Below are 57,671 nucleotides of genomic sequence, written 5' to 3' on the forward strand. Positions count from 1 at the left end.
AGTACCACCAGGTCGGGATGCTCGCGGGCATGAAGTTCTATGCCTGCGATGCCATCGCTGGCAGCCAGGACTGTGTAGCCGGCCTGTTCCAGGTAGAGCCGGATAACCTGTGTGATGTTGGCTTCATCCTCTATGACCAGAATTTTCATAGCCTTATTCTACCTATCACTGATCAAAAAAATACCAGGAATTTGTAAGATTTTTGTATAGATATCCGGTGCGTGCTCGCACGCACCGGATATCTATACAAAAATCTTACTTCAGGCTTGATTGGTGTTTTTGAAACGTAGCTGGAAGAGGAATTCGCGATTGCCGTCTCGGCCAAGGATGGGTGAATCGATTTCGCCGGTGACTTGCAAGGGCGTGTGCTCAGAGATCCAACTACGTAGCTCCTGTAGGACGCGTTGATGCACTTCGGGATCTTTGATGACGCCACCTCCACGGTCGACTTCGGCCTTGCCCGCTTCGAACTGGGGTTTGACCAGCGCGACGATCCAGGTGTCGGTATTGTGGGCTAGCAACGGTACCAGCGCTGGCAGCACCAGGCGCAGCGAGATGAAAGAGACATCGATGACCGCGCATTGCATTGGTTCTGGCAAACTGGTGAGGTGGCGAATGTTGGTGCGCTCCATGACCACCACACGGGGATCGTTGCGTAGCTTCCAGGCCAGCTGCCCATGGCCAACGTCGATGGCGTAGACGCGGGTGGCTCCTCGCTCTAGCAGGCACTCGGTGAAACCGCCGGTCGAGGAGCCGACATCGATGGCGATCCGATCTGTTGGCTGCAACTGGAAGGTATCCAGCGCCTTTTCCAGCTTGAGGCCCCCACGACTGACAAATTTTAACTCTGGAGAAGCTTCCGCTACACGGCACGCTACGTCCGGCGGCACCAGGGTGCCGGGCTTATCTACCATCCGATCCCCCACATAGACCTGCCCGGTCATAATAATGGCACGGGCTCTCTCCCGGCTTGGAGCTAATCCCAACCGTACCAGTGCCACATCCAGACGTTCTTTCTTGACTGCCATGTTTGTCCTTGTTGCTCCTCTATATGTATCTATCTTAATGATTATAATATGACAATGCGCCGGCGCCTACCAGCCCGACGTCCGAGCCCAGCTCGGCCATCACAATTTCAACCGACCGTGCCGGTACCTTCATAGCTCGCTCCTGCAGAATGCGCCTTGCGGGTGCCAGTAGCATATCACCCATCTGCACGACCCCCCCACCCAGTACAATACGTTCGGGATTAAAGATATGTACCACATTGACGAGTCCGACCCCAATGCCCTCGGCCGCGCCCGCGATGATGTCACGCGCCTCGGGGATACCTGCCTGCGCGGCCTGTGAAACCATGCGCGCGTTGATATGCACCGCGTTCTTCTCGGACCGCTTCACATCCGCCGGCGTATCGGCGTCGGCCACAGGCTCCTGGTGAGCCAGCACGAAATTGAACAGTTTCTCGCCACGGCCAAGGGCGATCAGCTCATGGGCACGGCGAGCGATAGCGGTACCAGAAGAGATGCTCTCCCAGCAGCCAATATTGCCACAATTGCAGCGCGGACCACGCCAATCGATGGTCATGTGACCCAGTTCGGCCGCCGTACCGGAGATCCCCTCGATAATATGTCCATCGGCGATCACACCGCCGCCGATACCGGTACTGATCGTAATGTAGACCACCTCATGGCTGCCACGACCGGCTCCAAACATATACTCGCCGAGCGCCGCCGCGTTCGCATCGTTCTCGACATGAATGGGAATATTAAACTTTTCAAAGAAAATGGACCGTAAAGGGACATCAATCCAACCGGGGAGATTGGGTGGAGAGAAGACAACACCAGTACGACTGTTCAAGGGGCCTGGGGCTCCGATGCCGATACCAGCAATCTCATCTAACGTCACGTTGGCCTCACGTAACGCCTGCTGAATTGAATCAAACATGCGTGGAATCACTCGATCGGGAGATGGAGCATCGCCAGTCAATAATCCCACACGCGACAATAACTTTTCCCCTCGCAGGACTGCGGTACGAATCTGTGTACCACCGAGATCCACTCCAATCACCAGTGGGCGATCTTCGGTACTGGTACCGCGTCTGGATGATTGGATCAACTCTGTCTGTTGGTCATTCATGGCTAGTAAGCTCCGGTCGAAATTTCTTATCCTAGATGATACTGCATTTCACCCAACTGAACAAGGGAGGGACTGATAGAAGGCTGGCTCAAATTTTTTAATAGTACAAATGCCATGATATTGCATGTGACTTTGCACGTTAATACATATATAGAGCAACTACCAGGATATAATTTTATCCGGTGAAGCAGAATTTCTGCCCCAATAAACGGAGCCGACAACGTTTAATATGTAAGTTTGAAGCAATCTATCGGTTCATTGTGGTCTTTTAGTTGCATCTATCAATGCCTGTTTTGGTTCGGGCAGGCATGTGAAATGTTATTGTCGCCAATAAAAGGAGCAGACCATGCCATCAAGTGAAAGCTCACAGATATCTACCGGGTTGACCGCCTATTTCGCCATTGTTGGAATTATCGGGCTTATTTCTATTATCTTTGCCATCATTATCTGGTGGAAAATATTTTCCAAGGCGGGCTATAGCGGCGCTATGAGCCTTTTGATGTTTATTCCGATCGCCAATCTGGTTGTTCTATGTATCCTGGCCTTTGGAGAATGGCCTGTTCTGCAGGAGTTGAATATGTTGCGCCAGCAGGTGCGTTCGATGCCGCAGCAATATAGTTCTAATCCACAGGGGCCGCAGTTCGCGCCCGGACAGAACTTCCAGTCGGGTCCGCAATATCCACGCTATTAACGTCGTATCTACTACATAAAACAAAAAAAAGAAGAGGAAGCTTCCGAGGCTTCCTTTTTTGTGCCATCAATACTGGTACTGATTGACCCGCTAGAGATCGCTACTATGGCTGCGTAGGATGAAGATAAGGCTGCTGACGCCGAGCAGAAAAAGGATTAACGCGGTCCAGCCCGAGATCTGGGCGGTCGTTAGTTCGTTGCCGATCACGCTGCCGGTAAAAACCTTTGAGAGTTGGTAGATGCTCAACGCCAGAAAGAAAACGGTAATGATGGCACCTGGGATGAGCAGGCGTACTTTTTTACCCATTTTGAGCCCCTCGGGGGTAACTGCTGGTGAGGCCATATATCTACCTTCGGAATGCGCTTCTTATGTGCTACAGGGATAGTGGTTTTGATATATATGAAATAGTGCACGGTTTCTTGTAGATATATTACGTTTAATCAACAGAGAATGGATACGAATCTCTTTTTTTGAGCTTGTGTGCAGGGAATTTTCAGCTCTTAATGTTAAGACGTGTACAGTTTCTCTTTATAAAAAATAGGATGTGGATTACGCAATAATAGATATACGGAGCCACACAAAGTCTCCATTGCCACTTTGATCCGGCGTAACGCTCTTTTTTTAACGAGATAGGTGATCGCTGTCCATGATGATGGTGACGGGTCCGCTATTGATGAGGGAGACGTCCATATCGGCGCCGAAGACGCCGCCCTGCACACGCAGGCCGTGTGAGGTGAGCGCTGTCTTGAAGCGTTCGACCAGGGGTTCGGCCAGCGCGGGGGGCGCGGCCGCTGTAAAGCTGGGACGGCGACCTTTGCGAATATCAGCGTAGAGGGTAAACTGAGAGACGACCAGAATTGAGCCCTGGACATCTAGCAGCGAGCGATTCATCTTGCCTTCGGCATCTTCAAAGACGCGCAGATGCACCAGCTTCTCCGTCATCTGGGCGACCTGGACCTCTCCATCCTCATGGCCGATGCCAAGCAGGACCAGAAATCCCTGCTCGATGGCGCCGACGATCTGGCTCTCAACACTGACGCTGGCCTGCTTCACTCGCTGTACGACTGCTCTCACTCGTCCTGTTTTCCTGTTTCTAACTCTATGGATGGATCGGATTCAGCCGGGGTATCGGTCGTAACGCGGGTAGCTTGAATAGCCACGGCGATAGCGATCGAGAACTGGGCCAGATCGGCCATACTGACATCAAAGGCATTCAGACCCAGATATTCAGCGCGCTGCCTGGCTTTGCCGTGCAGACGCACCGAAGGGCGTCCACTGCGAAGATGGACAACCTCCATCTCGCGCCAGCCCACACCACGGATCCCTGTACCTAGCGCCTTACTGATCGCCTCTTTAACCGCGAAGCGACCCGCCAGCCGCGACATTTTGCCACGGCTCTGAGCCACCTCTAAATCGGTAAAGACGCGCTTCAAAAAGCGCTCCCCATGTCGTTCAAAGACCTTGCGAATGCGATCCACCTCGATGATATCCACACCGACCGCTACATTGACACCCTGGGTTGGATGCAATGAAGAGGGCAGGCCAGCCATACCGCCTGTGCCGAACAACCATTCCGGCACAGGTGCATCTGCCTGGCGTACCAGTGGGGTGAACAATAATGGCTGACCTTCTTCATTCATCGTGAATTGAAGCTCCTCTAAGGGTAATTTAGCTCTCGCTGGCGATCAAAGTCTCCTGAGCCACTTCTCCGGGTACATCGCTGGTTGTATCTCCGGCGGGCAGGACGGATGGAGCGGGGCTGGTAGCGCGGCCCATACCGCGATAGGTGAAGCCATAGCGCGACATCTCAGCAGGCTCGTAGATGTTGCGGCCATCGATCAGGATCGGTTGACGCATCGCGCCACGAACCTTCTGCATGTTCAAGGATTTGAACTCGTTCCATTCGGTCACCACGACCAGGGCGTCGGCCTGGTCGGCGACCTCGTAGGACGTTTTACAGAAGGTGACATCCTCCAGATTGACATTCTCGCGCACCAGTGCCTCACGGCCGGTCTCGGAGGCCACTGGATCATAGACGCGCACCTTCGCGCCCTGGCTGGTGACCCAGTGGATGATATCGACGGCTGGCGCCTCGCGCATATCATCGGTATTAGGTTTGAAAGCCAGACCCAGAATACCGATGGTGGTGCCGCGTAATGAGCCGAGCAGATTATTCAGCTTGGTAACCACGAGGCGGCGCTGATCATGGTTGATATCTATTACCGCACGCAACATCTGGGGATGCAGACCGGCCTCATCGGCCATATGCGCCAGGGCACGCACGTCTTTGGGGAAGCAGCTGCCGCCATAGCCCAGGCCCGCGTCCAGGAAGGAATGGCCGATACGCTTATCATAGCCCATACCAACCGCGACCTGTTTGACATCGGCCCCCAGGCGCTCACAAATCTGAGCAATCTCATTGATAAACGAAATCTTGGTGGCCAGGAAAGCATTGGAGGCGTACTTAATCATCTCCGCGGTATAGAGATCCGTGATCACGAATGGGGCGCGCAACTGCAGGTACAGGCGAGCCACCTTGTGGGCCGCCTCTGGCTCAGAAGAGCCGAGCACGATGCGGTCGGGATTTTGAAAGTCCAGCAGGGCCGCGCCCTCACGCAAGAACTCGGGATTAGAAACGACCGAGAAGCTCGCGTCAGGTGACTTCAAATTATTGCTGATCACGCGCGAAACGACATCGCCGCTCCCAACCGGAACGGTACTCTTATTAATAACGATCGCGTAGTGATCGAGATTTTCAGCGATACTGCGGGCAGCACTTTCCACGTAGCGCATATCGGCCCCACCCTGATTATTGCCGGTGGGAGTATTGACAGCAATAAAGATAAATTCGCTATTCTCAAGGCCTTCAGGATAGCTTGTCGTAAAACGCAGGCGACCAGCCTGTACATTGCGCTCTACCATCTCTTCCAGACCGGGTTCATAGATTGGGAGGATGCCCTTGTTTAAGCGATCAATTTTTTCCTGAACGATATCAATGCAGGTGACCGTATTACCTAGATCGGCCAGGCACGTGCCTGTTACCAGGCCCACATAACCTGTCCCAATTACACAGATAACTGACACAATATTACTCCTCTGCGGTTACGAATGGATTTTCATACTTCTCTTCTATAATAGTTGTCGGCTGCCCGTGACCGGGAAAGACGACCAGCTCATCTTCAAGGGTATATAATTTATTTCGGATCGATTGCTCAATCTGTTCATAGCTCCCTCCTGGAAAATCGGTGCGCCCAATACTCCGATAGAAGAGGGTATCGCCACTGAAGACACAATATGGTTGACTGATCAAGCAGATGCCACCTGGAGTATGTCCAGGGGTATGTATCACCTCGAGCGTAATCGTACCAAACGAAATAGTATCGCCCTCTTTAAGTAAAATATCTGGTTTGCGCCTGACCAACGGGGGCGTTACTCCATATTCCCGTGCTGTTCGCTCATCTGTATAAAGAGGAACATCCGCGGGATGAATAGCAAGCGGCACTGGATAGACTGCGCTAACAGCATCGATAGCGCAAATATGATCTATGTGCCCATGTGTGTTGATGATATACCTGGGAACAAGTTTTAGCTCTTTAATAGCCTCAAGGATCTTCTCGGGTTCGTCACCTGGATCTATGATGGCGGCTTCACGTGTTTCTGGACAGGCATATAGGTAGCAGTTTTCTTCGAACATGCCAACTGTCACACACTTCACAATGGGCGTTTGTTCTGTGCTGCTGATATTTGCAGGCATGCTGTATTGTTCCTCCTGGTCCTCAGGTATACAACGTTGAGAGACATTATAGCATAGCTTCTCATCAATCAGGCGCGTGCGAAACGCTACCCGGTATTTTGTTCGATCGCGCGGATCGCGTTACCATAGCAGCGCGATACCTTATAGTCCTCGAACAATCAGAGAAGCTGTTCGGGGGTATTTTTGTTCTGGTGACAGGACTTATGTACCCTTTCTGTTTGTTTCGGACGAACGAGATAGATAGAAAGTTTCACCAGGTACTGATGGTTTACCTTCTATTTTTTATGTCCGGTAGATGCAAATCCTGTTTTTATTTGCTCCTGCGATATATAACGAGGGGTCTTCTCAAATTGCCACTCAGATAGCAGTTAATTACTAACAAGGTTGTCAGGATGAGATTGTGTAGTAGGTGGTGCAAGGCCGCCCGCGGCCTTGCACCACCTACTACACAACGATTGAGCGCCGTGGGCGCGGAGTGTTCGTGGCCGCAGGCATCTCAGGGGGAGAAAGTGGACGAAACGGAATATGTAGGGTAAAATGTGTGCTATAAGGAACTTGCTTCATTATCCTGTGTCTTGGTGCCGCATGAGTGCCCAAATGGCAACTGTCAACTCAGGAGGAGTAGAGGAGCGTATGTCGAAGGATCACCTGGAACGTCGAATGTATCGTAAGAGTCCTGGACGCCAGTATGGCTATGATTATGACCCGTTGCGTAGCCGAAATGGCTCGAAATCGCCCAAGGGTGAGAGCGCGAGCAGATCTGGGATGCTGCTCGCCCAGCGCCCGGATCCCCGACGAACTCGGCAGCTCATGCGTCAAAGTATCATTGCCAGTAAGCGTCCCGTTGAAGATGAAACTGAGCAATTAGAATTTAATGATCATCTCTATGATAGCAATGATGATCTGTATGAGGCTCGCCCCAGCCGACGACCAATTGAGCGTCGCGAGGAGCCTGAGGGGTATCTGCCGCCTATCCATAGGCGTTATCGTGGTATCCAGCCTGAAGAGCGGCCGTCGCAGAGAGATCTGCCGCCAACCAGCGCGCTTTACCTGCCAGAAGATGACGAATATGAGAATGACTGGCGGGACCTGGTGGACGTCGATCCCGATCTGGGTATCGATGAAGCAATAGATGCACATGCGCGTTATGATAGTGATGACGATGGTTATGAGGTTGATGAGGAGTCGATGCAAGCCATAGCGTTGCGTCAGCCTAAATTGACGCGGCGCCTGGAACCCGAATATGTCGAGCACGTCTATCCCGAAGAAGATGATAATTACGATTATGAATATGAGTTCTCGGGAGATCAGCCCGCCGTTCGCCCGGTTAAAGGTAAAGCAAAAAAGAAGAAGTTATCCCGCCGTGGTCTGTTGATGGGGGCCGGCGCAGCCGTAGTGGCTGGCGCGGGTATCGCGGCCTATGAATACGTTCCTAAAATACCCCAGTCGGTGGGAGATGTGAGCACCAATGTCGAGCACCAGGTGCAGGATGCCTTTAACAAGGGGGTTGCGCAAGGAATGGACCAGGCGCGCAAAGAGTTTGTGACCTCACTGGAAAACCTCGAAGGCGTGACCCTGGAGGGGGCTATTACCGCGGCCCGACTGACCCGCGTCGCATACGATGTGTTTGTCTCGCCCATCGTCAAATTCGGAGCCACCATCTCGGGCGATATCCTGAAGGGGATGTTGAGTGCCTTCAAAACCGCCCGTGGTCTGCTGGCGGGCATCTATCAGGATAACTCCACGCTGATCGCGATCCAGAAGGTATTGGAATCATGGGTTGCCCAGTCCAATACCTTGCCCAAGCAACTGGATGCTATCACGCAAGCCGATCTCAGTGGGGCCCAGGCCTATCTGCGCGCCCTGCAGCGCAAGATTGATGATGAGAAGGCGAAGATGAATCAGCCGGCGGCTACACCAACTCCTAAACCGCCAGCTAAATAATTACCATAGGTTTCGTGCGTCTGCGGCGCGAAATTCTTTTAGTCAGGAACAGGTGCCATATCACGGATGGGGTGCATTCGCACCCATCCATGATATGGCACCTGTTCCTGACTAATGGGATGGACGCTCGAACGAGCGTTTGCCCTTTTGTTATATCAGGGGGCGAGGATCGGGAAGCGTTCGCCGGTCAGGGCCGCGCCCGGTGTGAGTTGGAGATCATCGGTGACGATGTGCGGTTTGCCACTGAAATGAACCTCGTCGGGCATATAGATCGTAATGATGGCGCGGCGCGGCCTGTCGCTTTGATTGGGGCCGGCGTAGTGAAACGTGCGTCCATCGTGAAAGGTACAGCTGCCGGCGGGCATCGGCTGGAAGCGTGGCGTGAAGTCCAGGTTTAACTCTCGCGCCTGTTCGTCCGGTACCAGCTTAAAAAGATCCTGAGGGGCCTTCAAGTTAATCGGCTCCAGCCGTCCCAATCTATGGGATCCTGGTATGAAGGCCATACAGCCATTCTCCACGTACACATCGTCTAACGCCATCCAACAAGAGAGCGAGCCATCCTCCTGCATGGGCCAGTAGGGAATATCCTGGTGCCAGCTGGAGGCTTTGGAATCGCCGGGCATTTTGATCAAGGCGTGATCATGCCAGAGGCGTATGGTCTGGGCCCGCGCCAGCCGGCGCGCGATCTCGGCTAGCCTGGCATTGAAAACGTAGCGGCGCACGCCTCCATGAACCTGCCAGAGGTTTACCTTCTGCACAAAGATTTTACGGTACTCGGCATCCGCGCTGCGATCATGGCTCTCATCTAACTGTTGCTCCATCACCTCATCCAGAGCCTGGCGCGCCTGCGCCAGCTCATCGGCCGTCAGCACATTGAGCAACTGGATGTAGCCATTCTCTTGATAAAATTGGACCTGCTCTTCACTGATGGGATACGTCGTCGTTGTCATCAAGCCCTCCTTTTATTTTATTGATCATTAGTTGCCGCTGTTATCAAAGTGGGGGCGTAGGGCGGACGGATCGATAGCGTCTTTATCCAACTGGTAGCGATTATCCGTCGAGATGCGCAGCTGATCGGGTGTCAGATTGGGGAGCGCCTTGTGGATGGTGTAGGAGCGGAAGAAGAGCGCGTCACCAATCTCAAAGTTATCGCTATGCCAGGTCGCCTGTGACTCATCGACCGGTACACCTTTGCCACCCACGGCGCCAGGATGGGTCGCCGTGTGCTCGATAAAGCCCTGGTGATGCGAACCGGGCCACACGGCCAGTCCCCCCAATGTCATTGGACAGGCGCCCAGCGGGGTCCAGCACGAATACGTCTCAACCGAACCACGGATATAGAAAAAATCCTGGTGGGCCGGCGTCGTATATTTTATTGAGCCGGGAAAGGTAATGCGCCCAATGCGGCGTGGATGAACCAGCACCTCGCCATCCAGCAGCTTCACCGCGATGGCCATCAACGACTCGTGGCAGGGAAAATTATGGAAGTCCGGCAGGCGTAAAACCTGGCGATAGACATCCAGATATTCCCGTTGTCCCTCGGTTTTGGGCTCGATGCCCGCTCGGGCGATACCCTCCATCAGATCGCGATCAGGGTCCAGCCAGCCGGCCTCCTGGATGATCGTCAGCACCGAGCGCCGCACCCCCAGCACCGTCTCCGCGGGCACCAGGTGGCGGAAAAACAGATATCCATACTCATCCATGCGCGCACGCAGCGTCGCGGCATCGCTGTTCGCATCCGACTGCACAAACGGAATATAGTTAGTGGTGGTTGCTTCTGCCTGGCTCATATTTTTCTTCTCTCTCCTTCGCCGGGATAGGGTATACTACGTTCATAGTGATAATAGTAAGGAAAATGAGCTCGACTTGCTTGTCAATTTGGAGAGAGATTTTGGCATTTTCACCGGATAGGAGCAAGAGCGATGGCGGTGTACGAACAATTACATTATCGGTATGAATATAGGTCTTTCTCTACGGCCCGGCAGGCGTTACAGCGCTGCTTCTTTACCGGTATCGTAACGCATCCACGCCTGCCACTTGGCATCCGACGAGAGTCTTACGAGCAGGGCAACGACACCGGCCTGCATAAGCATGAAGATTTCTATGCCCTGTACGTTGTACGTTCCGGTAGCGGCGTGCACCTGATCAACGATCATCCTTACGCCATTACGCGTGGCAACGTCTATGTCCTTTCCCCCGGAACCATCCATGCCTATCGCCACTACTGCCAGCTGGTCATCGACGCCTTTTATTTTCAGCCCGAGCTCTTCCAGCCCGATGAATTGCTGGCGTTGCGCTCGCTATCGGGTTTCTGGCGACTCTTTATCGCGTCCGAAAATCTCCAGCATCCAGTGGGACATGAAGAGGTGATCGACCATCACCTGCATTTATCGCCGGAGAAGCAGACTGAGATTGAGCGGGAGATCGCGGAGATCCATGGCGAATATACGGCGGCGTCCGTAGCGGATGCCGTGGTGCTCGTGCGCGGCCAGTTTTTCCGCATGTTGATCCACCTGGCGCGCTGGCAGAATGAGCAGGGCGAAGGCGCTAGAGTCCAGGCCAGCCTGCAGTCCGATGCACAGCAAAAGATGGGCCTGGCCAGTATTCTCCATTTCTGCGAAGAGAACTACCACGAGCCACTCAGTGTGCCGCAGTTGGCGGCCAGGATGTTTCTATCGCCCAGCCGCTTCAGTGAAATCTTTTCGCGCGAAGTTGGCATGTCTCCGGCCGCCTATATCAAGCAACTGCGCCTGGAGAAGGTACAGACCCTGCTGCGTACCACCGTACTCTCAACCACCAGTATTGCCCACCAGGTAGGATTTCGCGATAGCGCTCAACTGGCGCGCGTCTTTCGTTCAACCTTTCACCTGACTCCCACTGCCTATCGGCGTAGTTTTCGTATCCAGCAGAAGCCAGAATGATCTACGTGACCAGATCGAACAAAATAGATGCCCTTCACCCCTTGACGCTAGCCGGGCAGTATGCTATTATCATGGTGCCACGCGAAATGGCGCGGGTGACTAGCTCAATGGTAGAGCAAGCGACTCTTAATCGCTAGGTTCAGGGTTCGAGTCCCTGGTCACCCATCCATCAAAAAGCTCCCCTTACCAGGGAGCTTTTTTTTACCCATTTTTCTCATCATCTTGACATAGTATGGAACGAAACATAAGATATAAATACAATTTTATATATTGTGCTGACCCCTCTTGAACAGGCTGTAGAGCCTATCTGGGGCGGTTATCCAGACACACTCAAGAGATTGGGGAAATGGAACGCCTATGGAAAACTGGCGTGACCTCAAACGGATCTTGAAAGCGTTGGCAGGTGTCGCCCGGCTAACCATTGTCTATCACCTGGCACATAATCATGAAGTTACTGTGACAGATCTAACGGAGCGTCTGAATATCAGCCAGCCGCTTGTTTCCTGGCATCTGCGTAAATTGCGCCGCGCCAACCTGATACATACCCGGCGTGCTGGCCGACAGGTTTATTGTTCTTTAAATCAGCAGCGTTTTCAGTCCTGCCTTCAGCGTTTAGAGGGGCTCATCGATCCCGATATTCTGACCGAGTCGCTGCCGAGGGGTGCCGAACTCATTGAGGCCGATACAGGATCGGAAGAGTAGGCAGATCACGGATATAATCTTCAAGATCCCAACCATCACTACTTCGCCTCTTTACCCTGTACCGTCTGTAGGCCGTTGTGCTATGCAGTCAAGCATCACAAATTTTAACAAAAAATTACATAGCGTTAATTCGAAAGTTTAATGTACCTGTGGTAGTGTGGAAGTGGAACCTGAACGAGCGGGAGGTAGGCGTATCTGTAGACCAGAGGGTTGCAGGGCGACCGCAATTGGAACGGACGAGAGTATGTCTGGTTCTGATAACAAGGCAAACATACCATCCCGGTTATCAGGTGAGGGTAACACGTACATAAGAGAGTACTCAGCCAAACACAGGCCAATGCAGAAAAGGAAAGACATGTTAACAAGCAAACGCGACCAAGGGAAGCAAAATCTTGAGAATGTAAGCCATGGTACCGCCATGCTCAAAAAGCGCCGCAAAATGACGCCCGAGCAGGCGCGGTACGCTGGCAAGCATGGCAAGGCAGATTTGCATATGCATAGCACGTATAGCGATGGCTGTGGCACGATCGAAGAGATCCTTGAGCATGTGCAAAATAACACTGACCTGGATGTGATTGCTCTTACCGATCATGACGTTATCGAGGGGGCGCTGCGGGCCCGTGATCTGTGGGCCAGAGGTTCCTATCGTTTTGATTTTGTCGTGGGTGAAGAAGTTACAACCACCCAGGGTCATCTGCTGGCCCTTTTCATTGAGAAACGCATTCCCAACGGCTTCAGCATGGAGCGCAGCATCGACATGATACATGAGCAGGGAGGCCTGGCCGTAGTCGCGCATCCACTGCATCGTTTCTTCCGTCACAGCTGCCAGCGCAGCGTCATGGACCAGATCCATGCCTCTAAAGACGTCTGGCTCGACGGGGTCGAGACCTGGAACGCCAGTTTCTGTGGCATCTATGCCAACTACATCGCCATGGGCACTAACCGAGAAGTGTACGGTCTGCCAGAACTGGGCAACAGTGACGCGCACACCCTGAGCGCCATCGGCAGCGGAGTTACCTGGTTTGAAGGTCAGACCGCCGCTGAGATTCGTGCCGCCATCGAACAGAACGCCAGTGCCCCTGGCGGCAAAATGTGGGACATGCAGGCGTATTACCACTGGGTACGCTACCTGATGAACAAAGAACACCGTGAAGCGCGCCGCCCGGCCATCGCCTAAATACGCATGCCCTACGGCGCTCAATAGTTGTTTAGTGGATGGTGCAAGGCCAGGGATAGGTGCAGATGCACCTATCCCTGGCCTTGCACCATCCACTAAACAACTAAAGTAGGAAATGTGGATACTACTTTTATGGCAAAAAGGTTTCTGCCCTAGAATACATGATTTCTGCCGGGCTTTGCAAATCTATAGCGACAAACTACTAGTACCACCCCGTCTAAGTGTGGTACAATAGGAGTATGTTTAGCAGACATGTATAGCAACGAGCCAGACAAATGGCTGCATGGATCATACAGCCCTGGTTCGCCTTGGTGTAGTTCCCAACATGTCGATTGGCATAGGACTGCTGCTATGTAGTATTACAGCGCCAGTCATGGCCCAGAAGTACATGTTGGTAGTGAGAAACTGCTGATACTGTTTGCGAACGTCTCTGACATATTCGATGGAATGTTGGCTGGTTGCCTTAACACAACCACAACCTTTGGAGCATCGTCAATTAGATGCCTGGCCGTTACTCAAGGAATACCATCGCGCTCAGGTTGCTCACGATATGCGTTGCAGCATCCAGGCCTTCGAAATACACTTTGGCCTGCTCCGCATGAGCAAACCTGAAAGATGGTTTTCATTTACTTAGCCGTTAATGGCTCTCTCACGGTCAGCCATACTAGAGCTCGCTCCAAGGGGTTGGAATAGAGTGTAAAAACGGACGTACCGGCTCATTCAGAATATGTCATCTTACTGGTTACTGGACTTTTATCGAACACATGTGTCTGGGCACGTGTCCTGCTGGTGGGCCTTTCCAATGTGACCGCAGTGGAATGCAGTATCGCCGTCTGACGTAATACACGTCAACCACTAGAGGCGTGTGACCAAAGATATAATCGACGACAAACTGCCAGTATGGATAATCATCACGTGCTAACGATAGTTACGACGAGCGGGGTACATCTTTCCAGCGTTCGTCCAGTACCCATCAGGTTTTCCGCCGTTCACTGATGGGGGTCAGCAAGACTCGCACGCAACGGCATTGACAAAGGCAAGACCGAACCGGGATTGTATAGAAGAGCGCAGAGTGAAAAGACAGCCGAGGATAACGACGGGGCGGAATTGTTAAAATTCGCCAGGACAAATTTCTTGTTGTACCGCCCATGAGAAAAGTGCATCGGCATCAAGTTGGTTAAAGGTTTGAAGAAGCATGTTCGCCCCAACTGTCTTCAGTCGATAGTATTCTACGGAAGTAACCTGCGCTCCGGTTCGTAACGACTGAGACTGGAGATCTTAGTGACAACGCAAAATACGCATCATGAGCATAGCGACGCTGATGCATCCGTCGTGAAACATCCGTCTGTCCCCGAAAACGAAACGACGGTTAACTCCGCTGCATCTGAAACCGCATCTTCCGAAGATGTATCAAATTCTGCTGAAAGGCAGCAGGAGCAAGAGACATCAGCGGCGGCGGTTGACTCAGCGTCCGAGCAAGAGACGTCAACAGAGGCCAACGCCAGTTCTGCTGACATAACAGAATCAAACGAGGTTCCATCTGCCACTTCCGAAGCCAGTGAGGAGATCGGCAATCATTCGGAAACGCCTTCACAGGCAGAGGAGCAGTCAGAGTCCGCTAGCGAGGTACAGAAAGAGCAGTTATCTGCAATCGACGTGCCCGCCATTGAAGAGCCGGTCAGCACCGCTGACGGGCAGCAGGAAGCAGAAATTACAGCAGCTTCATCAACCCCTGACGAGCAGCCCGCCGACCAGGAGGTAACGGGGCCCGCCCACGTTGAACCGGTGTCGGAAGCGACGACCGAGAGCGCCCCTGAGGCGTCATCTGAGGAAGTCACGAGCGAAACCAGCACCGCTGATCTACTGAACGAAGTGCAAGAAGAGATAACCCGGCTGGAGCAAGAATCTCTTCCTGAGGGTGGAGTGGTATCGGGAGAGACCAGCGTTGCCTCGGAGAAAGACTCAAGCGACAAAGAGGACCTTCCTGTTCCCGATACCACCTTTCCCTATGTAGAAGGATCTGACCTCATTGATACCAGGGCTGAAGAGGTACGGCCATTTACAGATTTTATCGCCGAGTTCCGCCAGGCAGAGGCAGCACTCCAGGCTACCTTGCGCGATACTCAGGTGGAGGCCCTGACACGACTGACGACAGCCGCCGCTGAATTCGCCAATCCTGAGCAGCAGGGCGGGCCTGAATTGAGCGAGTTGACTGAGGAGTCCTCAATTATCGAAGTAAAAACTGCAGACGCTCCAAAAGCAGAGGTGCCCGTTGCTCAAGAAGAGCAGACGACCGCCATCTCAGAAGAGAAGCCAGCAGTTGTAGCAAGTGAAGAAGAGCCAAAGCCTGTGACACGACCTGTTTCCCCTTTGCTGCGTCCCGCCTCGCGCCTGCGTTTACCGCGCCATGGAGTGTTTGGACGCCATACACGAGAAGAAGTGCAGCAGCCAGCTGCTGAAGAGAAGCCAGCCAACGTGGCCAAAGCCGAAAGCTCAACCGAAGCCGCCGCCGAAGCGACTCCGCCACGTCCGGCTCGTCGCTACCGTTTCGATCGGCCGGCCAGCACCGTAACCAGCAGCCCCATTCATACACCTGCTCGCGCGACAGGCACTGTCCATACAACGCAGACAGCTGCCCAGCGCAAAGCCGAAGAGAAGCTGCAGCGTGCTGAAGAGGCGAAGGCCAGCCAGCAGGAACAGCAGGCCAGCACAGCTCCTGCTCCTGAGTCCCCGGCTGCCAACAATAAAAAGCACGCCGGCAATAATGGTGTAACTCAGGAAGCCGAGAACAACACAACGGCCCAGCCAGCCGAACAGCATGGACGTCGCCGCCATAGTCAGAAAGAGCAGGCAGCTTCTCATGAGCCTGCCGTGGAGACACCCACGCCGGCCGTCGAGCAGCAGGGCAACAATCATCATAAAGAAGAGATCGCGCCCGAGGATCTGCCGCCGCTGGAGTACTCTGAGTTGCAGAAGGCCAGTTCCCGCCGTCGTCGTCGCCATCGCTCTGGATCGAGCAACACGACAACCTCGCATGCCAATCAGCGCAACGAAAATGGGACAGGAGAGGAACATGTACCACCATCTCCAACCCCGGCACCCGCGCCGATGCCCGCGCCACTGACGCGTACACCGGCGGCATCTGTCGAAAGCAACAACATATACTCAATCATTTCTGGTCATACCGTAAACCAGATGAACCAGGGAAATGATATGACCGGACCATTTATGGGACCGGAGCCTTCGCCCGCACGTGGCAGCGTTCTCTCACGCGATGGCCGCAACACCCGCGCTGAGAGTCGTCCCGCTCCGACCCCGTCGCTGTATCCATCCTCGCGTTCGTCCGAAGGGGGGATGTCGGCGGCCGCTATGAACCAGTTCGCTAATGTTGTAGCGCAGGCCCTGCAAACGCAGACGGATCGCATGGTATCGGAGTTCCGCCGCATCAGCCAGGCGCCGACCAACGTTTCAGTCACGCTGCCACCGTTCCCATCCACGGAGCGAGTCGGCGTGTTTGTAGACGTGGCCAATCTGCTCTATTCCGCCCGCACCCTGCGTATTGGTGTTGACTTCGGCAAGCTGCTCGACTTCCTGCGCGGCAACCGCCGCCTGGTTCGTGCCCATGCCTACTGTCCGACCAGCCCACAGCCTGGCGACGAGCAGATGTTCCTGCAGGCCGTCAAAGGACTTGGCTATCGCATCACTACCAAGAACTACAAAACCTTCTCCAGTGGCGCTAAAAAGGCTGACCTGGACCTGGATCTGTGTATGGACGTGGTACGCCTGGTCGATGGAGGCGCGGTCGACTGCATCGTGCTGGTCAGTGGCGATAGCGACTTTATGCCGATGCTCGACTACTGTTCTGACCATGGTGTGCGCGTAGAGGTTGCCGCCTTTGACGAGGCGATGTCCGCCACCTTGCGCCAGAGTTGTGATCTGTTCATCAACCTCTCAATGCTCGAAGAGATTCGCGCCTGAGCGGCTAACTAAAATAGAAAAAGCGCGGGTAGCCCTATGGGCTACCCGCGCTTTTTCTATTTTTAAGGGCTGGGACAACGCCATGGGTGGGTGCATTCGCACCCGCCCATGGCGTTGTCCCAGCCCTTAAAATAAAGTGGCTTCCTATGCGGGCTCCTGAGTGGGAGCGGCTTTCCTTTGAGGGTGGTACAGGCAAACGAACGCTACTCGGTGCGTGGACCGATCGATGTGATCAGACCAGCCAGCAGGGCTGTACGTGGCGCGATGCTATCCAGCTGCATATACTCATTGGGGCTATGGTCCAGCCCTCCTACGGGCCCCAGGCCATCGAGCGCGGGATAGCCGAAGCCAGAAGCGTAGTTCGCATCTGAGATCCCTCCGGTTGGCGCGTGACGCACCTCAAAGCCCAGGTCTAGCGCAATCTCTTGTGCCAGTCTGGCCATGCGCAGATTCTCAGGGGTACAGGTCATCGGCTCGCGGTCATCAGGATCAATCTCGATCGACAGTTCCACTCCCGCGACCAGTGGTTGCTGTAGCAGTTCATACCAGTGCTGCTCAAACGCTACGCGATCCTCGGTACGCGCGAAGCGAACATCAACGCAGGCCTCCGCGAAATCGGGCACCACATTGGTGGCCGTGCCGCCTGTGATGCGGCCCGTATTGATGGTCAGGCCATCGCGCCAGCCATTGAGCGCCTGTAATTGTACGATCTGGTGAGCCAGCTCCACAATGGCATTAGAGCCTTTTTCTGGTTCCACGCCCGCGTGCGCCGAATGGCCGCTGGCGCGTATCTTATACCAGGCCCCTCCCTTACGCGCGCTCACCAGGTCGCCATTTTCGCGGGCCGCCTCCAGCACCAGGGCCGCGTGGCAGCCACTGCACACCTGGCGGATAATCTCTTTACTATGGCGATCACTAATCTCCTCATCGGAGACGCACAGGAAACGGACCTCCGCGAAATCGAGATGCTTGATCGCTTCCAGCGCTTCCAGCGCATAGACCGCCGAGAGGATGCAGCCTTTCATATCGATAACGCCAGGACCATAAACTTTATCGTCTTCGATTCGTACAGGCCGGGCCGCCGCTGTACCAATCGGATAGACCGTATCCATATGACCCAGAAGCACAATAATACCCCGCCCCGTCCCTTTTAACACCCCATAGACATCATTGCCCCATTTTTCATTTTCAAAGATAGTGACATCCATATCTAATCCGCGCATACGCCCGGCCAGGTAAAGTGCCACTTCATCAACGCCCGCCTTGTGAGCCGTTCCCGAGTCGATGGCACAGAGATCGCTTAACTCATGCAGATAGCGTGTCAAATGTTCCTGCATGTAATCTTCCACCTTATGCGCGGGTGATTTTTCAGCCAGAGACGTTTGTTCCGACACTATAGATTGCGTACTCATAACGACATAACTCCTACTCAATAAAGAATTGGCCGGCCGGCCTCCCCTGGGTAGGAAGGCGCCGAACTCATTGGTGGCGTTTTGTGATCCCGGTCAGATTTTTCTGGCAGCTATGCTCAGTGCTGCTAAAGCTGATAAAGTGCTACCAACCGTATCCCATCCCCACATAACCCCCGCTCTGGCCTGGTTTGATATGCGCATGGCCGACCTTTGTGTGAATAAGCCAACCACGGCTCCTAATGGTGGATCACCATTGATACCACAAGAGAGGAGAAAGACGATTATCAAAGATTAGGAAGTAGTATTCCATATCCAGGCGCTCAGAAAGCCATAGCCAAAGCTAACTAATGTTGCACGTAAAAAAAAGAAAAGCGGAACGCTGTATGCGCTCCGCCTGAGATAATACAAAATTTACGCTGCGAAACGCACCTTTCCAAGTAAAAGCTCAAGAAGCTCCAGCCAATACTGGAGCTGCATAATAGGATGGCTTAATATTACGTCAGGTTTGCGCTTCACATTCATTTGTTGTTCCAAAAGTGATAATTTGTATAACGTAAATATACTCACGTTATACTTTCATCATACATAGGCTGTCAAGAAAATGAGAGGATTGTATGACTTTCTTCTATTCTCTAAGGTGTTGAACCAAAAAAAACTTTCCACCAATCCTGCCAGTGCCCCTGCTGAGGCGGTGGCGCGGGGGTCGGTTTAATCTTCTGCTGTCCCTTATTATTAGCATCGATGATGACGACCGCGTGTTCGCCGGGACGGATATAACCGAACTGCTGGCGCGCCTCATTTTCTACTACAGCTGGATTTTGATAATGCCGGGCATCTTGAGACAGCCTGCTATGTTGTGTGCGTACCTGTTGCAGGGTCTGTTGCTCCTGCTGCACCTGGGCGATCAAATGATGATTCGACCAGGCCTGGGCAAAGGTTGCCAGCAAAAGGGCGGCGCAGATAAGTCCCGTTACCCACATAATTGTTCGCGTGAAGAGAGAGGTACGGCGCGCGCGTGAGCGACCGAACGTTTCTTCCATTCCAATGGCCGAAGTCACATTGGGACCGCTCCCCTCGGGGCGGGATGAAAACTGGGGCCTTCTAGGACGACTTTGCACGTAACCCCCTTTCAATTGGTATACGTTTTAAACACCTGCTAAGTATCAGTAACTCTATTTTACCATTAACTGTTTACGAAAAATCCTTCTTGAGACGAGGCGGGACTTTTGTAGGTCGGAGCCGTGTTTCAATCCATGGTTATCTGCATGCCCGGGCTTTTGCCCCCCCGCGGTGCTCAGCAATCCATCGTGTGGTGATAGAACAGGGGCGCAGCCACGCCCCAGCGATGCTTAGAGCGTGTCAGACTCCCATCACTCTGGGGGCACATGAGTGCCCCCACACGCGCGGCCGCGCTGGTTTTATATATTGGTGCATCGGATGCATATCCGCGCACCCGATGCACCAACATATGGAAAGATGGTGAGCTCGCCAAAATCAAAAGCTCATGAGAAAAGATGGTGCACACGACGAAAGCCTGACACGCTCAGCAACTGATAGTATATGGTGAAACAGGGGCGCGGCCGGCCCTCCCGCGGTGCCTCAGCAATCCATAGAATGGTGGTAGAACACAGGCGCGGCCGCGCCCCTGTTTCACCATATACAAAATCAATGCGGCCGCGCATGCGGCCGCCCGTATGGGGGCGCCCCCGTATCCCAAGAAGAAAGTGAAACTCTCTCAGAGATTAATTCCTGCTTGCAAAAAGATTAGATTTACATTAAACCCAGCTTTATGAGCTCAAATCATGCTATCTGATCCATGGATTTTTTGTCCTATTTCCGTTATCATTCATCGTGTAGAGAATATATTGTTAAGGAGGTAGAGAAACATGAGTGCAACCCTGTGTCCGACAACTGATATCGACTTAGATGTTTGTAACGTGTCCATTGCCACGAATGATGAGTATGAAACGACTCCGATGGCTGTTGCTTTACCACCGCAACAAGCTGATGACGAGGAAGTATTGTACGCTGGCTTTGAAGAGGCCATCAGTGGACGTTGCCAGGCCTGGAAGCGTTTGAGCGATGGCAGCCTGAATAGTGTGCAGCATACCAGTAAAAAATATGCCACAGCCGCCCTGCCCACAACTGAGGCGTTGACTACTGATCAGATGGTAGCGTTTGTACAGCGTAACTGGCAAAGTGGCGTCCTGATAGCATGCCTGGCATTAATGTTTATCTTAATTGGCTTTGACGTGATGGGAATGCTTGTATTAGCTATGCGTTAATAGGGGCCGTGGTGTTGATTATTTAATTGCGCCGATACGGCCTCTCTCCTCTTATTTTTCCACAGAGAAAATCGGACGCGAGGTCCGAACCTATGGGATCCCCCATTATTACCCCTCCGATGAGAATGGGCGTGTGTACCAAATCATTATTATATGCGTTTACGTGCGTGGGATGGTAAATCGGGCGCAAGGCCCGAACCTACGGGGGTGGTTGGTATACTGAAATCACAAGTCGAAAATTCTTACCTGGTACCATTCATCTGCCCTATCGGGTTGCCTCTGAAAGAATGGCGGCAGGTAATTTTATATTTGCTATTTCTGTGGAGGAGTCCCTGGATGATACCTGCGGTACTTATAGAGGAACCTGCCTCGTACACTAGGCCGAGCGATCGCTACCAGGTGAGAGGCTATTTGCAGTGGCTATGGCATAATTATTTCGCGGATATTCCATGCGTCAACGAGGTCACGATCGCTTACTGCTATCCCTGGAAAGGGCGATTAGGTCTGATTCGTCTTTCGGCGGATGCAAGTATGACTTTTATCGGCGTTAACACCCTGCTCCAGATGTCGCAGATACCTGAATATGTTTTAATTACAACTATCGCTCACGAACTTGTACACTACATTCATGGTTTCGGCTCACCCCTCCCCCGGCGTTACAAGCATCCTCACGCCAATAAGGTGGTCGATCGGGAGTTGGAGCAGCGCCAACTGGGTGCTTACTTACATGCTTGCAACGAGTGGATTGACAACTACTGGTATTCATTCTATGATATGCAACGGGCAACTGGTTGGGCAGGTATTCAAGGGATAGATAGCTTCCCACCCAGGGGGAGCAAGTTGCATGAAACATGATGATAGGCGTTCTCCCTGTTTTATGTAACAGAAGAAGATGCAGGTGCCACACTTGACATCCATTCGTGCCTGTGGTATATTCTAGCTAGCTTCAGAGATATATACAGCACCGAGCAGATTGTCCACGGGTTCCCGTCCGTGACAAGGTGTGGCGTATACATCTTTGATATATGGCTGGCACCTCTTAACAACCATCAAGGCCACCTGTGACCCAAGTCTTTCAAGCAGGGTAAATATTTTCAACATGGCCCGAATTGTAGAATTCCTGAAATTCCTAAATTTCCCACCAATAACTATCCTGGTTCAACCGCAGAAAGGAGAAAGGGCGTTTTCCTCAAGAATCTGCTGCGCCCTTACACAACGTGAACATAGCTGAGTTAGAAACGAAAACCATTACAGAGTTACGCGATATCGCGCGCGACCTCGAACTCTCTGGTTACAGCACCCTCAAGAAACAAGACCTCGTCTTTAGGCTTCTTCAAGCCAATACCGAGCAGCAAGGAAATATCTTCAGTGCTGGCGTATTGGAGATTGTGGAGGATGGGTTTGGCTTCCTACGTCAGGAGCGCTTCCTGCCTGGAAATATGGATGTCTATGTTTCGCAGTCCCAGATTCGCCGTTTTGGATTGCGCACAGGCGACATGGTATCTGGTCAGGTGCGACCCCCAAAAGACAACGAGAAATACTACGGACTCCTGCGCGTTGAGGCCATCAATGGGGTTGATCCGGAGATCGCCAAGCGGCGACCTCACTTCGATAATCTGACGCCAATCTTCCCGCGTGAGATGTTCAATCTAGAGACTGGTCCATCGAATATCTCGGGGCGACTGGTCAACCTGGTAGCCCCCATTGGACGCGGACAACGCGGATTGATTGTTTCTCCCCCGAAAGCCGGTAAAACCCTCCTCCTCAAGTCAATTGCCAACTCCATCACCGAAAATTATAGTGACACCCATTTGATGATTGCGCTGATTGGTGAGCGGCCAGAAGAAGTGACCGATATGAAACGTTCGGTGAAGGCCGAGGTGATCAGTTCAACCTTTGACGAGCCGACCGAGGCACATACGCGCGTGGCTGAAATGGTGCTGGAACGCGCCAAGCGCCTGGTAGAAGGTGGTCGCGATGTTGTCATTCTGCTCGACAGTATTACGCGCCTGAGCCGTGCGTACAACCTGGCCGTACAGCCAAGTGGTCGTACCCTCTCCGGTGGTCTTGATCCCAGTGCTCTAATTCCGCCCAAGCGCTTCTTCGGCGCGGCCCGTAAGATCGAAGAAGGTGGTAGCTTAACCATTATCGCCACTGCTCTGGTCGATACCGGTAGCCGTATGGATGATGTGATCTACGAGGAATTCAAGGGTACCGGCAACATGGAACTGCTGTTGGATCGAAAGCTAGCCGAGCGCCGTGTCTTCCCCGCCATTGATATCGCTCGCTCCAGTACCCGCCGCGAAGAATTGCTCCTCGATGATAAGACGCTCCGTTCGATTGTGGTGATGCGTCGTATGTTCTCCACGCTGGCTGACCAGCAGAGCGGGAAGAGCAGTTTAGAAGCGACCGAGGCGTTACTGCAACACATGGCGAAGACCAGCAATAACACCGAGTTCCTGGCCACACTTAACAAGAACATCTGGTAACTCTCCCATTTCATTCACCAAGTATAACCATACCAACATCGGGCGCTTCCGTATTGGATTATACCGATGTTGGTTGGTTCTTTCTTTTTCTCTATCTCCATTGCGTGATTCGTTGTCCGTTGCTACAATATGCAATGGAAATCGCTTACATTTTTTCGGAGAGCATTACATGGCATCATATCCAGTAGCAGAAGAGCATGTATTTATCGGGCCCGGCCTGAGCCTGTTCAAGCGTGTTGTGACCATCCTCGGTCTCGTTGGGGTGACCGTCCTTGTTTTATGGATCGCCGTCTATCAACATGCCAATCGCAATGACGCATCGGTCATTGGCAGCACCATTGCGGCCGTGTTATTTCTGGCCGGTTTTATCTATTATTTACGCCTGGTGGCGCCGGTCCCCTTCACGATCACGGTTGGACCACAATCGGTGGTCAAGCGCAGCCGTCGCGGTGAGGTGATCGACCTGGCTTGGGAAGATATTACACGCGTCAAAGAGGAATTTTTCCCCAACGGCAAGCGTATCAGCGTCATCGTCTATCGCAAAGTGACGGAGCCGGGACAGAAAGCCAAGGCCTGGGCCGTCTATCGCGACGACGTTACCGACCTGGATGGTCTGGCCCAGACCCTGAAGGGCATGTTACCAGCTACCTGTGACTGGCAGAGTGAGACCGTCCATGAATAAGCCGGGGCGAGTGCGCCTGGGCACGGGGCCGCTTTGCGGCAAGCGCCCGCAAGGGGCGCACGTACGGGGGCGTGTGGTTAGAGGTAGGCGCTGGCCTCGCTGGCCTTAAAAGTGGCGAAAACCGTCTGTCCTTCTTGCAGTCCCATGCGTGTGGCTGAATTCTCGGTGATCTCAGCCATCAGAGGCGCGTCGCTCTGGTTGAGCGCGATGCTGACACGTACCTTTCCTTCATTGCTGCCTGTACTGGCACTCAAGGGAATGACGTGCATGATGGTGCCCTGGAAGACATTGCGGGCCGAGCCCTCAGGCTGAGACTGGTGGAGCGTAATGCTGCGCGGATCGATAACCACAAAGATCTCGGTGCCATCGGCCGGCTGTATCACCTGCTCTTTTAGCATCGCCACCACTTCGATGGGTTGGACGGTTGAGGACTCTGAATGCAGGCGAATCAGACAGGTCGTCTCATTCTCGGTGTGTATCACCCGTCCCCGAAAGAAATTGATCCCCACCAGTTCCGCGATGTACGACGAGCGGGGAGCATCGCGCAGCTCCCGCTGATCTCCCTGCTGCACCAGGCGCCCCTGATCGATCACCAGCAACTGATCGCCAAAGAGCAGTCCATCCAGATAATGGTGGGTCACAAACAGCGTCGTAATCTGCACCTCGCGCAGGATCTTGCGCAACTCCTGGCGCACCTCGCGCCTCGTCTGCACATCCAGAGCGGCCAGCGGCTCATCCAACAGCATCAGTCGCGGACGAAGGGCCAGGGCGCGAGCGATCGCCACCCGTTGTTGTTGTCCCCCCGAAAGCTGTGCGGGGAGACGCTGCGCCAGGTGGGCGAGTTGAACCATCTCCAGTGCATCAGCGACCGAGGAACGAATCAGGGAGCGGGAAAGGTGCTGGGCGCGCAGCCCGAAGGCCACATTCTCAAAAACCGTCAGGTGTGGGAACAGAACGTAATCCTGAAAAACATAACCGAACGGGCGTCTCTGAGGAGGAATAAAGATGCGACTCTCGCTATCGTAGTATGTTATACCATCAAGCACCATAAGGCCCCTCTGTGGCTGCTGCAGACCCGCCAGCAAGCGCAGAATTGTACTTTTGCCCGCGCCACTCTCCCCCAGCAAAACCGCCGTCCGACCGCTCTCCACCCCGAATGCCACATCCAGGTGAAAAGCATCAACCCGCGTCTCAAGCGCCACATTCAGCATGAATGATTCTCCCCTCAAAAAATCGGACGCAAGGTCCGAACCTATGCATGGGGATTTTATCACATAGTGAAATGTGTTGGCGTGGAACGGCTCGCACCCCAAATGGTTTTTACAAATAAATATTGTGCAAAGCGGGAGGTGCAGGAGGGCGGCTAGCCCTCCTGCTGGGGTTTGGGGTGCCCCCAAAATTTCGTCTCTTCCCCCTCCGCCGCCGCAGGTGGTGCGTGTAAAAAGTAAGCTAGAGGGTGCGCAAAATCCGGATTTTGCGCACCCTCTAGCTTACTTTTTACACGTAACGTTTCTTGCCTTAGAGGGAAAAACGTGGTATACTAGGTCATGTATAAAATTATGAGATAGTATACTGGCATTCAACATATCTATTTTATCCTCTTCTTGAGGATTAGAATAGGAAATGGTAGGCAGAGCTTTTATGGCGACGAAGGCGATAGAACAATCAGTAACAGCAGCGACCGTTGCAAATGTATGTCCTCGCTATGAGCATGCTGTTCAAGTAATATGTAAGCGTTGGACCGGGTTGCTATTAAACGCTTTGATGGAAGGCCCTCGGCGCTTTTGTGAATTGACCGCACTCGTCGAAGGATTATCAGACCGCGTTTTGAGCGATCGGTTGCGTGAGTTAGAGACGGAAGGCATTGTCAAGCGCGTGGTCTATCCGCAGATTCCGGTACGTGTTGAGTACCAGCTGACCGAGAAGGGATACGCGCTCAAACCCGTGACGGACGCGATTCATACCTGGGCTGAGCAATGGGTCGACCCATCTCAGTTGATAGACGCACAGGGAAAAAAATAAGAACGTTCGCTGTCTGATAGCGCAAGGTAACCTTTTTTCTCCCCCGGCCCATCAAACGTGGTGAGTCGGGGGAGAAAAACGTTATGGACATGATTTGAGGTCGAATACAATGGAACAATTATGGGCGCCGTGGCGCATGGCATTTATAGAACCAAAGGATCCACCCCCACCGGGCTGTATTTTTTGCACGCAGCCAGCCGCAAACGAAGATGAAAAGTACCACATTCTGCACCGGGGCGAGCACTGTTTTATGATGCTCAACCTGTATCCCTATAACAACGGGCACCTGATGGTAGCGCCTTATGAACACGTCGGGGCGCTGGACCTGTTGAGTGCGGAAACACTCGCGGACATGATGGCGCAGGCGCAATGGGCCCTGCGAGCGCTCAGAAAAGCTATGAATCCAGATGGCTTCAACATGGGGATCAATATGGGGAAGGTCGCGGGCGCTGGTTTTGCCGAGCACATTCATTATCATATCGTGCCGCGCTGGAATGGGGACACCAATTTCATGCCGGTTATCGGGGATGTCAAGGTAATGCCTGAACACCTGGATAGCGTCTACCAGAAGCTGCTGCAGACGCTGGACGAGACCAGAGCGTAGCCAACTACTAATAAGGTGAGAAAGAGAAGGTGCCATACAGACTATAACGAGGATGTATGCGTGCCTTCTTCTATTCTGTGTTGTTTATAATTTGCTCCCAACTCCCTGTTAGCCACGGAACACGTAGCCCACACCGCGTACCGTTTGAATCAGCCTGGGGTTGGCGGGTTCATCCTCCAGTTTCTCGCGCAGCCAGCGAATATGTACATCTACTGTGCGTGTATCACCAGCATAGTCATAGCCCCAGACATGGTGCAGTAGCTGGTCGCGCGTCAAAACCGTCCCCCGATTGCGCACCAGGTAGGTCAGCAGGTCAAACTGTTTGGGTTGAAGCTCAATATTCTGTCCATGGTTGCTCACTTTGCGACCGGCCTGATCGATGGCGAGCGGTCCCACAATCAATTCCTTGCGTCTAGGCTGTCCGTCGTCGAAGGAAACTGCATTCTGGTTGCTTTCCTCTTTGACCGGATAATCGACGCGACGCAGTAAGGCGCGCACTCGCGCCAGCAACTCGCGCCGCCCAAACGGTTTGGTCATATAGTCATCCGCTCCCACTTCCAGGCCCACCACTTTATCAATCTCTTCTGCTTTAGCGGTCAGCATGATAATCGGAACCTGAGCGGTGGCGCGGTCGCGGCGCAGCTGGCGGCATACCTCCAGACCATCGATGCCAGGCAGCATGATATCCAGCACAACAAGATCGGGAGGATCGCGGCGGGCAGCCTCTAACGCGCTCAAACCATCGCCCGTCCTGATTACCTGGTAGCCCGACTGCTCCAGGTTATAAGAGATGGTATCAAGCAAAATTGCTTCATCATCGACCACCAATATTTTTCGTGCCACTGAAATTCCCTGCCTCTTGCCATTGCCTAGCCAAAACGACCTGTGATATAGTCCTCGGTCTCTTTTCGTGAAGGCCGTTCAAAGAGCTGAACTGTAGGTGCGTACTCGATCAACTTGCCGCTGAGAAAGAAGCCAGTATAGTGTGAAACGCGTGCAGCCTGCTGCATATTGTGCGTCACTATAACAATAGTATACTCCTTCACCAGTTCGGTAATCAGCTCTTCAATTTTGAGGGTGGCGATCGGATCGAGGGCGGAACACGGCTCATCCATCAGCAGGACCTCTGGCTGCACCGCCAGCGCCCGCGCGATACACAACCGCTGCTGCTGGCCGCCCGAGAGACCCATAGCCGAGGTACGCAGGCGATCTTTCACCTCATCCCATAGGGCCGCTGCGCGCAGGCTATACTCCACGCGTTCCTCAATAAATTTGCGCGACTTCCCCTGAACCCGCAGGCCATAGGCGACATTATCAAAGATAGATTTGGGGAAAGGATTGGCGCGCTGGAACACCATCCCGATGCGTTGCCGCAGCAGGACGACATCGGTCTTCTTATCATGAATATTGGCGTTGTCAAAGATGGCCTGCCCCGAGGTGCGCGTGCCGGGGATTAGATCATTCATGCGATTCAATGTGCGCAGAAAGGTTGATTTGCCGCAGCCCGATGGCCCGATCAAAGCGGTAACCTGGCGATCCAGAATGGGGAGCGAAACATCGAATAGTGCCTGCTTGGAGCCATAAAAAAAGTTGGTGTTTTTCACTTCGATTCTGACATCTGCGCGGGCATTTAATGTCCGGGTGGGATCAAAATGACCCATGTGAGCGACTTCTTTTTCAACCTCATCGACGCTGGCTGTGGATGCCGTGCTATGGCCCGACGAAGAATTTTGCTGGTAATTCATGAATATTCCTGATTGTGATAAGGATGGAGAATGATGTACAGCTTGGGAATCCATTGAGTTCCCCTCACATACATTTCTCTCTATGTTTTACTGATCGTATGGGCACATGTTTTATGATGTGCTGGATTAGTATTCTTCTTTTTACCCACTATACGTTATCACTAATCAATTAACTATGCTTTATGGCAATGTTAACAGAATGTTAAATAATCCCAGGGGATAGGTTTTTGTGGTTAGAAAAGAAAGTTATTTGACGCTACACTGCGCGGCCGCGCTAGTTTTTTGTGTTGGTGTATGGAGTGCGCGGATACGCACTCCATACACCAACACAAAAAAGGATTGGACCTACTCTGTTTTTTCCCCGGTTGTATCAGCAGGCTCATCCTGTGCAGTATCCGGGGTGGCCGAGTTTGTATCTTGCGCCTGCACGTTGTCATCAGCGGTTTCGCTCTCTGGAGAGGTTGGCGCTGAAGTGGTGATAACAGGTTCTCGCTGCTCGTAATTGTAAGCTCCGCTCCTGGTCAAAATATCCTGCACCTCACTATCACGGCCATCGGGGCGGATTGAGACAACTATTTTGCCAGACTTATACTCCTCATCGTAATAGTGTGCCTGCTCTTCAGGAACGCCAAGATTGACGAGGTCAGCCTGCAAATTAGATGTAGCGTTCATTGAAGAGCTCATGGCGACTCCGACCTGGTCATATCGGAAGTCGGCACTCTTCAGCGCATCAACCGCATTCTTAGCCTGTATCTCATCTTGAAAAATACCTATCACAAGCGGTGTCTGATATGTTGTCATACAAATTCCTTTCCGTGTGTCCTCCCAGGATCTTCAGATGGTTTTATAGCAGGGGCGCATCTTTGCTGTGTCAGATCCCGGAGGCCACCTCCTCATTACAACCCATCATCATGATTTAGCCGATGGCACGTTTTTAGTACGCCTGAAGCACAAGAATAGATGCATCTGGGCTAGACCTTAATAGCGCGATTGCTGCCACGGCCAGAGGTGGACGCTGCGCTGACTGGCCGAAGCGATCACGGTACTATCGGGTGACCAGGATAGGCTGCGGATCCAATGCTGGTGCAGCCGTGGTTCTGAAACCAGGAGCTGTCCCGTTTCGGCGTTCCAGACCTGCAGCACGGTATCGTTGCCGGCTGAGGTCAAAAAGTCTCCATTGGGCGACCAGGCGATGGCCTTGATAATGTGCGTATGTTCGCGATAGGTGCATAGCGTCTGCCCATTGGAGGCATCCCAGATGTGAGCCTGGCGATCGTGGCCCGCCGATGCGATGCGCGTCCCATCGGGCGACCATGCCGTGGCATAAACAGGCCCACTATGACCATTATACTGAAGCTGATGCATCCCGCTGGTGGCGTCCCAGATCTGGACGTTGTCCTCAAAACAACTGGAGGCGATACGTGCGGCCCGAGGAGACCATGGGGCGGAAAAGACCCGGTACTGCCCACCATGGGTATACAGGTGCTTGCCATCAAATGCCTGCCAGACCTGCACCGAGTTATCGCCATAATCGCCACCTGATGCGATACAGGTGCCATCGGACGACCAGGATACCGTGCGTACGAAACGTCTATGACCGCGATACGTATGGATGATCATACCAGTACTGGCCTGCCAGATATGAACGAGGCCACTGGTGCAACCGCTGGCCAAGTACTGGCTATCAGGAGACCAGGCGAGGGCCAGCACGCAGGTTGGGTGACCATGAAACGTGAGGATTTGCTGACAGGTCAATGGATCCCAGATGTGGACCGTATTATCGCGCCCACCCGATGCAATACGCGTGGCGTCTGGAGACCAGGCAACCGCGAAGACATTATCGGTATGGCCAGTGTACTCCGTATATTCCCTCTCCACCCTGGAGTGTAAGCCCATGATAGTTAATGTTCCTTCGGTCCCTCAATGAGCAGGTTGATGGCGTGTGGGAGAACTGGTAAGACATATTCCAGGCACTCCTGGACGGCCTTGGGGCTGCCGGGGAGATTGATAATGAGGGTACGGCCACGAACACCGGCTACACCGCGTGACAGCATGGCCATCGGCGTATACTTCAGGCTGATAGCGCGTAGCGCCTCGGCGATGCCTGGGGCTTCCCGTTCGATGACGGTCCTGGTCGCCTCTGGTGTGACATCACGGGGAGCCATACCGGTGCCACCGGTGGTCAGCAGCAGGTTGATTTTATGTTCATCGCACCAGTTGCGTAAGAGCGTCGAGATCTGTTCCTGCTCATCGGGTACCACACTTTGTAGTTGAACCGTAGCATCGGGCAGCTGAGCCACCAGTTCGCGCGCACGGGCCCCACTGAGGTCCTGCCGCACCCCCTGTGCCGCACCATCGCTGACTGTCAATATCCCAATTGTAATCATCATTTATCCTCGTGTCGCCAGCTCGCGCATCAAAGCACCGACCTGGCGGCGCGATCCATAGAGCCAGACGGTATATTCATCGGGCATATCCTCTACCTCGATGCAGCAGCCCATCTCGGTCGCCAGCTTGCGTGTAATATCGTGGAACTGACCACGTTCCGCCTCGCTGCGACTCTGCGTACTCAATGCCAGCCGTCCCAGGCGATCCTCCGGGCTCAGCTCGTTATTGATCAGCTCACTCAACTGCTCCAGGCCAAAGACCACCTTCAGGGGAGGCATATCCTTCGCCTCGGAGGCCGAAAGAGAGACCACGCGTCCTCCATTGTTGCCGCTGGACTCGCCAGCCTTATCCTGTTGCTCATGGAGCTTGGTAGCATCCATATAGACGTCGCGCAGTTTCTCCAGGATCAGCAGGCGCGCATCTTCAGGCGCGTCGGCCCGTGGATGTACATAGGCCAGCAGATTGTAAGCTGGATCGGAATAAACAAACGGCATCGAGATGGCGGCTCGCCTGCCACAATTAGGACAGGTTGAGACGTTGATTAATCCGGCCAGCACTACGTAGCGCAGATGGGCATCATCCGCGACATTAACATATTCATAGGCCTGGCCATTAAAGACTTGTCCACAAGGACAGGTAAATGTATGTGTTGTCGAACGTGACATAAGACAATTTCTTCGCTTTGATTTCTAGAGAACCGACGCACAATATGTTATAGCAAGTATAACATATTGTTTGCGTGCAATTGTATGCTCACTTATAATGGTTCAGCTTGCGCTGTTAAAACGCTTTAAAAGCGTAGACGCCTGCGGCGTCGCTCCCCCGCCGCAGGCGGGGGAGGGGAGATTTTGGGGACACCCCAAACCCCGGCAGGAGGGCGGCTAGCCCTCCTGCACCTCCCGCGAGGGGGAGATTTTGGGGACACCCCAAGCCCCGGCAGGAGGGCGGCTAGCCCTCCTGCACCTCCCGCATTGCGTCATATGGCGCCGATATAATTGCAGTAGGTGTGTTGGCACAAGCGGGTCGCGGCCGCGACCCGCTTGTGCCAACACACCTACTGCCTTCACGCGTTCTAGCGTCTTCTATTTTTGCTGAGTGATTTGGTTGAGTAGGTGAATTTGACGCCCTGGCGTTCCAGGAAGGTTTGGAACTGGCCGTAAAATTCGTTGCGGTCCTGCATCGTGATCACTGAGACGGCGTCGGCGGTTTCGATGGCGTAGGGATAGCCGTTGCCGGCGATAATTTCCGCCCGTACGATATCCAGTACAGGTTCGAGAATGCCATCGTCGAGCATCCAGCGCGGGAATTCCAGGCGCGTGGGAGGGCGTACCGCCGTGGTCTGTAGATAGCAGAAGGCCACGCTGTTATGGTCGGGTCCGTAGCTTTCCAGCACGTCGTTGCGCGCGCATAGCATGGCCGGCGTACGATCTCCCCAGCGTAGATGGCCGCGCCAGAGCAGGGCGTCGTGAATCTTTTTTGTATCGCGCAACACCGGTCTGGGTAGGGTCGCATCCAATCGGCGTAACATTGTAATCATATCACGAGCGTAGCTGGTGTCAATGTAGCCGATCAATGGGACGCGTAGCTCCTCCGATGTGCGCAGCAGGGCGAGGGCAGCATCGATGTAGCGCTGGCGGTAGGGATTGGGCATGGTCAGGGCGAATGAGACGACCAGCGAACCATCAAAGAACACCACTGGACTGTAGATGGGATCTTCCTCACGGCGCGCGGCCGCCTGCTGGCGCATCAGATCACAGATGGTCTCAACCTCCAGCAGGTAGCGGCGCTGGGTCACCTGCATTTCCGAGTACGGATAGCTATCGGGGTCCTCCGTGTCGTTTTTGGTGTCATCCATCAATTCTTCGGGGGCCAGCACCTCCATGCGCACATCTTTGGTATAGGTGCGGCCACGGGAGTGGGGATTGACGAAGAAGCCTACCTGCACCAGTCCCACCGGGATCGAGGCGTCGCGCCATGGCATCAGCTGGCTACCATCGACGGCGATGGTGGTGACGCCCTCGATGCACTCGGCCCATTGCCGGGCCTGTTCATGGGTACCGAAATCGCGCCCAAAGGGAAAGACGGGACCGTGATAGGTCTGATTGACGGCATTTACCAGCCAGCGATCGAACTCCAGCGTCGGGCGGGCTCCGGCCGAAGGCATGCCGATCTCATCGGGTGGCAGCATATGTTCCAGCTGCGAACTGGAGGGATAGCGTTCGTACAGGTGTTCCAGCGCGTACTGATACATGCCCAGCTGTTCGTTGAACGACCCATCGAAGAGCGAAAACTGTCCCTTCTTGGCGTTCAGCGCCGCCTGCAATTTACCTTTGTGCAGCATCTTGTTCCTCCCTGACTAATTGGTTGCTTGCAACTGGGATTGCGTGCCGCTTGTATGCTGCCAGGCCTGCTCGAAGTCCGCCTGTGGTAGCGCGCCATCTTCATCATCCAGGATATGGGTCTCACCATTTTCCTTGCTCAGGCGCACCAGGCTATCCAATCCCTGCTCAAAGGTATCGTCGTGGCTGATGACGATGAGCTGATCGAAGCCGCGCACGCGGCGGATCTGTTCGGCCAGGTTCATGCGGCGCAGCTCGTCCATATTCTGCGTTGGCTCGTCGAAGAAGGCGACGTTGAGTGTGGAGAGCTTCTTGAGCAGGGCCAGGCGTACCGCGAGGGCCGCGCTCATCTGCTCACCTCCACTGAGCTGGGCGAAGCTGCGATCGACGCCCTGCTGGCGCAGGATGATCTCGTAGTCATTGCGCCAGGCGAGTGTGGCTCGCCGGTCACCCATCACCTCGCCGAAGATACGATTGGCCTCCGCTGAAATATCGGCCAGCATCGCGCGGAGCACATGCGGGGCGGCATCTTTAATCAGGTCGCGGAACTGCCCCATCATCTTATGCAGATCATCCAGAGTCTGGTATTCAGCCTGAGCGGCCTCTAACTCGACCAGCAAGGCCTCGGCCTGCGCGATCTTCTGCTCTAGCTGTAGAATCTCCCCTTGCAGATTCTTGATCTGCTCTACCAGTTGGATCTGCTCACCGCGTATATTTTCGATCTCTACACGCAGTTGGTCGAGCTCTTGCTGCTGAAAGGCGGCTTTCGCCTCATTAAAGGCGCGCTGTACCTGCTGGAGATGTTGTTCGGCCTCGGCTGCCAGTGTCTGTTGCTGCTGGTAAGCCCGTTCGCGTTCGGGCAGGGTGCTGGCCTCATTCTGATGCTGGAGATAGAGATGGTAGCCAGCCTGGTTCTGCTGAATAGTGACCTCCTGGAGGGCGATATCCTGATCCAGCGTGATGTAATGGGCCAGCCGATCCTCCAATACCTGCAACTGCTGTTGGACCTCCTGCAGGCGCTGCTGCTCTTCACCCAACTGTTGCTGATAGATGGTTTCCCTGGCGATGGTCTCTTGCCGGGCGCGGCTCTCGGAGCGAGGATCATTGAGGGCGGCCAACTCAGTCTCAAGCTGCGTAAGTCTGGCGGCGCTGCCCTGAAACTGCGTGGCTTCCTGTCGCAAAGCCGCGATCTCCTCTTCAAGCTGCTCTCCCTGCTTCTGCAACTGCGCCAGTTGCTGCTTCAGGCCGTCCAGTCCACGGACCTGCGTGTCTGCCAGCCGGCTCTCCTTGAGCTCTTTCTCCGCCTGCAGCAGTTGTTGATCGACCTGGTCGATGCTCAACAGTTCTTGCTTGAGGACCGTGATCTCGTCCGTCAGCCGGTCTATCTCGCGCTCCAGGCGCCGCATGTTGGCGGCGCGCTCATCGCGGCGCTCCACATATTCGGCGAAGCGCGGCAGGGCATCCGCGTATCTCTGGATCTGGCTCTTGCGCCGGTTCAGGGTGCGCTGCTGAACCGCGATCTGCTCGATCTTTTCGCGTTCCTCGACCAGCAGATTCTCGAAATAGGACTCCAGGCTGACGATGCCGAGGCGACGAATATTCAGGCAGCTCTCGTTAAGCAAGGGACACTGGCCGCCGGCGGATTCTGCCTTGGAGCGGGCGTAGCCCTCGATATTGCCCTCAATGCGGATGCGCTGATCGTCCAGGACCTTGAGCTGCTGCTCGATCTCTGGCATCTCTTCCGCTTCCTGGCGATGCTCCTCAATCAGCCGGACGCTGGTCTCGGCTTTGCGCAGAGGCTCGATCAGGGGCTCCCTTTCAAGCTTGCGTTCACGCAGCAGGGCTGTCTTCTCTTTGAGCTGCTGTTGTTTCTGTGTGCGCGTGGTGACCTGCAGGCGGAGCTGGGTATGTTTCTCGGTGCGTATCTCGATCAGATTGGCCACCGGGAGTAGCGGTTCGATCGTTGCAATCTTGCGCTGACACAGTTCCTGTTCCTGCCGTAGCGCCTGCAGACGTTCTTTGCGTCGCACCCCTTCGGCGCAGACGTCCTTGTAGCGCTGGCTCTGCTGGCGAGCCTCGTCGCGCTGGCGTTCTAGCTCAACCTGCTGTTCCACCAGAGGCGCCAGGTCGGCGATGCGCCGCCGGGCGCGCTCCACTTCCTGTAAATATTCCTGCTGGTGGCTGATGCGCTCGCTGACCTGGATCTGCAGATTCTGCGCCCTGGCCTGTTGCTGACGCAGCGCGTCGCGATCGTTGGCATCCTGCCGCAGCTGGCGCAGCTTCGCATTGGACTCCTGATGGAGATTGAAGGCCGCCTGGTTTTCCTGCACGATGCGCTGGGCCTCGCGTGCGATCTGCAGCTGTTGCTGGCGATCCTGTAAAATAGAATGGGCAAAGTTATGTTTCGTCTCGGCCTGGTTGAACTGGACCTCCAGGTTGCGTACCTGTTCCGCCTGTTGCTCCAGGATGGTTTTACGCTTCTCGTTGTGGCTCAACTGCTCGCTTAGCTGCAGGTTCTTATCGGCATGCCCCTGTTCCGTCAGACGTTTGGAGCGCAGATCCTCGCGCCAGGCATCCAGCTCGCGTGTCTCATACTGCAGGCGGTCGATGGTGGCCTGCTGCTCCTGTCGCTGATCTTTATAGTAGTTCTGCGTGCCCAGCAAATATTTGGCGGCTGTCTGATAATCTTCGATTTGTAGCAGCGCATCAAAGGTCTGTTTGCGCTTGGCGGCCGTCTCCAGGAAAATAGAGGTAAAGGTACCCTGTGGCACACCAAGGGCATCACGGAACAGCGCCTCCAGCGAGCGCTCGCGATCGATGCCGAACAGCTCGTGCAGTTTATCCAGCACATCGGCGCGTTGCTCCAGGCGCATATCGGCCTCTTCATCGTAGACGAGCCAGCGCGCACCCGTGCCGCAGCGCCGCTCGACCGTATATGGGCGCTCATCGCTGCCAATCAGGTGGACCAGGACGCGGCCGCTTTTCTCTCCCTCACGCACAAACTGATCGTGGTTATACGAGAGGTAGCCAAAGAGCGCGAAACCAATCGCCTCAACCAGCGTAGTCTTCCCGGAGCCGTTGGAGCCACTGATCGCCGTCGTACCACGACGAAAATCTACCGAGACCTGACGATAACTTTTGATATTCTCTAACTCAATCCGTGTAATGAGCATAATATAGGGGCCAGCCTTCCATGCATAAACATGCGATACAACGAGATGCCTACTCCAACCATTCTATTTCGGGACAGCAAAAGTGGAAACATTCAGGCGCATTATAACACGACTGAGAAGTAGCGTGCAGTTGGCTATGTGTTGGCACAGCCGGTTTTAGCATCCTTGACAGGAAAAAAAGACTCGCCGCAACGTCACGTTGCGGCGAGTTTCTGTTTCTTTGATTGAATGTCTTACGATTTCTGCCCGCTTCCTTTAGGAGTCGATTGGACCTCGGAGCCATCAGACTGTTCTGTAGTAAGCGGAGTGGTCACCTCTTCCCCTTCGTGGCCCGTTTCCGCCCGCTCGCTTTCTGTCGTTGGGATCTCTGTATCCACACTGGTTGTCTCTGCGTCCTCCGCTACAAGCGCTGGCGCCTCGCTCAGCTCTTCGGTGATGACCTTCTTTTCCAGCGCGGGCTTAGGTTTCTGTGGAATGCCGTAGGTGGCGGCAACCTCTCCATCTGGCACAGGCCTGGAGGTACGCATCACCCAGTAGGTCAGGGGGAACAGTAGAATGAAGACGACCAACGAGGTCCATTGTGCCTGTTTCAGGCCAATGTCGATGCCCAGGAAGCTTACTATGTCGTTCTGGCGCGCAAAGAAGATGAAGAACTGTGAGATGGTATAGCTAAACAGGTAGACCAGCATGAGGATGCCGGGACGCCGCACGCGGCGCGCGAGATAGAGCATGATACCAAGCACAAACAGGTTGATGATCAGCTCGTAGCCGGCCGCCGGCTGAACCGGAACATTACAGGTACTTGGATTGAGGCAGGCCCAGCTATTGGGATTCTGATAGACGGTCGACCAGGGTAGCGTGCTGGGAAAGCCAATGATATCTCCATTGATCAGGTTACCGATACGGCCGAAAATCTGGCCCGCCGCTCCGAACAGCACGCCCGCATCAATGAGGACCAGTGGATTGATACGCTCAACTTTGGCGCGCCAGAAAAGCGTTGGGATGATCAGGAAGATCGCGCCATAGAAGGCCATGCCACCTTCCCAGGTCGCTATGATGCGCCATGGCTGCATGAGATAGTTTTCTACCAGGTGCGGTTGCTGCACCACAAAATACAGACGGCCACCGATAAGTCCGGCCGCGATACACCACCAGAGGATACGATAGACGGTATCCTGGTCGATGCCCTTGCGGGTAGTATAGCCCTTGATGACCCATAAACCAACCATAATGCCCACCACATACATCAGGCCATACCAGCGCACCGCCAGCGGCCCCAGATGCACGAGGACCGGATCGATATTAATGTAGATATACGGCGGGCCGATATGTAGCCAGCCCCCGCTTAAAAGATAGGCAAGTGGGAGAATATTCATCGTTGACTCCAATTAAAAAACACTTCTTTCGCGCACATTGCCTATGATAGTATGCTTCGAGGTTACATGCAAGAGGGCAAACAACAAACATCGCGGTAAGGTGTGTGACGGACCCCGGCCGGCCGGGGTCCGTCACACACCTTACCGCGATGTTTATGACATTACACGGTGACCGATCCTCTGGTGGAATGATCGGAGGTATGCTCGTCAGCATCCAGGAGATTGTGCATGGTTTTGAGGGAGGCGCCGCTGGCATTTTTGCGCAGCATCAGGATCTCGGCGGCGATGCTCAGGGCGATTTCATCTGGCGTTTCGGCGCCAAGATCCAGGCCGATGGGGGCATGAACCCCCTCAATGCGCTGACGCTCAATCCCTTCCTCTAGAAGTTCGCGGAAGATGCGCTTGACCTTGGAGGGGCTGCCAATCATCCCAACGTAGGTTGCCCGTGTATTCAGGGCGGCGCGCAGGGCCTCTTTATCCAGATTATGGCCACGGGTCACGATAACGATCCAGGATGCCTCATCTGGCTCCAGCGCGCGAATGGTTTGAGGGATATCGCCGAAGGTCATCTGCACCTTGCTATCGAAGGACTGCGACTCGGCCAGGTCACGGCGATCATCGACCACGATCATGCGGAAGTCCAGTCTCGCGACCAGGCGGGAGAGGGCCTGGGCGACGTAACCCGCGCCGGCGACAATCAGGCGCGGCTCGGGACGCAGGATCTCAAAGAACACCTCCAGCGTGGCGCCGCAGCTGCCAACCGCCTCGCCCTGATCGGCATCCAGATGGATGTGAACCGAGGCGGGATTCCCCTCGCGCAACACCTTGAGCGCCTCCTGCGCTACCTTGCCATCGGTCTGTGGACCCGCAAAACTGCCCTGCATCGAGCCATCCTGGTGGATCAACGCCTTACTACCGATTGGGCAGGGAGCCGCTCCCATGGTCTTCACCACCGTGGCGATGGCGACTTTTTCACCGTGAGACAAAGCGGTCTGAATTTCATTGTAAATTGTAATCGTGCTCATTATCGTCCCTCTGGCTCTTCGCTAGTCCCATATTCAATTATTGAGTATAACACAAATAGTGTGCGCTTTGCTCTATACTGGCTGGCAAGCTATTGAGCTTGTAGGAGGATTTATTTTTGTCTATTCTTGTCTAATAGAGATGAGTAAAATCCAACCTGTTTAGTGTCAAATTTGGCGTCAAAGTGGAGGAGAAAGACTTTATTTATGACAGCGCTTGAAGAGTGTCTTGCATCTCTCGGAGATAGTGCCAATGTGCTCTCTATGAGTGAAATTCGTGATATGAGAGAAAAGTTCTGGCGTTCTATTCCAATGACCAGGAGAGGAAGAGTTGATTGGACGAAAATAGAAAAGAAAATCAAAATATCGTCAATACAAGGACTTTCATCGATCTCGAGAAATTGGATAAAAGATCTAGATTCTCCCGCCTTCATCATGTGGGATGAATTTACGCTTCCTATTGTTAAATGCTCATCACTAAGGAAAATTTTTGAACAGATAGAAGACGTACTTATCGTGAGTTTTGATATATGGGTATTTTCCTTTGAGGAAAAATATGTCATTGAATTTTATCATGAAGGAGATATTACAATAGGTACTATTGATGAATAAGTGTTACATTTCACTGCCAATTATAATGCATAGAGCCGTTGGTATAGTGAGTTACCTAACGGCTCCAAACTATAGAAGCCAGTAATGTGGCTTATCATTTTTTCTGTCAGGACCTTACATTGTAATGGTTTCTTGTTGTAGAGGGAATTCAAGCGTTTGTCTGGCCTGGAAGCCCTGTTTAAGGGCAACGAGCGCGCAGACGAATGTCGCGCCCATAATCAGAAACAGCGATCCTTCACGCATAACATAAAATGGGTCATTGCCTGGATCGCTAAAGGATGGCAGTATGGCGGGCAGAAGCGTGGCCAGGCCGATCAGCATGATCAGGGGAATCAGCAGAGCCAAGTGAAGCGCGTAAGAGGTCACGCGCCGGCTGGGAGCAACATGCTGGACCGCGAAGAAGATAAGCGCCAGATCGACAAGCAAACCCGCGAGAATGACAAACGGAGCCACGAGAAGAGGTACCTGTATCAGAATTACCAGCACGAGGGTCACAATTGGACTGACCAGGCCCAGCAGACAGAGAAACAAGGCGCTTCCATTACGGTTTTGCACCGCTTTCCAGCAAGCGGCAAGCAGGAGGGGCAGTCCACCAAGAGCAAGCGTGAGCAGCAAGAGACCTGTTACGAAGCGCACCAGATTCACAAGCAGGTGCCCAGGGGAGAGCGAGAGAAAGCTCAAAAGAATCCGGGGTTCGTCAGGCGCATGAACGTGCAACTGTACAACAAACCAGGCGGCGAAGAACAGCAATGTGGCACTGTAGATGACAAGTCCGTTTGAACGCATTTTTTGGAGTATATGAAATTTTCTTCCTTGAACAAGATTTTGGTGCATACAGGCATCAATAAGGCTGATAAAGAGATTGCAGAGCGTTAGCAATGTTGGTGGTGAGTCTTCCAGAATCTGGATCATTTCCTCGGCGTAGCGCTCACGCCAGGCCGCGGGATAGAGCCTGATCAGCAATCGTCCTCCACGCTGATACAAAGTGGATCGAGAAGTTTGTCTCATACTCATATACCCTATCTGTACAACTAGATGGTCGCGAGACGTTGTTGACCGGTAGAAACCACCTGATTCATTGTCGCGAGCTGTTCGCGTAACACAGTGATACCCAACTGCGTCAGTTGATATGGTCGACGACGCTCAACCAGCGCCAGGGCCTCTATCCATCCTTGTTTTTCCAGGCGAGCGAGCGCACCGTATAATGTCCCCACCTCCAGATGGGTACCACAGAACTGCTCGATATCCTGAATCATGGCATAGCCGTGCTTCGGCCCACTCGCCAGACTAGAAAGGATGAGCAGAGATGGATCAGAGAAACGTCCCAGATCCAAAGAGGAGTTGCGTCTGATACGCATGATCTTCTCCTGTCATATACTTCGTATAGAGTAGGTCTTACTCTCGCCATAGCGGGGCATGTGAGCGCCCCCGCACGCGCGTCCACTGCGCGGCCGCATTTGTATTTATATATTGCTGTATCGGGCGCGCATCCGCACGCCCGATACAGCAATATATAAATACCCTCTTGAGCGTCGCAGGCACAATATCTCTTTGAGCGTCGCAGGCGCGAAAACGCAGGCATGCTGCAGGCGATGATTATGAGAGTCAGATACTTCGTAATACTTACTATGTATAACTATATAGTAGTGAGAAGTAGCGGTTTTGTCAAGGAGATAGGAGATAGATGGTGGTGGTTATGCTGCGAGAAATGGGCTTGAAGGTGGGTGGAAAGCGATAGAGGGTAGGCCTGGTTTTAGATACCATTATGATGGCATCTAAAACCAGGCCTGGGGCTTTTGTGAGCGAGGGGCTCAGGTGTTTTTGCTGGCGGAGATGTGCTGCATGACAAATGTGATCAAAGCCTGGATGTGGGGATCGGGGACGGGATCGCTGGTTTGAACCGCGTGGCATCTGCTGCCGTCTTCGACGGCGAGATAGTAGGTGCGGTAATCGGCGGATCCTGGGGCAGGCGTATTCAGTACAGAGGGCAGTGCAAAGAAGTTGGCCTCCTGCACCAGTTGTCGCAGCTCGTTGGCATCTTGCATGGAGAGGGTGGCGCTATCCAGTAGTCTGGGCGTATGCCATCCGGGCAGCGGGAAGAAGCCCCCCTCGATGCGTAGCTGAATTCGCACCTTAGTACTCCTTTGCCAGAGTTGGTACCTGGACTCCTACTTGCTCCCAGGCATCATGGACAGCCGACCACTCCGGACTGCTGGCGCCATACAGGCGTTCTGCGTTAGAGAGGGTCAGGCGCGCGAACATGCGGAAGTTCGCGGTGGGACGCAGGCGTGAATCGCGCAGGGTCTCGTACCAGATGCGTCCCGCTTTCTCCCAGGCATAGCCACCGATACGTGTGGCGACCAGGTAGAAGCTATGGTTAGGGATACCCGAATTGATATGTACGCCGCCATTGTCCTCAACGGTATCCACGTAGTGGCTCATATGGGCGGGCTGTGGATCGCGTCCCAGCAGGGGATCGTCATAGGCGGTACCAGGGGCGCTCATCGAACGCAGGGCGACACCTTTGATCTGCTGGGTGAAGAGGCCGTGACCAATCAGCCAGTCGGCCTGGTCGGCGGTCTGACGCAGGGCATACTGTTTGACCAGGGAGCCAAATACATCGGAGATCGACTCGTTGAGCGCGCCCGACTGGCCTACATAGGCCAGGTGACACTCATCCTCAGTGACGCCGTGGGTAAGTTCGTGACCGATAACATCGACGGCGCAGGTGAAGCGATTGAACAGCTGACCATCGCCATCGCCAAAAATCATGCGCTCGCCATCCCAGAAGGCGTTATCGTATTGATGGCTGTAGTGTACGGACGCATCCAGCGGCATACCGGCATCGTCGATCGAGTTGCGACCATAAATCTGGAGATAGAACGCATGCGTCCAGCCGACGCCATCGTAAGCCTCGTTGGCGCAGGTATCTTGAATGGGAGGCTGCCCCTCTGTACGAACCACCGCACCCGGTAGATCTTTTGTTCCATGGACGTCGTACACGATGCGATGAAGCGCCTTATCAGTATTAAGCGCAGGCCGGACCCCGACATATTTGCTCGTGAGCAATCCCTGAGCCATACGAATGGTGCGAATAGAGTGATCGTGACCCAGCATCTGCAAGGCTTTGGTGCGTTGCTCGGGGGTGCCATGTTGGGCCAGTGAGGTCAACATATGTGGAGGGAGGATATAGCGACGAGAAAGCGATGGTTTCATTATAGTGTCTCCTTGTCTCACAACTTCTTCTTGCCATGCATCCGCGAGTTAACACTATGATGCGCTGTAATAAAAAATATGCAGCTACTACAAGTATAACTGTGACGCAATAAAATTTTGTTTTACACCGCCATTATAAATAAGAGGCAAAAAGTTAACCCATCATTAATGAGCAATCACGCATAAATGGAACAGGCCGCCCTCTAAAAACGCCTTGCTTGCTTACTACCATTTTTCCACTACCAAAAAAGAATAGTCAGATGTCTGATACTTCATGGTATAGAAAGACACTTGACAATATAGGTCTGGTGTTCTAAAATATTAGAACAAATTTTCAAAAAGGAGCATAACATGGACGATCAAACCAACGGGCAGGTCCAGGAGGAACAGACGCCGTCCCGTGTTTTCAATCCCAACGAACACCTTATGCAAATCAGGTCTGGTCAAACCTCAAAGGACTACTTACCCGTCCAATGGCGGCTTGTCTGGTTTCGTTCTGCCTTCCCACATGGTATGATCGAAACAGAGATGCTCCACCTGGACCTGGATCGAGATACCGAGGAGGAGGGCTACGCCTGGAACGCTGAGCGCAGGCGCAGCGAGAAGGTGATCAAGCAGGCCAAGGGCTTCTGTGTTTTCCGCGCGGTCGTCAGAGATGGTGTGGGTGGTGTGGCCACCGGGACCAAATCCGAGAAGGCGGCCAGCTTCGGCGACTTCATTGAAAAGGCCGAGACGGGAGCGATCGGTCGCGCCCTGGCGGCGCTCGGGTATGGCACGCAGTTCACTGGCGACGAGTGGGAAGAGGCCCATCGCATCGTCGATAGCCCGGTAGAGCGCCAGGCAGCCGCCATCTCTAATGGTGTCGGCTCAAATGGTCATAATTCTTCCCTGGTTTCGGTGCGCCCGGCCAGCAATGGCTCGAACGGCAATCGCCCGGCGGCTGAACAGAATGGCAAAGCCGAAAATGAAGCGCCCACCAATGCCACCGAGCAACAGCTTTCGAGCATTCGTAAGTTGTGTGATCACCTTGGTAAGACCGTGCCAGCCGATACTTCCACGCTGAGCTATACCGGCGCGCGCAAAATGATTCAACAGTTGACCGCAGAATACAGGGAGTCCAAGCAGAACAACAAGGCCTCCTAAAGGAAGAATATATCCTATGAGCCCGGCTGAGTTAGAACATGCCCATCAATGTATGCAACAGCGGTGGTATGAGTTAGTACAGGCTGAGCAGCAAGGAGCACCGGTTCGTGATTTAGAGCGTCTGTATGAAAAATACATTGACGCTGTCGAGATCTATAACCGGGGCTCTCAGAGTGGCCCGGTCGTTTACCAGAAGCGTAAGTTTCCTGGGGTCGCATAAAAGCAAGGTGTTCGGTTCGTGTATGAACCGAACACTTTTTGTATCCCCGCCTACGGCGGGAAAGGGAGAGGAAGGGATTTTGGGGCGCCCCAAACCCCGGCAGGAGGGGCTCGCCGCCCTCCTGCACCTCCCTGCTTTATACAGGATCAATCTTCGCCCCAGCGGGAGGGCTGATAGGGTTTTTTCTGCACCGGTCGGGGTGCCGCGTTAAGGTAGGTTGAGAATCTTTGAAAGAGATGGGGTAACCACTGACGCAGGAAGTTTTGCTGTTCAGCAGCGGGTTTTTGCTGACCATAGCGTTCCTGCGCGTAGGCACGGGTAAACTCGTCCAGGATGGCCGGGTCGGTTGGGGTGTCTGTGCTACCAGCTGGGAGTTTATGGGCGGATAACAAGAGCAGGCGCCGCTGGTATTCCGCCGGTGTCTCGGTCGGATAGCGGCCGAACTCACCGCCTTTTTCCGCCATCGATTGCAAAAAGCCGCGATAGCGGGCACGCATTGAATTGGTCTCCAGCGGTTCTAATTGGCTGCTTACCACCTGCTGCTGACGCTCCTGGCGCCGTTCTCTACGGATTTGCTGCATATCCAGCCCCTCGCGTACCTCCTCCTCTTCGGGCAGCGTATTTTCTTCCCCGTGTTGCCGCTTGTTTTTGACAAACAGCACAATAGCGATCAAGACCGCAATGGCGGCGGCGATCACAAGCAGACGCAGCAGCAGCATCGTCGTGGGATCGGCTATGTTTTGATGAAGGTGAATCTGCGAAAGGCTCTTTGGCTGTGGCTTCTTCTGGGAAGAGAAGGCTGGCGGCGCGGGCGCGGGTCCCAGCAGATGATTGAGCCAGCCCAATAGCCAGTTCAGGACCATGGAGACGCCATAGAAAATCCAGCTGATCACCAGCAGGAGGAACTGGGCTATCCAGTCGACCAATGACCAGAATGGACTCAGGAGCATGATTAGTATCGCGTTGGGAAGAATCTCCATCAGTATGCAGAGCGCGATCAACACCAGCCATGTAATGGTCAGGGCCACGATCCACCTGCTGCTCCCCTCTTTCATCCCTGTCTGTGATTGCCGGGCCTGTTCCTTGCGCGCCGCTCCGATACGTGTAAAAGAGAGCGCCACGAAGCCAGACAGGAAGAAGATTGGCAGATCGCGCAACAGCTCATTGTTGATGCTATACGTCGAACCGATATCCCCCAGCAGTGAGAAGGTGAGCACAAGCAGGATTGCACCCAGGCCGATCTTAAAAAAGAGGATCAACTGATCATCGCTGAAACCTCCCCGGGCCCGATCAACGCCACGCTTCCAGGCCCAGCCGGTCAGCACAATCATGAAGACCACGGTGAACGTATCGCCGAGCGCGTAATAGTGGGTCAGACCCAGCAGCAGGAGTCCCAGGATAATGCCCAGCACGTCAAACGAGGTCACGTGCATCCCGACCTCGTAGTCCAGCTGGTGACCACGCTGCTGGCGTCGATGATATCCCCACAGTCCCCACCAGTGAAACAGCAGCAGGGTTAGCACAATACTTCCGACATCCAGGTAGTTGATACTCTGTGTCAGACGCAGAAATATCAATTGCAAGAGCAGGAAGATGGGTTGAGCCTCCATCAACGCCGACGCAATAGGAATGGCCAGCAGCTCAATCCAATTGGAGGCTACGCGCGCTGGTACCGATGGCTGCGTTCTGTCCGTCGCCGACGGCCTGAATAAGCTCATGCCACTGCTCCTTTCCTCCAATGTTATACGTAGCCAGGTTAGCGGTATCTGGGAGCTCCTTGCCTTCCTCAAGATCGCCAGCCAGAATGATATTGACGGCGGTCCCATGGCGGCGACGCTCAAGCAGGTAGTCGATCGTCGTCGGGCTCAGCGTATTGACCGGGCTGACTAGCAGGATAGTTGTGCCCTGCTGAAACATCTCATCCTCCATCTCGATAATGCGCTCGATTGGTGTATTAAACGTTGGCACCAGGCGCGCCATCGTACTCAGGATCTGCTCGTAATGGGCATAGTCGCGGGCGAAAGGCAGGCTGATACCGGGGGGTGAGATGGTGGTGGCGTTCGACTTACGGGCCGCCTCCTCGTCAAATACCTGGTCGGTATTGACCTCGGTGCTAAACGTATGGGTAGCCGTCACCATCGAGCTATTGGTCAATATACCGACCATGTAGCCTTCATCCAATCCCCAGATCGCCAGGGAGGCGGCCGCCGAGATGCAGTATTCCTGTAGCTCTTCGTCCATTCCCTTCGACTCGTTCGAGTAGGTCCAGGTATCGAGAAGGATCAGCAGGTGCCGCTCGGTGGTTGACTCGTAGATTTTGCTGCGCAGCTCACCCACGCGAGCCGTCGCCTTCCAGTCGATGCGGCGTGGATCGTCGCCCATTTGATACTCGCGATTGCCCGCGAACCAGAGCGGATCCTCCAGCAGCTGACGCGCTCCCACATACTCGCCCATCGGAAAGACCGAGGGAAGTCCCAGGTTCTCGATTGGGGCGATCAGTGGATAGACCAGCAACGTCTCATTGGCGGGCAACACCAGTCCACGATCCAGCCAGCCGAAGGGATCACTGCAGTTCAGGCGCAGAGGACCAAAGAGATGAAAGCCACGGGCATGGCAGCGCATGCGATAGCGACGCGTCACGCGCTGATAGGACCAGAGTAGCCAGGTGCTGATCAAGGTATCGCGTTTGATTGTCTGTAGCCGACTGCTGCGGTCACCTGTAATCGTCAATGGGGGAGAGATCGAATTCTCCATCTGCAGCCAGGGCAATGGCAAAAACTTACGATTCTCCACCGTAACCGACAGGGTAACCTGCTCGCCAAAGAAGAGATGCGACTGATCGACTTTCTGGCGTACCAGCAGATGCTTTAGCGCGTAGCGATACCAGATCTCGGGTACTATGCCGACCAGGAACGTAAAAAGAGCGGCCAGCACCATCAAAGGCTGGCGTGTAATCACACTCAGGATCAGCAGAGCCAGGGCCAGGTAGTACCAGAGTCGCCGCTTTTTGAGCAGCTGATCAGCTGGCTCAGCTTGCTGAAGATGCGTATCTTCCTCAATACTCATGAAAAATTACCTTGTAGCTGGCGGGGTCGCGATAGCCTCAACTGGTACCTCGATCGTCTGCACGATCTCGTTAATGATCTCCTGACTGCGTCGACCGCGCATGCGATTGCGATTAGTCGCCAGAATACGGTGTCCCAGCACAAAAGGTGATAGATACTTAATATCGTCTGGCTGCACAAAGTTGCGTCCCTGGATGGCGGCGTAGGCTTCGCAGGCGCGATACAGGGCTAGCGTACCACGGGGGCTCACGCCCAGCTGGATCGCGTCGTTCCGGCGCGTGGCACGCACAATGGCCAGTAAATAGCGTTCCACCTCCGGCTGCCACTGCACCTCGCGAACCGCCCGCTGCAGGCCCACAAATTCGGTCGCGCTGACCACAGGCTGTAAGGTTTCCAGTGGCTCATTCAGCTTAAAGCGATGCAGAATCTCCTGCTCCTCCTGCTCTTCCGGATAGCCCATCTGCACTCGGAGCAGGAAGCGATCGAGCTGAGCCTCTGGCAGAGGGAACGTTCCCTCCAGCTCAACGGGATTCTGTGTGGCCAGCACCAGAAATGGGCGTGGCAACTGTTTGCTCTCGCGCTCAACCGTCACCTGCCTTTCGGCCATCGCCTCCAGCAGGGCCGACTGCGTGCGCGGGGTCGTACGATTGATCTCGTCGACCAGCAGGATCTGGGCGAACAGGGGTCCACTGCGGAAGACAAACTCATTCTGCTTCTGATCGTAATAGCTAACGCCGATGATATCGGTCGGAAGAAGATCGGGCGTACCCTGTACGCGTTGAAAGGTCGCGCCCAACGAGCGGGCCAGCGCCTTGGCCAGCACCGTTTTCCCCATCCCCGGCACGTCTTCCAGCAACACATGGCCATCGCTCAACAGCGCCACCAGTAATAGATCGATAACTTCTAATTTACCAATGATTACACGTGCCACATTGTCACGAATTTGTCCCGCGTACCGCTGAACCGCGGCCAGTGACGGAACAAAAGCATCATTTCCCATCCCTCTATATCTCCAATCGTCATTATAGCTGCCAAAGCGCACCCGCTCGGGTGTCCGCATGCGCGGCCGCGCTGGTTTTATATATTGGTGCAGCAGGGGCACATTTGTGCCCCTGCTGCACCAATATATAAATGACTCGTGAGCACCGTAGGTGCGAAAAATCAGGTACGTAGCAGGCGATGATCTCGTGGATCTGACACTCTCAGAGAAGAGTGGGATATCCAATCGTTATACAAGTGTAACATGAAAAAGCCGCATTGGTCCAGAAAAGCATAGCGGTCTGCGCTGACAGATTTTAATGTTGTGTTTTTTTATGCAGATCGCGTAACGCCTGCAGATAAGCATTGGTGTCATTCTGGAGCTGGCGCATATGTGCGGCGCGATAGTTTGCCGCGCCTGGAGGCGTGATGGCCGGAGGTGTGGTTGGATGTGAGAAATGACGCAACGCCTGCATTCCCCGGGCAAAGAGCTGGCGTACCGGCTTGAAGGTCAGATAAGACCACAGCAGAAGCAGCAGATACCAGGATAAAAAGAGATAAGCCCGCTGATGTCGGAAGAGCAGATAGCTGAGCAGGCCCAGCAACAGCGTATTGCCCGCGATGACAACGGGTTTATCTGTGAAACTCCCTTTCTTAATCGTGGGTGCTGGCGGGATGGTTGCTAGTGGCTCACAGTGTGGCGAGACCTGATCCGCAGTAGCGCCTGATTGTTCAGATTGTGGTTTGAAGATGTTCGTATCCGTTGTGGGTAGTACACTGGCTAATGGGCGTATATGTTGCGCTTCTACCTTATCAGTTATAGGAGAGAGCATTAATGATGGTAATAGATCTATCGTGATCGCTGCATGTGGCAGCAGTTCTCCGCCGGTCGCGGCTTTAACGAGTAACACTTTCTTCAGACGTGGCATATGTGGCATATGTATACCCCCTGCAATCCCTTCAAAAACCCTTTAATACACGTTGCTCATTATACCGATTTATAGAGTATAAGGCAAGCATAATGACATAAAGATGTACTTATGGGGATATTCAGGCGGTTTTTTTATATAAGTAGTATGAAATTGGAGCCCGGCATGCCGGGCTCCAATTTCATACTACTTATATGTGCCTGCTATATGTTAGATGTTGGTTACAAAGTCGCTCAGTGCCCTGGCGACACCATCGGGGGCATCGAACAGTGCCAGGTGACCGGTATTGGGTAGAACGACCAGCTGTGACTGTGGAATTTCACGATGCAGGCGTTCGGCGTAGGACAGCGGAATCTGCTCATCCCTCTCCCCCCAGACAATCAGAGTCGGTTTGCCCAGGCTGCGCAGATCACTGGAGACCGAGTTCAGGTAGTAGGGGATGAGGTTGCGCACCTGTTGAAAGAGAATCTCTTTGCCGATCTCGTTATTCCAGGGATCGACGTAGTTGCTGATTACCTTAGCAAACGCCTGTGGATTTGCGCTACCACGTGGCAGCGTCTCACGCAGGTCATTGATCAAATCTTCCAGCTGCGTATTATGGGGTGCGTCAAAATCGCGGCGCTTCTCCATATCGGTCAACGGCCAGTTTTCCGCGAACGTATGCAGGTAGCAATTGGTATTGACCAGCACCAGAGCCCGTGTCTGTGGGCGCAGCAGGCGTGTTGCGAGCACCTGTGCCACGCCACCGCCCAGGCCATGGCCAACCAGCACAATATTGGTGAGCTGTAGATCTTTAATCAGGTACGAAAGCACATCTGCCTGTCCCCAGACAGAGGTATCGGCCGGCCACGGATGATCAGACTGGCCGAAGCCAAGCATATCGAAGGCATAGACCGCGCGTCGTAACGCGCCGAGCTGGCCCATAATGCCTTCCCATGAGAAAGCCCCGGAAGGAAAATCGTGTAGAAGAACGATGGCACCATCGGTGCCATATTCCGCACCCTGTACCAGGTAGCTAATATTATAGTGAACAGAACGTCCCGAGCGTCGTTCGAGAACGCCAGATGTATTGCTAGCCATAAATCCTCTCTTTAATTGCATTCTAAGATGTATGTGTTGGTGCCATCACGGTCGCTTAGCGACCGTGATGGCACCAACACATACATCTTACTTACGCTTTGGCGTAGAGATCGGGGACGTTATAGAAGGCGCTGTAGCCTGCGTAGCGGGCAGTTTCGGCACCCAGCTCATCCTCGATTACCAGCAAGCGGTTGTATTTAGCGACCCGTTCGCTGCGGGCGGGGGCGCCAGTCTTAATCTGTCCCGCGTTGGTTGCGACCACCAGGTCCGCAATCGTCGTATCCTCTGTTTCGCCTGAGCGATGGGAGACCACGGCCGTAAACTGGGCCCGTTTGGCCATCTCAATCGCATCCAGTGTCTCGGTCAGTGAACCAATCTGATTGAGCTTGATCAAGATAGAATTGGCGGACTGCTCTCTTATACCACGTTTCAGGCGCTCGGTATTGGTGACAAACAGATCGTCACCAACGATCTGGACCCGGTTGCCGACGCGCTGACGGAACAGGGACCAGCCCTCCCAGTCATCTTCGGCCAGGCCATCTTCAATTGTCACCAGGGGATACTCGCTGATCCACTGCTCATAGAGGCTGACCATCTCTGAAGAGGACAGCGTACGCCCCTCGCGAGCCAGGACATACTTGCCGTTTTCGTACAGCTCGGTCGCCGCCGCGTCCATACCCAGATAAATATCTTTGCCAGGTTTATAGCCAGCGGTCTCGATCGCGGCCACCAGGACCTCCAGCGCGGCCCGATTGTTGCCCAGGGAAGGGGCAAAGCCACCCTCGTCGCCAACATTTGTATTCAGCTTTTTATCGTGCAGCACCTTCTTCAGAGCCTGGTAGACCTCGGCGCCCATGCGCAGGGCCTCATGGAATGAAGACGCGCCAATGGGGAGCACCATATATTCCTGAAAATCGGTAGAGTTATCGGCGTGTTTACCACCATTGAGGATATTCATCATCGGCACAGGTAACGTGCGAGCGGAGACGCCACCCAGATAGCGATACAGTGGCTGCTGTTGTGCCTGCGCGGCCGCTTTAGCCACAGCCAGCGAAGCGCCCAGAATCGCGTTGGCCCCCAGATTCGCCTTATTGGGAGTTCCGTCTAACGAAATCATTACCTCATCGATCGTAGCCTGGTCCGTGGCGTCCAGTCCAACCAGAGCCTCCTCGATTGTATCCTGGACATTTGCTACAGCCTTCAGGACCCCCTTGCCGCCATAGCGACTCTTATCGCCATCGCGTAACTCAACTGCCTCGTGGGCACCTGTTGACGCACCCGACGGCACCGCCGCGATACCCTGTGCGCCACCCATCAAAAGCACCTCAACCTGGACGGTCGGATTCCCACGTGAATCGAGTATTTCACGAGCGGTAACGGCCTCAATCGTCGTCAGATCGTCTGTATTGTATGGCATAAATAGTATTTCCTCCACAAAACCATATATGTGCACGATTCTGCACATCCTTGCGCGGCTATTGTACATCGGAAAGAGGAAATTGAGCAAGAGCATAAAGTATGATTAAGGAGTCAGTTGTGTGACGGCGCATGGGGCGCGAATGCGCGCCTCATGCGCCGTCACACAACTGACTCCTTAAAGCCCAGATAATAATTTATATATATTCATCGATGCTATCGAGTGCGCTAGCAATGATATCTGTATGTTCGGGGCGCCCGACGCTCAGGCGAACAAAATTGCTCAGGTAGGGATGATTAAAGTAGCGGAGCATAACGCCGCGGGACTCGACCGCACGCTTGATGCGTTCCATCCGGACCTCCTCTACATCCACCTCGGTCAAAATGAAATTACCCTGTGAAGGCATAGGATGCAGATACGGACGCCGGGCCAGCATCTGGAACAGGCGATCTCGTTCCTCAATGAGCAAGCGTACCTTGCCCAGGGTATAATCCAGGTGCTTCAATGTTTCGATGGCCGCGATATGTCCGGCCATATTTACTTCAAAGGGACACTGTGCGCGGCGCATATACGACACGATCCACTCGGGAAAAATGCCATAGCCAACGCGCAAACCGGCCAGGCCAGCCCATTTGCTGAAGGTACGCATCACGATCAGGTTACGATGCTGGGGGACCAGGTGGGCCAGCCCCTGTGGTTTATCCGAGAACTCGGTGTAAGCCTCATCGACCATCACGATGCGACCCGTATCCAGCAGAGCCAGGATATCCTGTTCGCTGACCGGGTTCCCGGTTGGATTATTGGGTGAGCAAAGAACGATCATCTTGGTCTCAGGGGTCAGAGCCTTGATGATAGCCTCCACATCCACCTCATAATCATCTGTGCGTGGCACCTCAAGTACATATGCCCCACAGAATGTCGTAATGAAGGTATAGAGAGAGAATGTTGGTGGGCAACAGATAATGTTGTCACCAACAGAAAGAAAAATGTGCCAGAGCAGATTAATCAGCTCATTGCTACCGTGGCTGACCACGATATGCTGACTATCGACTCCCGTATACTCTGCGAGGGCCTGTTTGAGCGCCCGCGAGTCTGTATCGGGATAATTATTATAAGCGAAGTAGTTACCTAAAGCGGCAACCACTTCGGGGGCTGGTCCATACGGACTTTCATTCGCGTTCAGCTTAATAAGCTGATCAACTGGTATTCCTGTACGTGCACTGAATGCTTCCTGAGACTCACCAGGTATATATTCAGCCATTCGGTCCAATTCTGGGCGCACGTGAACAGGACGAGGGGAATACGTATACATGGTTTGTCCTATTTTTTAGAGTCGGCGTCCACAAAAATCTGTGCAGGTCGACGAATCAGTGAGCTGCGGGCGGCGGTATTGCCGGTTGAACCATTCAAGAGCGAACCACTATTCGCACTACCGAACTGCCGGGAAGGCTGAACGGGAGGCTGCCCATGCTGGGTATCCGGGCGCTGCTCTATTGTTTGTTGCATCATATCCAGGCCCCGACGTAGCGTCATCATGTCGCGCATAAAACAGGCCACGGCAGAAGCTGCCGAACCTTTATCCTTTGAAGTTTCAAAGCGACGGGCTGTAGCTTCACCGGCCAGTTGAGCAGCTTCCGCCATGGGGTCGGACGTTTTTGCTGCGTAGGCATCCTGGAAGATGTCGTCCCAGTTGCCCCAGCGACCACGTAGTGGCTTCCAGCCCAGCTGGCTGTCACTAATAGTTCGCCATTTCTCTTCGGTGAATTGAATCCAGTCCTCTAATAAACGATTTAAGGCAGCTACTTGTTGACGCAACTGTTCTTCTTCCTGTGAAGGTCGTTGTGAAAAACTTTGCGGCAACCCATCGGTACTCTGTGGGCTCACGAACTCGTTATTGAAAGTGTTATTTCCCGCCGGTTGATAAGCGGGCTGACCTGCGAAGCCATTAGGAGAGAAATCTTGTGCCCCTGGAAAGAAGCCCGAGCCATTGAACGGCTGCATCGCTTCGGATGATTGCCCGGGCATACCTAGCATTGGTAGTTCCGTACCAGCAGGTAACTCGCCAATCACATGGATGCCATTGGCGCCCAGCAACGGGCTCATAATGGTGCTGCCATCCTGTAGCATAATGCTATCAGTCAGGCCGGAGTTTCCTCCAATGACAATTTCCTCGTGGCCAACCGCATCCAGGATACGCCAGGCCAGGCGTGGGTGTTGTACAGACCACCAGATTCTACGGCCAATAAATACGGCGGCAAAGGTAAAGTTCACCACCAGCCAGACAATACCACGCACCGCTAACCAGTTGACGAGCGCAATCACAATAATGATATACCATGGGTTTTGCTGTCCCGCCTCCTCAATAAAAGTTAGTACGGCTGCAACGGTAAGGCTGGGATCGCGCAACGGATTAATGAAATCCAGTATACGCAAAAACCAATTCTTACCCTTTGTCTCTTCCAAATTTGCGCTCCTCTCAATAGTGCCACGGGTCAGATAAAACACATAATTCTCTCTGCTTCTCGCAGGGCAATTCTAGCATGATGCCCTATGTGACCGCAAAAATTTACTTGCCACATAGTAGTTATGGGTTATCGTCTATATTGTATCTGATAAAGAGATACCAGTTAATCAGTATATACAATGGGAATAGCGATAAATATGAATAACAGGAAGCAGGAGGTAAAGCAAACCAGCATCCTGACCGCTCTTCTATAACCAGAACGAGTACTTTGGTAGGTCTTAGCGCATATGGGACTATTGTCTCATCATGTATAAGGAAGGCTAACCATGACGAACAATTTTTTTGGTGTAATTGGGTGTAATACGTCTTATTTATAAACGAGGAGGTAAACATATAAATGAGGAAATAGGTGCCAAAAAATGAGTCGATACACGAGCTATTATCGTGTCAAGTGTGGGAAGCTATTACTGTTGAAAAGTAAGAACGCTACAAGCAGGTAAAACCGCAGTAGAGATTTCAGGTGTTATCTCTCCAAATATATCTATGTAAAAGGTCCTCGGAAGCAGAGTCTATGCATTCTGCTTTATTGTATGGTAACATTACTCTTGGGGACTTGCATAGCTCCGTCATGCATGAATAGGTTTGTTAGTAGGTCAGGCCGTGTCAATGTTTCAGGCTTCAAAAAGAATCAAGACACTTTTGAGAAGGGCGCAATACAGATTGAAGCACGGTAGTACTGAAGGCAAAAATAGTAAACACCTGTTAGAAAGGATACACCCATGCCCACGCGGAAGACGACAAAGGTCCCTCCTCCGCAGTTATCGCACGCTCAACGTCTGATCATTGCTTCGAACCGAGGTCCAGTAGAATTTCAGCTCAAGCAGGATAAGACGCTCAAAGCGAGGCGCGGTGCTGGCGGTATGGTGACGGCACTCATTGATGCTGGAAACCGTATGGAGGTCTCGTGGGTTGCAATGACCATGACTGATGGGGACCGCCTGGCTGTGAAGAAAGCCCAGGAAGAGAATAATGGCATTCTACATTCGCCTATCCCTGGTCAAAAAATGCAACTGCGCTATGTTTCCGTATCCAAGGATGCATACCGTAAACATTATGAAAAAATCAGTAATGAGTTGCTCTGGTTCCTACAACACTACATGTATGATCCCACACAGGATTCCGTTTCGGCGGCCCAGCTGCAGGATGCCTGGGAGAACGGCTATACTGTGGCCAATCAGGCCATAGCTGACGCGGTCTGCACCGAGATCGAGAGTGAAAATACCGTACCTGTAGTGATGTTGCAGGACTACCATCTCTACCTGGCGCCATTAATGATTCGTCAGCGACACCCAACTATTATCATGCAGCAATTCATCCATATCCCCTGGCCTGATGTACGTTGCTGGCATTTCTTACCCAGCAATATCGCCCAGGCAATTTACAGTGGACTGGTTGGTAATGATATTATCGGTTTTCAGACTGAGCGTGATGCACGCAACTTTCTGGAAGGGGCTCGTACGCTTTTAGATGGAGCGGTCGTCGATTTTGAGGAAGGAGCCATCTGGTGGCAGGGGCATCGCACTCAAACGAGGGCTTATCCTATCTCAATCTCTGTTTCGGAAGAGCGCCGTGTCGTGAATAGTGCCGCTGGACGTCGAGCCGCCGAGCAAATGAAAAAATTGCTTTGTGACTATACCATTATGCGCGTCGATCGCGTCGAGCCAACTAAAAACATCATTCGTGGTTTTCAGGCCTATGAGGATGTACTTGCAAAACATCCAGAACTGCATGGAAAAGTGACTTTTCTTGCATTTCTGGTGCCCTCACGTCAGAGTCTCCCCATGTATCGCCGTTTCGATGGAGATGTCCGCGCGTTGATTGAGGAGATCAACAACAAGTATGGCACTGACGATTGGACACCCATTCAGGCATTCTTTGGTAATGATCGCGTACGAGCGCTGGCCGCTATGCAGTATTATGACGTACTGCTGGTTAATCCAATCATTGATGGTATGAACCTGGTAGCCAAAGAAGGGCCAGCCGTTAACCAGACCGATGGCGTACTGGTTTTATCGCGTACAGCAGGAGCGTTTCAGCAACTGGCAAAAGGTTCTATTCCTACCTCACCAACTGATGTCTTCGAAACTTCTCAAGCGTTATATCATGCATTGACGTTGTCCCCCGAAGAGAGGCATTTGAAGGCGACTCTGGCCCGCCAGGCGGTTGAACGCAGCGACCTGACCATCTGGATGGCCCGCCAGATCTCTGATATCAACGAGTTGTTGGAGCGTGTCTTCGCCAGTATTACGCCAGCACCTGTTGTATCATCTAATGTCAATCCTCTTTCAGGTACACCCATTGTTGCTAATATGGCATAGTGTGTCCCGTGGTATAGCAGTGCTTGCTAGATAACCAACCTGGCCGATGTAATAGCGATGCAACTGTAGAGGTACCATGTCGGTACCCCTACGATTGCTTGCTTTATCGCGGCCTTTTTTACTCTTTCTCTTCACCGATCGCGATTGTCATCTGTTGCAGCGTGTCTACCATGGCCTCAACCCCGTGGACCACGCTATCCGCGTGTTCGAGTAGCGCTGGAGGCGTATCCGCATGTTGGACCGCTATTCCGTGGGCCGCGTAGCCATCCTGGCGCAGGCGCTCAATTTCTAGCAGACCGTAGAGGTCCGTGCGATCGTCACCGGCGAAGATGACTCCCTTTAATCTGAAGTGTTCGACGAAGCGCCGAAGCGCCTTCCCTTTATTGATTGTGAGTGGCGCGAGTATTTCGACCGCGCGTTTACCCTCGTCGAGATGCATATGCAGTCTGGCGGCGGGCTCTTTCAAGGTGGCGAGGATCTTTGTGCGCGCCTGCTCCGGATCGGATGCGAGGCGATAGTGCAACGTGCCGCCGACGCTTTTGCGCTGCACGATCAGTCCCGGTATCTGCGGCACCAGTTCTTTTTCCGCCAGGTCCAATAGCTCCTGGCCGGGCTGTGCGTAGGGTACCGCCTCGGGGATCAATTCTATCTCATGGGTAGAGGGTAGGCCCTGGCACCATTCCAATCCATGCGTTCCTACATAGGTCAGACCCTCTACATTGACGATACGCGCGCCATCGGCAACGGCTCGACCGGTAATGATGCCGACATGCGCGAACCGGCTGGCCTGGCGCAGATATTCGGCGGCCCCCGGATAGAGCCTCGCCGCGTCAGGGGTAGGAGCGATCGGGCTTAAGGTACCATCTATATCAAATACTAATCCAAGGGGACGTTGAGCGAGTACTGAGGTGATACTTTCTGACACTAGCACATCTTCTCCATCTTCTAGTATGTCTACGTGTTCTATAAACTGAACATTCGTGTTCACTATGTCTGATGCGACCGCAGTTTGTCAATGGAGACTGGGCGTATGCGCTCCCGCACGGGCGGCCGCATGCGCAGCCCCCTGGATTTTATTTATGCGTACACCCGGGAGGAGCGCGTATGCGCCCCTCCCGGGTGTACGCATAAATAAAACGACTTTTGCCCGTTTGTCTTTAGCAGTGGTAGTGCACCAGGGGGTATGTGCGCCCCAGGTGCATTGATAACAAGCTCCCTTAATAAAGTACTCGTACGTCGACGGCGTTGTCGCGGCCGATGGAGACATCGGTCTGGCTTCCTCGGCGGTTGAAGCGCAGGTGTAGACGCTGTGAGCCGACGGTGAGGCCG

General features: G+C 53.6%; 54 protein-coding genes and 1 tRNA gene (2 of these 55 running past the window's edge). 18 read left to right on the forward strand and 37 right to left on the reverse strand.

Annotation, left to right across the window (positions count from 1 at the left end; genetic code table 11):
- The 3 genes from KTT_RS12320 to KTT_RS12330 form a co-directional block, all read right to left on the reverse strand.
- Positions 1–149: the 5' end (the start) of a response regulator gene (locus KTT_RS12320; protein WP_126596256.1), read on the reverse strand. The gene continues 607 nt to the left of window position 1, outside the view; 149 of the gene's 756 nt are visible here — the first part of the coding sequence; the start codon lies at positions 147–149; the stop codon falls past the left edge of the window.
- A gap of 111 nt (positions 150–260) precedes the next feature.
- On the reverse strand, positions 261–1,028 hold the full coding sequence (locus tag KTT_RS12325) for a TlyA family RNA methyltransferase (protein ID WP_126596257.1): 768 nt from the start codon (positions 1,026–1,028) through the stop codon (positions 261–263).
- A gap of 34 nt (positions 1,029–1,062) precedes the next feature.
- Complete coding sequence (locus tag KTT_RS12330; RefSeq protein WP_126596258.1) at positions 1,063–2,136, reverse strand: ROK family protein; 1,074 nt, start codon at positions 2,134–2,136, stop codon at positions 1,063–1,065.
- Positions 2,137–2,482: 346 nt separating this feature from the next.
- Between KTT_RS12330 and KTT_RS36725 the strand changes: the two genes are divergently transcribed.
- Complete coding sequence (locus KTT_RS36725; RefSeq protein ID WP_126596259.1) at positions 2,483–2,827, forward strand: hypothetical protein; 345 nt, start codon at positions 2,483–2,485, stop codon at positions 2,825–2,827.
- 90 nt (positions 2,828–2,917) lie between these two features.
- Here KTT_RS36725 and KTT_RS12340 read toward each other — a convergent pair whose 3' ends face one another.
- From KTT_RS12340 to KTT_RS12360, 5 genes are all read right to left on the reverse strand, one after another.
- Positions 2,918–3,133, reverse strand: coding sequence for a hypothetical protein (locus KTT_RS12340; protein WP_126596260.1), 216 nt, complete (start codon positions 3,131–3,133; stop codon positions 2,918–2,920).
- Between the two features lie 315 nt (positions 3,134–3,448).
- Positions 3,449–3,901: a D-aminoacyl-tRNA deacylase gene (dtd, locus tag KTT_RS12345; RefSeq protein ID WP_126596261.1), complete on the reverse strand. Its 453-nt coding sequence runs from the start codon at positions 3,899–3,901 to the stop codon at positions 3,449–3,451.
- Positions 3,898–4,467: a holo-ACP synthase gene (gene acpS / locus KTT_RS12350; protein ID WP_126596262.1), complete on the reverse strand. Its 570-nt coding sequence runs from the start codon at positions 4,465–4,467 to the stop codon at positions 3,898–3,900. Before acpS ends, dtd begins: the two co-directional genes overlap by 4 nt.
- Positions 4,468–4,495: 28 nt before the next feature.
- A complete protein-coding gene (locus KTT_RS12355) occupies positions 4,496–5,911 on the reverse strand; it encodes a UDP-glucose dehydrogenase family protein (protein ID WP_126596263.1) in 1,416 nt (471 codons plus the stop codon).
- A gap of 4 nt (positions 5,912–5,915) precedes the next feature.
- The gene (locus KTT_RS12360) at positions 5,916–6,581 is read right to left on the reverse strand and encodes an MBL fold metallo-hydrolase (RefSeq protein ID WP_218030879.1); all 666 of its coding nucleotides are present in this window, start codon (positions 6,579–6,581) and stop codon (positions 5,916–5,918) included.
- A 633-nt stretch (positions 6,582–7,214) separates the two neighbouring features.
- Between KTT_RS12360 and KTT_RS12365 the strand changes: the two genes are divergently transcribed.
- Positions 7,215–8,525, forward strand: a complete 1,311-nt coding sequence (locus KTT_RS12365) for a hypothetical protein (RefSeq protein ID WP_126596264.1) — start codon at positions 7,215–7,217, stop codon at positions 8,523–8,525.
- A gap of 155 nt (positions 8,526–8,680) precedes the next feature.
- On the opposite strand, the gene KTT_RS12370 is transcribed toward KTT_RS12365, so the two are convergent.
- Together KTT_RS12370 and KTT_RS12375 are read right to left on the reverse strand one after the other, a co-directional pair.
- Entirely contained in the window at positions 8,681–9,475 is a 795-nt protein-coding gene (locus KTT_RS12370) for a phytanoyl-CoA dioxygenase family protein (RefSeq protein ID WP_126596265.1), read from the reverse strand.
- 27 nt (positions 9,476–9,502) lie between these two features.
- Positions 9,503–10,315 (reverse strand): phytanoyl-CoA dioxygenase family protein, encoded by an 813-nt coding sequence (locus KTT_RS12375; protein ID WP_126596266.1) that lies wholly within the window; start codon positions 10,313–10,315, stop codon positions 9,503–9,505.
- 132 nt (positions 10,316–10,447) lie between these two features.
- Here KTT_RS12375 and KTT_RS12380 point away from each other — a divergent pair, with 132 nt between their 5' ends.
- From KTT_RS12380 to KTT_RS12400, 5 genes are all read left to right on the forward strand, one after another.
- Complete coding sequence (locus KTT_RS12380; RefSeq protein ID WP_126596267.1) at positions 10,448–11,446, forward strand: helix-turn-helix domain-containing protein; 999 nt, start codon at positions 10,448–10,450, stop codon at positions 11,444–11,446.
- A gap of 93 nt (positions 11,447–11,539) precedes the next feature.
- A tRNA-Lys gene (locus KTT_RS12385) sits at positions 11,540–11,611 on the forward strand.
- Positions 11,612–11,803: 192 nt separating this feature from the next.
- Complete coding sequence (locus tag KTT_RS12390) at positions 11,804–12,148, forward strand: ArsR/SmtB family transcription factor (RefSeq protein ID WP_126596268.1); 345 nt, start codon at positions 11,804–11,806, stop codon at positions 12,146–12,148.
- Between the two features lie 355 nt (positions 12,149–12,503).
- On the forward strand, positions 12,504–13,325 hold the full coding sequence (locus tag KTT_RS12395) for a PHP-associated domain-containing protein (protein WP_160145823.1): 822 nt from the start codon (positions 12,504–12,506) through the stop codon (positions 13,323–13,325).
- Positions 13,326–14,606: 1,281 nt separating this feature from the next.
- A complete protein-coding gene (locus KTT_RS12400; RefSeq protein WP_126596270.1) occupies positions 14,607–17,303 on the forward strand; it encodes an NYN domain-containing protein in 2,697 nt (898 codons plus the stop codon).
- 203 nt (positions 17,304–17,506) lie between these two features.
- On the opposite strand, the gene KTT_RS12405 is transcribed toward KTT_RS12400, so the two are convergent.
- Positions 17,507–18,715, reverse strand: a complete 1,209-nt coding sequence (locus KTT_RS12405) for a M20 family metallopeptidase (protein WP_126596271.1) — start codon at positions 18,713–18,715, stop codon at positions 17,507–17,509.
- A 70-nt stretch (positions 18,716–18,785) separates the two neighbouring features.
- Here KTT_RS12405 and KTT_RS12410 point away from each other — a divergent pair, with 70 nt between their 5' ends.
- Positions 18,786–19,010 carry a hypothetical protein gene (locus KTT_RS12410; RefSeq protein ID WP_160145824.1) on the forward strand — a complete coding sequence of 75 codons (225 nt, stop codon included), beginning with the start codon at positions 18,786–18,788 and terminating at the stop codon, positions 19,008–19,010.
- A gap of 337 nt (positions 19,011–19,347) precedes the next feature.
- On the opposite strand, the gene KTT_RS12415 is transcribed toward KTT_RS12410, so the two are convergent.
- Entirely contained in the window at positions 19,348–19,833 is a 486-nt protein-coding gene (locus KTT_RS12415) for a septum formation initiator family protein (protein ID WP_126596273.1), read from the reverse strand.
- 768 nt (positions 19,834–20,601) lie between these two features.
- Between KTT_RS12415 and KTT_RS12420 the strand changes: the two genes are divergently transcribed.
- The 4 genes from KTT_RS12420 (at position 20,602) to KTT_RS12435 (ending at position 24,171) form a co-directional block, all read left to right on the forward strand.
- The gene (locus KTT_RS12420; RefSeq protein ID WP_126596274.1) at positions 20,602–21,000 is read left to right on the forward strand and encodes a hypothetical protein; all 399 of its coding nucleotides are present in this window, start codon (positions 20,602–20,604) and stop codon (positions 20,998–21,000) included.
- A gap of 336 nt (positions 21,001–21,336) precedes the next feature.
- Positions 21,337–21,855 (forward strand): hypothetical protein, encoded by a 519-nt coding sequence (locus KTT_RS12425; protein WP_126596275.1) that lies wholly within the window; start codon positions 21,337–21,339, stop codon positions 21,853–21,855.
- 362 nt (positions 21,856–22,217) lie between these two features.
- Positions 22,218–23,489, forward strand: coding sequence for a transcription termination factor Rho (gene rho, locus KTT_RS12430; protein WP_126596276.1), 1,272 nt, complete (start codon positions 22,218–22,220; stop codon positions 23,487–23,489).
- Positions 23,490–23,658: 169 nt separating this feature from the next.
- On the forward strand, positions 23,659–24,171 hold the full coding sequence (locus KTT_RS12435; protein ID WP_126596277.1) for a hypothetical protein: 513 nt from the start codon (positions 23,659–23,661) through the stop codon (positions 24,169–24,171).
- Positions 24,172–24,248: 77 nt separating this feature from the next.
- Here KTT_RS12435 and KTT_RS12440 read toward each other — a convergent pair whose 3' ends face one another.
- Positions 24,249–25,382, reverse strand: a complete 1,134-nt coding sequence (locus tag KTT_RS12440) for an ABC transporter ATP-binding protein (RefSeq protein WP_126596278.1) — start codon at positions 25,380–25,382, stop codon at positions 24,249–24,251.
- A 430-nt stretch (positions 25,383–25,812) separates the two neighbouring features.
- Here KTT_RS12440 and KTT_RS12445 point away from each other — a divergent pair, with 430 nt between their 5' ends.
- Both KTT_RS12445 and KTT_RS12450 read left to right on the forward strand, forming a co-directional pair.
- Positions 25,813–26,193 (forward strand): winged helix-turn-helix transcriptional regulator, encoded by a 381-nt coding sequence (locus tag KTT_RS12445; protein WP_126596279.1) that lies wholly within the window; start codon positions 25,813–25,815, stop codon positions 26,191–26,193.
- 109 nt (positions 26,194–26,302) lie between these two features.
- Positions 26,303–26,797 carry an HIT family protein gene (locus KTT_RS12450; protein WP_126596280.1) on the forward strand — a complete coding sequence of 165 codons (495 nt, stop codon included), beginning with the start codon at positions 26,303–26,305 and terminating at the stop codon, positions 26,795–26,797.
- Between the two features lie 108 nt (positions 26,798–26,905).
- Here KTT_RS12450 and KTT_RS12455 read toward each other — a convergent pair whose 3' ends face one another.
- The 10 genes from KTT_RS12455 to KTT_RS12500 form a co-directional block, all read right to left on the reverse strand.
- Positions 26,906–27,640 (reverse strand): winged helix-turn-helix domain-containing protein, encoded by a 735-nt coding sequence (locus tag KTT_RS12455; RefSeq protein ID WP_126596281.1) that lies wholly within the window; start codon positions 27,638–27,640, stop codon positions 26,906–26,908.
- Between the two features lie 26 nt (positions 27,641–27,666).
- Positions 27,667–28,458: a phosphate ABC transporter ATP-binding protein PstB gene (gene pstB / locus KTT_RS12460; RefSeq protein ID WP_126599574.1), complete on the reverse strand. Its 792-nt coding sequence runs from the start codon at positions 28,456–28,458 to the stop codon at positions 27,667–27,669.
- 429 nt (positions 28,459–28,887) lie between these two features.
- Positions 28,888–29,343: a hypothetical protein gene (locus tag KTT_RS12465; RefSeq protein ID WP_126596282.1), complete on the reverse strand. Its 456-nt coding sequence runs from the start codon at positions 29,341–29,343 to the stop codon at positions 28,888–28,890.
- 177 nt (positions 29,344–29,520) lie between these two features.
- Entirely contained in the window at positions 29,521–30,438 is a 918-nt protein-coding gene (locus KTT_RS12470) for a WD40 repeat domain-containing protein (protein ID WP_126596283.1), read from the reverse strand.
- Positions 30,439–30,443: 5 nt separating this feature from the next.
- Positions 30,444–30,929 (reverse strand): molybdopterin adenylyltransferase, encoded by a 486-nt coding sequence (gene mog, locus KTT_RS12475; RefSeq protein WP_126599576.1) that lies wholly within the window; start codon positions 30,927–30,929, stop codon positions 30,444–30,446.
- A gap of 3 nt (positions 30,930–30,932) precedes the next feature.
- Positions 30,933–31,595, reverse strand: a complete 663-nt coding sequence (locus KTT_RS12480) for a CpXC domain-containing protein (protein ID WP_126596284.1) — start codon at positions 31,593–31,595, stop codon at positions 30,933–30,935.
- 407 nt (positions 31,596–32,002) lie between these two features.
- Positions 32,003–33,271, reverse strand: a complete 1,269-nt coding sequence (locus tag KTT_RS12485; RefSeq protein WP_126596285.1) for a DNA double-strand break repair nuclease NurA — start codon at positions 33,269–33,271, stop codon at positions 32,003–32,005.
- A gap of 15 nt (positions 33,272–33,286) precedes the next feature.
- A complete protein-coding gene (locus KTT_RS12490) occupies positions 33,287–36,442 on the reverse strand; it encodes an AAA family ATPase (RefSeq protein ID WP_126596286.1) in 3,156 nt (1,051 codons plus the stop codon).
- 233 nt (positions 36,443–36,675) lie between these two features.
- Entirely contained in the window at positions 36,676–37,818 is a 1,143-nt protein-coding gene (gene lgt, locus KTT_RS12495) for a prolipoprotein diacylglyceryl transferase (RefSeq protein ID WP_126596287.1), read from the reverse strand.
- A 161-nt stretch (positions 37,819–37,979) separates the two neighbouring features.
- Positions 37,980–38,843 carry an XdhC family protein gene (locus KTT_RS12500; protein WP_126596288.1) on the reverse strand — a complete coding sequence of 288 codons (864 nt, stop codon included), beginning with the start codon at positions 38,841–38,843 and terminating at the stop codon, positions 37,980–37,982.
- A 204-nt stretch (positions 38,844–39,047) separates the two neighbouring features.
- On the opposite strand from KTT_RS12500, the gene KTT_RS12505 reads away from it, so the two are divergent.
- A complete protein-coding gene (locus tag KTT_RS12505; RefSeq protein ID WP_126596289.1) occupies positions 39,048–39,452 on the forward strand; it encodes a CDI toxin immunity protein in 405 nt (134 codons plus the stop codon).
- A gap of 114 nt (positions 39,453–39,566) precedes the next feature.
- Here the strand turns inward: KTT_RS12505 and KTT_RS12510 are convergent, their stop codons facing one another.
- From KTT_RS12510 to KTT_RS12525, 4 genes are all read right to left on the reverse strand, one after another.
- Entirely contained in the window at positions 39,567–40,460 is an 894-nt protein-coding gene (locus tag KTT_RS12510) for a hypothetical protein (protein ID WP_126596290.1), read from the reverse strand.
- 23 nt (positions 40,461–40,483) lie between these two features.
- The gene (locus tag KTT_RS12515; protein ID WP_126596291.1) at positions 40,484–40,810 is read right to left on the reverse strand and encodes a PadR family transcriptional regulator; all 327 of its coding nucleotides are present in this window, start codon (positions 40,808–40,810) and stop codon (positions 40,484–40,486) included.
- A 453-nt stretch (positions 40,811–41,263) separates the two neighbouring features.
- Positions 41,264–41,584 carry a protealysin inhibitor emfourin gene (locus KTT_RS12520; RefSeq protein ID WP_126596292.1) on the reverse strand — a complete coding sequence of 107 codons (321 nt, stop codon included), beginning with the start codon at positions 41,582–41,584 and terminating at the stop codon, positions 41,264–41,266.
- A 1-nt stretch (position 41,585) separates the two neighbouring features.
- The gene (locus KTT_RS12525; protein WP_126596293.1) at positions 41,586–42,668 is read right to left on the reverse strand and encodes a M4 family metallopeptidase; all 1,083 of its coding nucleotides are present in this window, start codon (positions 42,666–42,668) and stop codon (positions 41,586–41,588) included.
- Positions 42,669–43,019: 351 nt separating this feature from the next.
- On the opposite strand from KTT_RS12525, the gene KTT_RS12530 reads away from it, so the two are divergent.
- Together KTT_RS12530 and KTT_RS12535 are read left to right on the forward strand one after the other, a co-directional pair.
- Positions 43,020–43,811 (forward strand): hypothetical protein, encoded by a 792-nt coding sequence (locus KTT_RS12530; RefSeq protein ID WP_126596294.1) that lies wholly within the window; start codon positions 43,020–43,022, stop codon positions 43,809–43,811.
- Between the two features lie 16 nt (positions 43,812–43,827).
- A complete protein-coding gene (locus tag KTT_RS12535) occupies positions 43,828–44,031 on the forward strand; it encodes a hypothetical protein (RefSeq protein ID WP_126596295.1) in 204 nt (67 codons plus the stop codon).
- Positions 44,032–44,177: 146 nt separating this feature from the next.
- On the opposite strand, the gene KTT_RS12540 is transcribed toward KTT_RS12535, so the two are convergent.
- From KTT_RS12540 to KTT_RS12575, 8 genes are all read right to left on the reverse strand, one after another.
- On the reverse strand, positions 44,178–45,749 hold the full coding sequence (locus KTT_RS12540; protein ID WP_160145825.1) for a DUF4129 domain-containing protein: 1,572 nt from the start codon (positions 45,747–45,749) through the stop codon (positions 44,178–44,180).
- Entirely contained in the window at positions 45,673–47,097 is a 1,425-nt protein-coding gene (locus tag KTT_RS12545) for a DUF58 domain-containing protein (RefSeq protein WP_126596297.1), read from the reverse strand. Before KTT_RS12545 ends, KTT_RS12540 begins: the two co-directional genes overlap by 77 nt.
- Before the next feature lie 6 nt (positions 47,098–47,103).
- The gene (locus KTT_RS12550) at positions 47,104–48,096 is read right to left on the reverse strand and encodes an AAA family ATPase (protein ID WP_126596298.1); all 993 of its coding nucleotides are present in this window, start codon (positions 48,094–48,096) and stop codon (positions 47,104–47,106) included.
- Between the two features lie 295 nt (positions 48,097–48,391).
- Positions 48,392–49,012: a hypothetical protein gene (locus tag KTT_RS12555; RefSeq protein ID WP_126596299.1), complete on the reverse strand. Its 621-nt coding sequence runs from the start codon at positions 49,010–49,012 to the stop codon at positions 48,392–48,394.
- Between the two features lie 201 nt (positions 49,013–49,213).
- Positions 49,214–50,083 carry an alpha/beta fold hydrolase gene (locus KTT_RS12560; protein ID WP_160145826.1) on the reverse strand — a complete coding sequence of 290 codons (870 nt, stop codon included), beginning with the start codon at positions 50,081–50,083 and terminating at the stop codon, positions 49,214–49,216.
- A gap of 91 nt (positions 50,084–50,174) precedes the next feature.
- Positions 50,175–51,500 (reverse strand): phosphopyruvate hydratase, encoded by a 1,326-nt coding sequence (eno, locus tag KTT_RS12565; protein WP_218030880.1) that lies wholly within the window; start codon positions 51,498–51,500, stop codon positions 50,175–50,177.
- A 196-nt stretch (positions 51,501–51,696) separates the two neighbouring features.
- Positions 51,697–52,812: a histidinol-phosphate transaminase gene (gene hisC / locus KTT_RS12570; protein ID WP_126596301.1), complete on the reverse strand. Its 1,116-nt coding sequence runs from the start codon at positions 52,810–52,812 to the stop codon at positions 51,697–51,699.
- A gap of 8 nt (positions 52,813–52,820) precedes the next feature.
- Entirely contained in the window at positions 52,821–53,963 is a 1,143-nt protein-coding gene (locus KTT_RS12575) for a hypothetical protein (protein WP_126596302.1), read from the reverse strand.
- 780 nt (positions 53,964–54,743) lie between these two features.
- Between KTT_RS12575 and KTT_RS12580 the strand changes: the two genes are divergently transcribed.
- Positions 54,744–56,342, forward strand: coding sequence for an alpha,alpha-trehalose-phosphate synthase (UDP-forming) (locus tag KTT_RS12580; RefSeq protein ID WP_126596303.1), 1,599 nt, complete (start codon positions 54,744–54,746; stop codon positions 56,340–56,342).
- A 118-nt stretch (positions 56,343–56,460) separates the two neighbouring features.
- Here the strand turns inward: KTT_RS12580 and otsB are convergent, their stop codons facing one another.
- Both otsB and KTT_RS12590 read right to left on the reverse strand, forming a co-directional pair.
- Positions 56,461–57,267 carry a trehalose-phosphatase gene (gene otsB / locus KTT_RS12585; protein ID WP_160145828.1) on the reverse strand — a complete coding sequence of 269 codons (807 nt, stop codon included), beginning with the start codon at positions 57,265–57,267 and terminating at the stop codon, positions 56,461–56,463.
- 292 nt (positions 57,268–57,559) lie between these two features.
- Positions 57,560–57,671: the 3' end of an amylo-alpha-1,6-glucosidase gene (locus KTT_RS12590; protein WP_160145829.1), read on the reverse strand. It continues 2,069 nt past the right edge of the window; only the last 112 of its 2,181 coding nucleotides appear in the window; its start codon lies off the right edge, out of view; the stop codon is at positions 57,560–57,562.

Origin of the sequence: Dictyobacter aurantiacus, assembly GCF_003967515.1 — a bacterium.
GTDB classification, from domain to species: domain Bacteria; phylum Chloroflexota; class Ktedonobacteria; order Ktedonobacterales; family Ktedonobacteraceae; genus Dictyobacter; species Dictyobacter aurantiacus.

Coding starts and splice junctions, on each gene's coding strand:
- KTT_RS12325 (WP_126596257.1), bottom strand. CDS start 1,028: ATGGCAGTCAAGAAAGAACGTCTGGATGTGGCACTGGTACGGTTGGGA.
- KTT_RS12330 (WP_126596258.1), bottom strand. CDS start 2,136: ATGAATGACCAACAGACAGAGTTGATCCAATCATCCAGACGCGGTACC.
- KTT_RS36725 (WP_126596259.1), top strand. CDS start 2,483: ATGCCATCAAGTGAAAGCTCACAGATATCTACCGGGTTGACCGCCTAT.
- KTT_RS12340 (WP_126596260.1), bottom strand. CDS start 3,133: ATGGGTAAAAAAGTACGCCTGCTCATCCCAGGTGCCATCATTACCGTT.
- acpS (WP_126596262.1), bottom strand. CDS start 4,467: ATGAATGAAGAAGGTCAGCCATTATTGTTCACCCCACTGGTACGCCAG.
- KTT_RS12360 (WP_218030879.1), bottom strand. CDS start 6,581: ATGCCTGCAAATATCAGCAGCACAGAACAAACGCCCATTGTGAAGTGT.
- KTT_RS12365 (WP_126596264.1), top strand. CDS start 7,215: ATGTCGAAGGATCACCTGGAACGTCGAATGTATCGTAAGAGTCCTGGA.
- KTT_RS12370 (WP_126596265.1), bottom strand. CDS start 9,475: ATGACAACGACGACGTATCCCATCAGTGAAGAGCAGGTCCAATTTTAT.
- KTT_RS12375 (WP_126596266.1), bottom strand. CDS start 10,315: ATGAGCCAGGCAGAAGCAACCACCACTAACTATATTCCGTTTGTGCAG.
- KTT_RS12380 (WP_126596267.1), top strand. CDS start 10,448: ATGGCGGTGTACGAACAATTACATTATCGGTATGAATATAGGTCTTTC.
- KTT_RS12390 (WP_126596268.1), top strand. CDS start 11,804: ATGGAAAACTGGCGTGACCTCAAACGGATCTTGAAAGCGTTGGCAGGT.
- KTT_RS12395 (WP_160145823.1), top strand. CDS start 12,504: ATGTTAACAAGCAAACGCGACCAAGGGAAGCAAAATCTTGAGAATGTA.
- KTT_RS12405 (WP_126596271.1), bottom strand. CDS start 18,715: ATGAGTACGCAATCTATAGTGTCGGAACAAACGTCTCTGGCTGAAAAA.
- KTT_RS12420 (WP_126596274.1), top strand. CDS start 20,602: ATGAGTGCAACCCTGTGTCCGACAACTGATATCGACTTAGATGTTTGT.
- KTT_RS12425 (WP_126596275.1), top strand. CDS start 21,337: ATGATACCTGCGGTACTTATAGAGGAACCTGCCTCGTACACTAGGCCG.
- KTT_RS12435 (WP_126596277.1), top strand. CDS start 23,659: ATGGCATCATATCCAGTAGCAGAAGAGCATGTATTTATCGGGCCCGGC.
- KTT_RS12440 (WP_126596278.1), bottom strand. CDS start 25,382: ATGCTGAATGTGGCGCTTGAGACGCGGGTTGATGCTTTTCACCTGGAT.
- KTT_RS12445 (WP_126596279.1), top strand. CDS start 25,813: ATGGCGACGAAGGCGATAGAACAATCAGTAACAGCAGCGACCGTTGCA.
- KTT_RS12450 (WP_126596280.1), top strand. CDS start 26,303: ATGGAACAATTATGGGCGCCGTGGCGCATGGCATTTATAGAACCAAAG.
- pstB (WP_126599574.1), bottom strand. CDS start 28,458: ATGGGTCATTTTGATCCCACCCGGACATTAAATGCCCGCGCAGATGTC.
- KTT_RS12465 (WP_126596282.1), bottom strand. CDS start 29,343: ATGACAACATATCAGACACCGCTTGTGATAGGTATTTTTCAAGATGAG.
- KTT_RS12470 (WP_126596283.1), bottom strand. CDS start 30,438: ATGGGCTTACACTCCAGGGTGGAGAGGGAATATACGGAGTACACTGGC.
- mog (WP_126599576.1), bottom strand. CDS start 30,929: ATGATTACAATTGGGATATTGACAGTCAGCGATGGTGCGGCACAGGGG.
- KTT_RS12480 (WP_126596284.1), bottom strand. CDS start 31,595: ATGTCACGTTCGACAACACATACATTTACCTGTCCTTGTGGACAAGTC.
- KTT_RS12485 (WP_126596285.1), bottom strand. CDS start 33,271: ATGCTGCACAAAGGTAAATTGCAGGCGGCGCTGAACGCCAAGAAGGGA.
- KTT_RS12490 (WP_126596286.1), bottom strand. CDS start 36,442: ATGCTCATTACACGGATTGAGTTAGAGAATATCAAAAGTTATCGTCAG.
- lgt (WP_126596287.1), bottom strand. CDS start 37,818: ATGAATATTCTCCCACTTGCCTATCTTTTAAGCGGGGGCTGGCTACAT.
- KTT_RS12500 (WP_126596288.1), bottom strand. CDS start 38,843: ATGAGCACGATTACAATTTACAATGAAATTCAGACCGCTTTGTCTCAC.
- KTT_RS12505 (WP_126596289.1), top strand. CDS start 39,048: ATGACAGCGCTTGAAGAGTGTCTTGCATCTCTCGGAGATAGTGCCAAT.
- KTT_RS12510 (WP_126596290.1), bottom strand. CDS start 40,460: ATGAGACAAACTTCTCGATCCACTTTGTATCAGCGTGGAGGACGATTG.
- KTT_RS12515 (WP_126596291.1), bottom strand. CDS start 40,810: ATGCGTATCAGACGCAACTCCTCTTTGGATCTGGGACGTTTCTCTGAT.
- KTT_RS12525 (WP_126596293.1), bottom strand. CDS start 42,668: ATGAAACCATCGCTTTCTCGTCGCTATATCCTCCCTCCACATATGTTG.
- KTT_RS12530 (WP_126596294.1), top strand. CDS start 43,020: ATGGACGATCAAACCAACGGGCAGGTCCAGGAGGAACAGACGCCGTCC.
- KTT_RS12535 (WP_126596295.1), top strand. CDS start 43,828: ATGAGCCCGGCTGAGTTAGAACATGCCCATCAATGTATGCAACAGCGG.
- KTT_RS12540 (WP_160145825.1), bottom strand. CDS start 45,749: ATGAGCTTATTCAGGCCGTCGGCGACGGACAGAACGCAGCCATCGGTA.
- KTT_RS12545 (WP_126596297.1), bottom strand. CDS start 47,097: ATGAGTATTGAGGAAGATACGCATCTTCAGCAAGCTGAGCCAGCTGAT.
- KTT_RS12550 (WP_126596298.1), bottom strand. CDS start 48,096: ATGGGAAATGATGCTTTTGTTCCGTCACTGGCCGCGGTTCAGCGGTAC.
- KTT_RS12555 (WP_126596299.1), bottom strand. CDS start 49,012: ATGCCACATATGCCACGTCTGAAGAAAGTGTTACTCGTTAAAGCCGCG.
- KTT_RS12560 (WP_160145826.1), bottom strand. CDS start 50,083: ATGGCTAGCAATACATCTGGCGTTCTCGAACGACGCTCGGGACGTTCT.
- eno (WP_218030880.1), bottom strand. CDS start 51,500: ATGCCATACAATACAGACGATCTGACGACGATTGAGGCCGTTACCGCT.
- hisC (WP_126596301.1), bottom strand. CDS start 52,812: ATGTATACGTATTCCCCTCGTCCTGTTCACGTGCGCCCAGAATTGGAC.
- KTT_RS12580 (WP_126596303.1), top strand. CDS start 54,744: ATGCCCACGCGGAAGACGACAAAGGTCCCTCCTCCGCAGTTATCGCAC.